This is a genomic window from Aquitalea sp. ASV11 (assembly GCF_016429185.1).
Lineage (GTDB): Bacteria > Pseudomonadota > Gammaproteobacteria > Burkholderiales > Chromobacteriaceae > Aquitalea > Aquitalea pelogenes.
On record NZ_JAELUD010000016.1, the window covers coordinates 1 to 55819 of the forward strand.

Consider the following 55819-nt stretch of genomic DNA (forward strand, 5'->3'; position numbering starts at 1 on the left):
CGGCCAAGTTGGCAGCACTACCGGCAGTGGTGATGAACAGCGAGCCACCGGGGTATTGCTTGGTATCCATGGTGTTGCGGCTGTCGCGCGAGCGCGGCTCGGCAACGCGGGCGCGCAGTTCCGGCACGCAGGCGATGTTTTTTTCAATGCGGTCGGACAGGCGCTTGGCGATGTGCAGCGTGGGCTCCAGCGCCATGATGTTGCCGGGGGCCATGTGGATGAGCGCGCCCATCCAGTTAAGCGCCACCTGGGTCTTGAGCATCTGCGATGCGCCCATCACCACCACCCGACGGCAAGGGTGGGCGGGCGACAGGCAGCGCATGACTTCCCGGGCGTAAGGGGTGCGGGAAGTGTGGTATTTGCCGTGTTCGGCCGCGCCGCTTTCCGCGCTGATGCGCTGGTATTGGTCCGCCCATTCATCCACCCACAGTGCTGGGTCGGGCTGCAGGCCACGGCTCCAGCCATCCATGTATGCGCGGGGGCCGTCGGCGTACATGGCAGCTTTCCTTATTGCATGGCTTTGTGCAGGTCATCGGCATTCAGCCGGGCGACGTCTTCCAGTGCCTGGCGCATGCGGGTGGTGAGGTATTGCTCCAGCGCCCAGGGGTCGCTCATGCCTGCCAGTTCGCTGGAGATCTGTTTGGGCAGGCCGAGCAAGGTGTCGCGCAGTAGTCGACCCGCACGGTAGGCGGCGTCTTCGACTGCGCGCCGGTCGACGGTTTCGCCGCAGGTGCGTTCGAATTCGGCCTTGGCCAGCAGGGCGAGGTAGTGTTCGCGGTTGGCTTTGGCGCTGTGATAGTTGGCCACGGTAGACATCGGCGCGATTGCGCTGTGGGGGCTGACTTCTGCGTAGACATCACGCTGCAAACGCTGTTTGGCGTGGCGCTCGGCCACGGCGTCTTTGGACGGGTCAGCGGTTTTGCCAATCAGCGCCAGGGTGGCTTCGACATCCACCGATTTGCCGTCGGCACTCAGTACCAGGCGGCCACTGTTGCCCAGCTTGGTGACGTAGCTGGGTGACCACCCCTGCGACAAGGCGAAGGCTTTGCGACTCAGGAACGTGGCCATCTTGTTCACCCGATTTCACCAGAAATTCACCCCGGTGAAATTCACTAAGCTGGCAACCCAGCCGCTAATCAAAGCCTGCGAGTCCGAGGCCTCGCACTGGTTGCAGGAATGCCAGGGACCCCGGCGCGGGCGCTGGAATCCGGCCATGAAATGCAAAAGGCCCGAACTCTGGACGAAGTTCGGGCCGCTGTAAAAATGGTACTTTTGTGACACTCACACTGTCAAGCGGTCCGCGTACCGCAAGTGCATCAGCAAGGCCTCATGTTGTCCCTCCAGAGTCGCGTAAGCCTTGTGCATCAAGGCTTCCAGCACCTGGATGACTGTTTTTTCATAGCGGTGCAAGGTGCGGTAACTGGCACCGGCCCGGTCGCCCAGCTCGCGGCAGCCCGGCCCGCTGCCGGTTGCCCATTTGCGGATGATGTCCAGGTCCGTCCGGAAGCCGTATTTGCACGGTGTCACCGTGGTCAGGTACAGCATTTCCGTCTCACGTTGCACGTGCAAGGCCCACAGCACTGCCCGTTCCGGCGCGGGCAAGCGGTTGATCTTCAACATCACCATGGCCGCCTGCACTTTCAGATCGTGCGCGGAGAACTCGGCAAACCCGGTGCCTGCTGATGGCTCGCCATACCTCTGCACCGCCACCAGGCAGACCGCTTCAATCTGGAAGGCCCACCCCACCAGCGACGTTATTGTCGAAAACTGCATAGCCACGCTCCAACGGTCAAGCACCCACCCGACTCAGAATCTGCCTTGCTGCAGACAAAGCATCCCGCTGCACCGCACGCGTTTGCACCAGCGGCCCGGTAAACGGTTCCACCGCTGGACGCACCTGGACAACAGCAGGCTGACGACCACCCGCTCGCTGTAAACGCCGTAACTCCGTGCCATCCAACACAATCCCCACCGTGTAAGCCGGGATCGACACCACCTTGCGCATGCGCCGGGCAATGGCCAGACAACGACCCAACTCCGCATGGCTCACCGTACGCACTCGCATCACCGCTGCCAGCCGGTCGAAGGCTGATGGCAAATGCGGACACAATAACTCATGCCCCAACAACAACGGGCCTAAGGCCTGCTCCGCCGCCAGCCGCCATGGGTCAGCCAGCGTGACTGGCCCCGGCTTATCCACAACGCCACCACCCTTACGGGCTGTTTTATCAATACGGGGTACCCCAGATGGCTGGGGTTCAGGGCCAGACCCTCGCCCCCACAAACGCTGCGCCCGCTCCCGCAGCAAAGCCACATACGACGTAGCTTTCGCCGACAACGGCCCATCCGTGACATGCCCCCGTTCCACGCGGGGCTCCTCATTTGGACGCAACTTGGCCAGCAACAGCCGATAGCAAAAAACAAAACGCCCAGCCCCCTTCACCACCACCCGTTTGATCAAGCCGAAACGCACCAGCCTCGCCACCGACGCCCGCAAGGAATCATCCGACCGGCGCGTCGGTGCCGCCGTCGAGCCACGCTCGCGCTGCACCTCCATATGCTCACGAAAGCGCCGATAGCTGATCAAAGGACCGGGCCGACCACCCACAATGCCACTCGCCAGATCCATCCACTGCCGCATCAACACATACATCCGGCAATCCTGATCCGGCAGGCCATTCAAGGCCTCCCACTCCACCATGGTCAGAAAAATACCCTCGCTCACCCCATCCCCTTCCTTGCCAGAATCGCCCGCGCCTCCGCCAAGGCAGCCTCACGCTGCCCCGGCGAGCGGGTCGACGGCACAAACGCCCCCGGCCCATCGCGCAACACCCGCTCCACATCCATGCGGTAACCCGCGCCATACAACACAGCCAAGCGCTTCAACTCCCGCTGCCGGGCGGCATAACCACCCGCCACCCCGCGCAGCGAAAGCAGGTAAGCCGCGTCCTGCACCACATCGCCGCTCACCTTCACCCACAAATCAGGCCACACGGCCCTTCTCCTACGACACTCAAAACCGAACGGGAGGTAACCTGGCACTTTCCCGCCAGCAAACACAGCCAGGAAGCGAACGCAGCAGGCGTCTTCTCTCGTTCAGCTTTAGTGACGGTAGGCAAACGCGGCCTTTTTTTTGAGGAGCGTATGCAATGAGTCGGTTTCCCTGATCGTCGTGGTAAAGTCGGAATATCTCCGGGCAAGCATCCAACGATATATAGCCACGTTGCCTTCTGCGCTTTATGGCCGAAGTGAAACTGCTCGACCTCAAGTGACCACCCTCCGTACTCGTCAGGAAACTCTCCAGGTCGGGGTAGTTGCGCAACCAGCCATAATGAACTTTGTGCCGGATGCTCCAGCACACCACCAAACTTCCTGACATGCGCCACCGCCAACAAGGCCAACTCCTTCTCATCACGACGAGGCTTCGCAAATTGCCTCAACCGTCCCCATGCGCGGCATGGCGGGTGCGCAACAACCGGCATGTTGCCAAGCCAGGTTCTGGCATCGCGATCAATGTCATACACATCACAATTCGGCATCTGCTTATAAATGCTGTCCGTCCTCGCAAAAAGGACTGCCACTTGATGCATAGCGCTATTCCTTTTCCCGACTGACTTCCAAGAAATCATTACGTAGGGCCGACGCCTGCACCTTCTCATCCAGCAAGGCCAACAGCTCCTGCAAGCACTGCTTACCCCGCACCCGCTTCAACTCCCGCGGGCAATACCGCGCCCGAAACGCCGAACGCATCACCAGGCGAAAGCGCAAACGCTGCACCGGCGCAGCCATCTCAGCCACCCACATCCAGCAAGGCACGGATATGCCCCAAGGCCCGCACATGCGCCTGGCTCGACTCCTCCAGTTCCACCAGAGCCTGCTTCAATTCCTGCGGCCCCATCTGGTCGGCCAGCAACGCAAAAGCTGCCAGCCCCTCGCCCGCCTCCTTGGCCAGACAGGCCAGCACAGACGCATGGCTAGCCTGCACTGCCTCGCCAGCACGCAGCGACACATCCAGGCCAACCGGCAACAACAACTCCACCGCGCACTGCAAACGCAAATCCGCAGGCAAGACCGACAGCAGCACTGGCAGCAGATTGAACGGCAACAAAGTGCAATCCTTGGTCTGGTCATCCAGCCAACGCCCCAATCGCTCCGCATTGGTCTTCATCACCCGTGCCGCATCACTGCCCCGGCCCGGCTGCTGGAATTCCACCAGCCACACCCTATCGAAGCCGCTGGCGTAGTAATGCTCCACCACCACCGCGGCTAGCGTCTCCATGGACCAGCGCTCCCGCTGCCGCCAGGCATGCAGTGCGTTACGCAACGCGCCAATGGGGGTTTCTTGTGGTTTCAGCTGCATGTTCAGCATGGATTGCCTCGCTAAAATCGGAAATGTTGTTGAGCCGGGTCGAGATCAGTCATGGCAGCCATACGTTGTGCCTTCCCCTCACCGACAACGCGGCTGAGCAAGGCTTCAATACGCTTTCCATTTGCATAAGAAGTGTCGAGGAGGACGCCCTGACGCAGCTTGTTGATGGTGGGCTGCGAAATGGCAGTCAGCCGTGCGATGGCGTAATCAGAATGACCGGCACTACGCAGGGTGATGAGCATGTCTCGGACCGTTTTCATGGCCCGATACTAATTCTCAAACGAATTGAATTGCAATACGTCAGCGAATTTCACACAAACAACTCACCAACGTATAGTTGCGAAATGGATATCAAGGACATACTTGCGGCACTGATGAACCACCACAAAATCAGCCAAAACTACTTGGCTGAAGTCACTGGTGTGCCGCAGCCAACGATTTACCGAATCCTTAATGGCTCAAGCAAAGAGCCCAGAAACAGTAACGTCAAAAAACTGGCCAGCTACTTTGGGATATCCGCGGCGCAGCTACTGGGTGAAGAACCGATGCCAGGCTTGCAAGGCCTGGCAAATGGGACAGGTAATCCCGCAGCCAACTTTGGTGCAATCGACGTTACAAGCAGCAAAATTATCCCCGCCCCAAAGAGTGCTGAAGAAGGATATAAAGCACTGCAGGCGGGAGAGGTCAAAGCAGACCTTAGCAAGCGAACCCCCGAAGAGCTGATGTTGATCATCAAAATTGCTTCAGACCTCCTCTACAAAAAAAGCGGCTTGTAAGCCGCTTTTTTCATTCTGCTTGCATACCAATAATGGTCTTCATGGCCATGTTCAGTTGTTCCGGTGAAGTACCCGACAGCAAAGCGGAAATATCACCCGCCCACCGCACTTCAACCCTGCCATCAGTACACAAGACAATTGCGATCTGAGCAACCACATCCTCTGAGATGTCTCCAGACCTGAACTGACAATCCTGCATGCTGACTCTCCTCACAGACGACCACACCAGAATATGGGCTCGTTGCTTCGTAAAACATGCGTGTTTGCACCTATGTAAAGTCTGTAAAGTCAGCCCTTCTCCAGTACCGAAGCCATATTGACCAGCATCCGTAGCCACCGTGTAGACAGCTGCTCACCTACGGCCTGCAACTCGGCCAATAGACGCTCCCGCTCCTCTTGCTCTGTATCACTGCCCAATACAGCGAGCACTTCACTGAGTAGCCAGGCCTTGTCCGGCTTGGGCTGCACACCACGCAACCAGCCATATACAGCCTGACGACTTACTCCGCAATGGACTGCCAGCATGGTTACTGTCACCTTTTTCGCCGCTACGGCATGGTGGAGTTGGCTATGTAATGTATCCACATGCGTCCTAGTCCTTCGATCAGTCCACCATGTGCCGCAACTTTACAAAACACTCAACACCGCAGGGAATATCAAGCGGTACTTATGCCAATAGCAGTTACTTTTAACGGTTTTGTTTTCAATCAGCATGCGGTATTCGATGCGTTTCCACTCGCAAGGACTCCTCTCATGCTTGATCGCCATACCTACCTCACTTTACTGCTATCTACCCTGCTGCTGACTGCCTGCGGTAAAGGCAGCACAGCACTGCCTTACGAGAAGGATGCGTCGTTCAAACAAATGGGTGAAAAAGGAGAGCAGGCACTAAAAGTGGTGGAAGCCGAATGCAAACCACTGGTCGTGGCAGCCAGCAGCATTCCATCCGTCAGTGTCTCTGGCGGACTCGCCCATGGCATTACACCCGACTTTGGCTGGAACAAAGCCATTACGCTGGAATTCCAGGTGCCGGAAAAACTGCCATCCGATTTCCCGGTGCCATCCGCCGCAGGGCACCGCTGCTGGATTGAGGCTGGAGGAGGGCTCAAACCGGGCATCCGTATCATCAAATCCAGCTGCACTGACTTCTGTGCCCTACCCCATGACAGCCATCTCAAAGACGTTCCTGCACTGGTCGCCCTGGAAAGCCGTGCGGATGCCGAAGCCATCGAACAGAAACGCCAGGAACCGGGCAAGGCAAAACTCCAGGCACTGGACGCAGCAGCAAGAAAAGGTGACTACCAGTCACGCCGTAATCTGGCATACGGCTATGCCACCGGCGATGGCGGCAGCCCTTACGACCTGGTGAAGGCCTGCGCCTGGTACAAGGTAATCGTGGACTCGAACAGCCCCAAGGTAGATATCACGGACTATAACAACGCCAAACTGTACTGCGGCTTTTTACAACCAGGACAAAAGCCACAGGCCGACGCGCTGCAATACCAGCTGGAAGGTAACCCGGCGCGCACCCCGGATGGCAAATACCCCATCATCGGCAATAACAATGCGGAAATCCGCCTCTACGATCGCAAGATTGGCCATGCCCGACGCTTCAACACCAAGCTGGAACAAATCGCTCCTCAACTGGCTGAAATCGAGCGGCAGGGTGCCATGCTGGACTATGCAGAACGTAAGCGCCTGGATACGTTTTTCAATCAGCTCAAAGAAGAAGCCGAGTCATTGGATGACCTTCCCTTTGGCCCACTGAATCAGTGCCGCAGTGCAGGCATAGTGATGGGACAGTACTGGCAAGCTGTCCGCAATCATGAAGACAGCAACCCCAGCAAGATGCGCTACCAGGAAAGCGCTCGTGATTGCAAAATGCAGATCCAGACCCGCCCCAAACCGACGATTAACCTGCTGGCCATGGATGGCACCCCCCCCTACGCCAACTGCCTTCGCGTACTGAGCCCGCAAGAAGATCGCAGCAAGCCAGTGTTATGGAGCTGTGACAAGCGCTGATGACCAAATCCTTCCCGACCAATAAGCCCGCTGATGCGGGCTTTTTCATTATTACCGCCGACCTGACCCAAAGTGCTATTCATTTAAAATATTCGTTTTCGTATTATTCACTCATGGATTGACGTGATCTTTAACAACCCACGAATGCGCCCCGACCCGCACGGTCGGTAACCCACACCGCAAAGCACTGCCGTGGCCACACCCACGTCAGCAACCCTGCGCGCAACAAAGGAGAACGCCCATGTACGTCTACACCCGCACCGAACCCGGCCTGCTCACCGTCGGCTTTTACGACCCCAAGGGCAACTGGATACCCGAAAGCGACCACAGCAACCGCCACGCCGCCGCCGAGCGCGTCGCCTATCTCAACGGCAAAGCCCAGCACGGCCCGCCCCCACACCAGGAGCAAGCATGTACATCAACTGGCGCAACACCGACCTGATCATCGGCCACATCAGCGAAGCCCTCGCCCAGCACCTGCGTCAGCGTGGCAAACGGCTGCACTTTGAAGGCTGGAACCGCTGGGGCCAGCCCATCCACACCATGAGGCACTACGCATGAACATCCAGCCCGTCTCATCCCGCTACCTGCGCCGCACCATCCTCGACGCCCGCGAAGCCCTGCTCTACGCCACGGCGCCACCCACACTCCCGGCCGAGGCCATCAGACAAGCCAGCGAACTGCGTCGCCGCCGGAATGACTACGACGACCGGCAGTTCTTCAAGGAACGTACCGCCGACGGCTACCGATGACCGCACGTCACACCGCAACACCGCCCGCCCTCCACCGAGGGTTTTTTTTGCCCGCACCCCACCCGGGTGGAATAACACAGGAGCACACCATGGACACCCTGCTACTCCAACACCAGATGCACAGCGACCTGAACCAGCAAATCAGCACCACCAGCCAGGCCGCTGCGCTGATCACCCCCGAAGTCATCCAGCACACTGCTGCCATCGCCATGGCCCTGGATGCCAGCGTCACCGTGATGGCCAGTCGCAGTGGCCTGGACATCAACATCAAAGCCAGCCCTGACACTCACCCGGACGCCCTGCAAATCGCCCTGGAGCAAAACCTGCCGCTGATCGAATACATCCACACCTGGTACAAGGACGACCAATATGGCCCGCGCAACATCTGCCTGGTGCGCAACGGCCCAGTGCAATACCTGTGCACCAGCGCCATCACCCGCCCGGCCACGGAGCCCGCCTGATGCTGCGTGACGTCCTGCTCTACATCCTTGGCCGAGGCCTGCTCTACGGCAGCCTCGCCGCCCTCACCCTGGCCCTGCTCGATGCACTGGCCGAATACGCCAGCCGCCACGGCTGGCTGCCATTCTGATCAGACAAAGGAAAAACCATGAGCACCAAACTGCCTGCAGTCGACCCACGCCAACTGCGCCACCAACTGGGCATGAACCAGGCCGAATTCTGGAAACGCATCGACGTCACCCAATCCGGCGGCAGCCGCTACGAAAGCGGCCGACCGATGCCCAAACCGGTGCGCCGGTTGCTGGGGGTGGTGTACCTCAAGGAAACCGTCAAACCCTTCGACCCTGAGCAGGTGAAACCATGAAAGAACGCCCCATCCTGTTCAGCGCGCCAATGGTCCGCGCCTTGCTGAATGGCAGCAAAACCCAGACCCGGCGCGTGGTGAAGTTACGTAATGGCCAATACCTGCCCCCGAGTGAAAGTGCCGACAGGCCCGGATGGCAGCAGTTATTACGCAACTGCCCATATGGAATACCAGGCGACCGGCTTTGGGTGAAGGAAACCTGGGGGCTGGAGCTGTTGTGGGGCGCTGCAGGCGAGGGCAGCATTTCCAGAGGCTACGAAATTCGCTACCGGGCAGGCGGTAAGCATGGCTTTACTTACGAAGGCCCGGACAGCGAAACAGACCCTTTCCTCCGCTATTACGACACGCAAAAGGGCAACTGGCGCCCTTCCATCTACATGCCGTATTGGGCCAGCCGCATCTTGCTGGACATCACCAGCGTGCGCGTAGAGCGCCTACAGGACATCAGCGAGGCCGATGCATTGGCCGAAGGCGTGATGGGATGTAAGCCCGAGCTTGTCAGCAATGACTGTTGGTACTGCCCGGAAGAGCTGTATTCGATGTTATGGACAAAAATCCACGGCCACGGCAGCTGGAATACCAACCCCTGGGTTTGGGTACTGGCATTCACCTTAAAGGAAAACAGCAATGGATAATCTCGCCGGATTTGCCGAATGGTGCAAAGCTCGCAAGCTGACGTGGCTGGAAGAGCGCCTCGCCAAACAAGCCTGGCAAGCCGCCCTCAGCAGTCGCCTGCCACCGCCTGAAGAAATCGCACGCATCCTCAGCCCCCATAATGCCTGCCAACACCGCAACGCCTGCCGCAGCCTGCTGGCCCTGCCCAAGGAAGCCATGCCACTGGCCCAGATCGGCAACAGCTACGCGGCAGACTTCCAGACCGGCATCTGGGAATTCCGCATGGACAAGTACTTCAACGTTGGCAAAGGCCTCTACGCCATCATCAATATGGTGGAACTGGAGCGCAGCCAGGCCAATACGACCCACGTCAGCACCTGCAACTGAAGCTCAGGAGAACCACCATGCCCTGCACCTGCCGCACCGATCTGGAAGCCAAGCTGCTGGAGCGCTTCAAGCAACAGCACCCTGACACCCAAAACCACCAGCTGGAAATTACCGGCTACGCTCTGGTACTGGGCGAAACACCGCAGGAGTACCCGGCCATGAAAGTCATCGCCACCCATACCGTCACCAGCAAAGCAGGCCGACAGCGGGAAAAGAAAGTCACCCAAAGCATGATCGGCCACTACTGCCCGTTTTGCGGCACCCCGGTTACCACCTCACCGGCAACGACGAACCAGTAATAACCGTGACAAGGCAAGCGAAAGGACAAACCATGCATGAAGAGAAACTGATCACTGTCCTGGAACAGCTGGTCGAAAAGCTCGACAAACCACAGCAAGCCATTCCATTCGACAAACAGATATGGGACGAAGCACAATGCGCGGCCTATATGGGGGTGTCCAAACGGCAATTTGCCGAACGCATCTCGGCCGACCCGCACTTTCCACCGGTCTATAACATCTCGGCAGGCAGTGGGGTTAGGCGCGATAGCCGTTACAAGGCCTGCGAAGTAGTCCGCTGGGTAGAAAGCCGGAAAATCCGCAGGCCAGCCTGCTAATCCAGCCGCATCGCCACTTCGGCCATATCCGGGGCATAGTAGGTATTCTGCAAGATACGCAGATCCCTATGCCCGCTCACCTTGGCAAGCGTCATCACATCCAGCTTGCTGGCCATGCGCGTCAACGCCTCCCGGCGTGAATCGTGAAAATGCAGGTCCTCAATCAAAGCCATTGCCTTCGCCTTGCGGAACAAGGCATCCAGCGAAGCAGGTCGCAAATTGAAATAGCCCCCCACTCCGCCAGTCACCGCCCCCACCTGCTGCAAAATCCTCACCGCCTCAACCGACAAGGGCACTACCCTGGGATGGCCGTTCTTGGTCATCAGCAAGCTTGCCAGGCGTTGATCCAGATCGACCGTCTCAAGCGTCAGCCCACATAACTCCGAAGCACGCATGCCCGTTTCAATGGCAAACAGCCAGGCAGCCCCAACCCGGGCCAAGGCCGACACCGGCGGAACATCGTGGCCATAACCGCAGGCCAGTAGCAGACGCTCCGTCTCCTGCGCAGTCGGCCGACGCGTACGTGCTGCCCCCGCTGCGGGGGCCTTCACCGTCGACATGGGATTTACCGGCAGCCAGCGCCACTCCTTCACCGCCACATTGCAGGCATGCTGCAATATCGCCCACTCCCGTCGCACACTCAGTGCGGATACCGACTTCAAACGCTCATCCCGCCAGGCAGCAAATACATCCGGCCCGAGAAACTGCAGTTTTGTTAAACACAGTTTTGGATATTCCCGCAGAAACAAATCAATCCGCAGCTGCTCCCAGCGACAGCCCCGTTTAAGCGGGGAAATTTCACGTGAATAACGCTGTAATACATCACCAAATGATTTATTAGGAATCAGGCCACTTTTCATGGCCTGGATTTCAGCCTCAACCTTGACCGACCAGGCCACTGCTTCTGCCTTGGTGCGAAACGTTGCAGAACGTGATACACCTGACTTGCGCACCTTCACGCGCCAGGTACCTTCCCTACGCTCGAATGTAGCCATTTTCCGGGACACTCCATGGGACAAGTGTGGGACAAAGAGAACGCGGAAATGGTCGTGCAAAAGGGAATAACAGCGTAGTGTCTTTTAGGACAGGTAGCTGGAAAGCTATAACTGGCGGGATATAGAGAAAAACGGGGGACTGAAGAGAAATACTAAAATTAACCGATGGTGCGAGCGGAGAGACTCGAACTCTCACGCCTTGCGGCGCTGGAACCTAAATCCAGTGCGTCTACCAATTCCGCCACGCTCGCACAATTGGGTAACAAGGATATTGCCACCCGAAAGGAGGCCGAACTATACCGCAGGACAGCCTATCTTTCAAGCCATCCGGAATGAACCAAACACACGGTTTCGTGTCAGAATGCAGGCACATCGCCTTGAGCACACACTGACGCAGTATAAACACACAAAGGGAGCGCAGCATGCAACCAGATCTGCACAATACCTACCAAACCAGCACCGCCGACCTGTCGCGAAACAAGATTCTGCGCAACACCTATGGCTTGCTTGGTCTTTCGATGATCCCCACGGTCATGGGTGCACTGATTGGCACCCACCTGAACTTTGCCTTCATGGCTACCAGCCCCATCATGGGCATGCTGGCCATCATGGCAGTATTTTATGGCCTGGTTTTTGCCATCGAGAAAAACCGCAATAATTCGCTGGGCGTGTTCCTGATGCTGGGCTTTACCTTCATGATGGGCCTGCTGCTGGGGCCTTTGCTGCAATTTGCCTTGCGCTTCAGCAATGGTGGCCAGCTCATCATGACAGCCGGTGCGGCAACTGCTCTGGTTTTCATCGTGATGGCAGGCATTGCCAGCACGACCAAACGTGATTTGTCCGCACTGGGCAATTTCCTGACCGTAGGAGCCATCGTGCTGATGGTGGCTGTTGTTGCCAACCTCTTCCTGCAAATGCCCGGCGTACAACTGGCCATTGCTGCAGCCTTTGCCTTGTTCAGCTCGCTGATGATCCTGTGGCAAGTCAAAGTGGTGGTGGATGGCGGTGAGTCCAGCTATGTCTCGGCCGCCCTGTCCATTTACATCAGCATTTACAATCTCTTTACCAGCCTGCTGCAATTGTTGCTGGCTTTCAGCGGCGACCGGGATTAATCATAAGCTGCATAAGAAAAAGCGCCTTACTCAAGGCGCTTTTTTCATTTCTGGCACCCATTCGGGCCAAAAGCCGCCGGGATCAAAACAATCACTTGCTACCGCGACACCAGGCACTGCCAGCAGCCTGCCTTCAGCAGAATAAAGTAGCGGCCATTGCTTGCGCAAAACCGGGGGCATTCCCGCCTCCTGCAACAGCTTGCGCACTTCCTTGCGGCCATATGGCTGCATCAGCAACTCTCCACCCAGACGCGGTTGCAGTACCAAACCGTCGGCAATGACATCCATTGACAAGCCCCCGCCACCCTTCCACCGCAAGCCCCCGGCCCAGTCAGGTGAGCAAACGGTATTTTCCAGCGAGACTGCATCCAGCCTGATCGGGCTATCAGGCACATTTTTGAGCTGGGTCACCACATAGAGAGACTGCCGATAGCGTAACAACACCCTTCCATCCAATTGCAAAGAAGGATGTGCTTCAGCACCCGCGTCGCGCAGTTGCCGCAGAAACTCTTGCAGTCGATTCGGGGCAACGCCTTGCAAACCCATCTCCTGCAACCAGGCCAGCATGACAAAGCCCTGCCGAACCTCGGACAATGCAAGTAGCGACGCCACAGACAGGCCATCTGCCGTCAGGCAGGCAGACAAATCGCCAGCCACCACCTCATCCAGCAATTGGGAAGCCTGCGCCATATGCCAGGCGGAACGAGCGATCTGGCGCCGATAAGCGGGAACATGCTGCTGCAGCAAGGGCATGATGCAATGACGAAGCATATTGCGCCGATAACTCAAATCGTCGTTGCTATCATCCTCCACCCAGGCCAGCGCATGCTCACTGGCGTATTGCTCCAGTTGCTGGCGGGTGAATTGCAATAAAGGGCGCCACAGCGGCTTGTCTGCCAACTGCCGCAATTGTGGCATGCCAGCCAAGGCTTTTACTCCACCTCCGCGCAACAGCTGCAGGAGAACGGTCTCGGCCTGATCATCAAGATGCTGCGCCAGCACCACCGCATCAGCCTTTGTTTGCTGATAGGCCTCGTAGCGCAATTGTCGGGCACAGGCCTCGATTCCTTGCTGGGCGTTGCGATCAACCAGCACACGAACAACGCGTAGTGGAATGCCCCACTGGGCGCAAACCTGCTGACAGTGTTGCACCCAGGCTTCTGCAGCCGGGTTTAGGCCGTGATGAACATGCACCGCAGACACCTGCAGGCCTGGACGATGTGCTCGGGCACGCGCAAGCAGCGAGAGCAACACCATGGAGTCCAGCCCACCGCTGAGGCCAAGCTCAAAAGCACAAAGGCCGGACAATTCGTCCGGCCAGTTGGCTAATACATGTTCAAGCAGATCAGGCTGCATCTTCCTTGAAGCGTCCATAACTCATCAAACGATCAAAGCGCTCTTTGAGCAGGGCATCAATCGGCCGATTGGCAAAGTCTTTCAGTTGCTCCTGAATGACGCGCTTCATGGCATTCATCATTTGCGCATGATCCCGATGAGCTCCACCCGCTGGCTCATTGATGACGCGATCAATCAGCCCCAGTGTTTTGAGACGGTTGGCAGTAATACCCAGCGCTTCAGCTGCTTCCGATGCACGCTCAGCCGTTTTCCACAGAATGGAAGCACAGCCTTCGGGCGAAATCACGGAATAAGTTGAGTATTGCAGCATATTCACCTGATCACCCACCGCAATGGCCAGCGCACCACCGGAGCCACCCTCACCGATAACGGTACAGATGATGGGCACACGCAGGCGCGTCATCTCGTATAGGTTGCGACCAATCGCTTCGGACTGACCACGCTCTTCCGCACCAATACCAGGGTAAGCACCCGGAGTATCAATGAAGGTGATGATGGGAATGCCAAATTTTTCCGCCAGCTTCATCAGGCGCAATGCCTTGCGATACCCCTCCGGGCGTGGCATGCCGAAATTACGGTAAATCTTTTCCTTGGTATCGCGGCCCTTCTGATGACCAATCACCATGACTGGCTGGCCATTGAAGCGGGCCAGGCCACCCACGATTGCCGGATCATCAGCAAACGCGCGATCACCATGCAGCTCTTCAAAGTCGGTGAAGATGCTGCGCAGGTAATCCAGCGTATACGGGCGCTGCGGGTGGCGCGCCACCTGCGAGATCTGCGAGGGGGACAGTTTGGCATATAGAGTCTTGGTCAGTTCCAGACTCTTCTTTTGCAGGCGTGCGATCTCTTCAGAGATATCCAGTACGGAATCATCCTGTACGAATCGCAGCTCTTCTATCTTGTTCTCGAGCTCGGCGATAGGCTGCTCAAAATCGAGAAAGGTCGGCTTCATTATGCACATCATCCGATTAAGCGAATCGGGCAATCATACATGACAGCAAAAGAATCCGTCACGCCCCTGTCTGACAAAATTCAGTCGGCATAAGGAGTCGATCCGTTTATTCCGGCTATTACGCAAAAAAGTGAAACCAACCTCTTGCGCGGAGTTTTAGCCTGTGCTTTAATTCGCCTCCTCGCTGAGACGCAAACGCAGACAGCGAAAAGATTTCAGGGCGTTTAGCTCAGTTGGTAGAGCGTCTGCCTTACAAGCAGAATGTCGGCGGTTCGACTCCGTCAACGCCCACCAAGGTTGGAGTGGTAGTTCAGTTGGTTAGAATACCGGCCTGTCACGCCGGGGGTCGCGGGTTCGAGTCCCGTCCACTCCGCCAACAGTTTACAAAGCAGTAACCCTTTTCGGGCGTTTAGCTCAGTTGGTAGAGCGTCTGCCTTACAAGCAGAATGTCGGCGGTTCGACTCCGTCAACGCCCACCAGGTTTGGAGTGGTAGTTCAGTTGGTTAGAATACCGGCCTGTCACGCCGGGGGTCGCGGGTTCGAGTCCCGTCCACTCCGCCAATAATCAAAAAGCAGCCATCGGCTGCTTTTTTGCATTTAACTCATCCCCTCCGCCATAAAAACCGGTATTTCGCTGCATGCGAAATACCGGCTTGATCAGTTGTTTGCTTCAGGATTTACGAAACGCCAACCACAGTTGCAGCACAATCACGCCAACAAAGAATACCGCCACCCAGAACGGCATTGCCTGCCCCAGGAAGGTCCAGTCAACCTTGGCACACTCACCACTGCCTTTGAATACCTTGGACAGCACATCCCACATCGGTGAGGTTTCCATCAGGTAATCCAGGCCAGGCCCGCAAGCAGGAACCATGTCCTCAGGCAGGCTTTGCAACCACAACTGACGCAAAGACACCGCGCCACCAGCCATTGCTGCCAGCACGCCCAATACACCCCATACCCTATAACCGGTGCGTCCAGGGTTATGCAGGGCAGCCAGCAAGGCAATAATACCGACCGAGATCACCCCGACCCGCTGGAAAATGCACAAGGGGCAGGGCTCCAGATGCAAAACATATTGCGAATAAAGCGCAAAAGCCATTGCCGCGGCACAGCCGACTGTTACCAGAAAAAACCCCTGTCTGCGTGATAATCGAATACTCACAACTTCCCCTTGTCTTTGTATTGGGCTTGAAAATGGAACATCTAGGATTTTAGTCCTGATTCAAAGTTCCAGAAATTGTCTGATCGCATCTTTCTGCGCCAGCGCATCCTTGTAACCGAGTGCAATCAGCGCGCGACAATAACCCGGTTCAAACAGCAAATAAGTGGCCAATGTCATGCCGCGCTGCTTGGTTCCACCTGCACCTTTCATCAGAAAGCGCAGTACAGGAGGAAATTCATGGGCGTACCGGTAGGCAATGCTCTCCAGTGACTGACTGGGACTGAGCATGAAAATATCCACCTGCTTGAGGCTGGTCTGAGCACATAATTCCTCATGCCCTTGCAGCAGGGATACCGTGTGATTCACCCGCAGCAGCCGCTCCATGTCCATGGACATGCTGTCAACAAACACGCTATTGAGCAGATGGCCAAAAATCTGCGCAGGGGATGGCGCCACGCCGGCAGAGCGACGCTCTACCGCCTGAGGCCGCTGACTGGCGAGGCCGACAATGAACAATTTGTCAGCGCCCAGATGCAAGGCTGGCGACAAAGGAGTCATCTGCCGGATGGCTCCATCGCAATAATGCAGTTTGCCAATCTGGGTGGAAGGAAAAATCAGCGGAATGGCCGAAGTCGCCATCAGGTGATCCAGGCCGATTTTTTCCCGCAACCCCATGCGCTGATGGCGATTCCACTCATCTATCTGTGGCTGCCCCTGAAAAAACGTCACCGACATCCCGGTGGTAAAACAGGATGCCGTCAGTGCCAAAGCCTGCAATGCCCCTTGCTGCAGCGAGTGCTCGATGCCATCAAATGGCATGGCTTTACCCAGGAATTCACGTAACGGCGAGTTATCCAGAAAGCTTTTCGGGTTATGCCAGCCATGGCCACCAGTGGCAATGGAAATGCCAAAGTGGAAAAAGGTTTTGATGAAATAAGAAAGGCTGGCATCGTAAACATCATGGATGTGCAGGCTCTTCCACATCTGCGCAAGGTAGTGCACTGCTTGCCGGTAATTGGCAGCACCGGAGGCCACCGCCACCGCATTGATTGCCCCTGCTGATGTACCACAGATGATGGGGAAAGGATTCACATCCGGATCGGGCAACATGCGCGAAATGGCCAGCAGCACGCCGGCCTGATAGGCCGCTCTGGCACCGCCTCCCGACAGCACCAGGCCGATATTGCATTTCCCCGCCATCTTGCACCTCGCTACGGATGCTTTTTCATCCATTCAGGAATAGCTGCCCACCAGCCACTTTGGCAAGAACGGAAATGCCTGACAGAACAATGAAGGGTAGCCGGTTTGCCACCCTGCCCGCCTTGCAGCAAGGCAGCAAACGCTTGAGGACAGCTTAATCCTCGCCAGCTACCATCATGGACTCGATCAGCACCGAACCCATTACCTTGCCACCACGCGACAGAGTGTCCGTGCCCACGGCCACCATGCGACTGAACATGTCGCGCAAATTGCCGGCGATGGTGATTTCTTCTACCGGGTAAGCAATCACCCCGTTTTCCACCCAGAAACCGGCGGCTCCACGTGAGTAATCACCAGTAACGGTATTGATGCCATGTCCAAGCAATTCGGTTACCAGCAAGCCGGTGCCCACCTGCTGCAACAGCTCGGCAAAGCTTTCACCGGTGGTATGCACCAGCAGATTATGCGGTCCACCGGCATTGCCGGTTGATTGCATGCCCAGCTTGCGAGCGGAATAGCTGGCCAGCATGTAACCCTGCAACACACCCTGATCAATCAGGCGTCGCGCCGAGGTCTCCACCCCTTCGCTGTCAAACGCGCCGCTGGACATGCCACGCAGTACAAACGGGTCTTCATCAATGATGATGTTGGGGTGAAACACCTGCTGCCCCAAGGCATCCAGCAGAAAAGACGATTTACGATACAGATTGCCACCACTAATGGCGGAAACCAGATGACCGATCAACGACGCCGCAACCGGCGCTTCAAACAGCACCGGGTACTGACCTGTCTTTACGCGGCGTGCCGACAAGCGACGTACGGCGCGTTCGCCCGCCGTCCGGCCTACCTTGATCGGGTCATCCAGATCATCCGGGTGACGAGCGGCCGAATACCAGTAATCCCGTTGCATGGATCCGGCCTCCTCCGCCACCACCGCAGCGGAGATGCTGTGACGGCTGCCAGGGTAGCCCGCCATGAAACCATTGCTGTTGGCGTAGATGAAGTGACTGGCCTGCGCCGATACTGAAGCCCCTTCGGAATTGCTGATCCGCGCATCCACCCCGCGTGCGGCATCTTCGCAGTGGCGTGCAAGATCAATGGCCTGCTCCACCGACAGCTGCCAAGGATGGAAGAGGTCCAGATCCGGAAAATCCGTTGCCAGCAATTGGCGATCCGCCAGACCGGCACAGGCATCTTCCGCGGTAAACCGGGCAATATCCAGCGCAGCTTTCACCGTATCCTGCAGGGCCTGGTCTGAAAAATCAGAGGTACTGGCGTGGCCCTTTTTCTGTCCCAGATAAACAGTGACAGAAACACCCTTGTCCTGATTGTATTCAATGGTTTCCACTTCACCCAGGCGCACGCTTACCGTCTGGCCCAAGCCTTCCGACACATCGGTCTCGGCAGCCGTCGCCCCTTGCTGACGCGCCAGGTCCAGTACCCGACTGGCGATGTCCTGCAATACGTCCTTACTGAAACTGAAAGTGTTGTCTGCCAATGTTTTATCTACCATGATGAATGTTGCTTTGCCGATGACGCATTATTGCCGTGACAGCAACACGCCATGCGAGTTTGCGCGGGAATCGACCCGCCTTTTCCGGTATCATACCAGCCTTGAAAACCGTAGAGACTGTTGAACGATGACTGATTACCAGAACGACAACCTGCCCGATGGCATGGTCAGCAAATCCCAGCGCAAACGCGACATGGATGCGCTGCAAGACCTGGGCAAGGAGCTGGTCGAACTCTCCAAGGATACGCTGAAGAAAATGCAGCTGCCGGAGGATTTGCTCACTGCCATTCTGGACTACAAACGCTTCACCGCCCACGGCGCACTGCGCCGTCAGCTGCAATACATCGGCAAGCTGATGCGAGACATCGACCCGGAACCCATTCGCCAGTACCTGCTGGTCATCAAGGGCGAGTCGGCCGAACACATTGCCTGGCAGCATTTGCTGGAACGCTGGCGCGAACGCCTGATGAGCGACAATAAAATGTCCGCCACCTTCATCAACGAATTCCCCGGCGTGGATGCACAGCAGCTGCGCACCCTGATTCGCAATGCACGCAAGGAACAGGCTGAAAGCAAGCCGCCGAAATCCTTCCGACTGCTGTTCCAGCTGATCAAGCAAGCCATTCCGGAACCGGGCAAGCCGCGTCAACAATCTGCTGGTGCTGATGCCGACGATGCCGAAGGAGAAGAAGAATAATGCTGAAGATCGGACTGGTATCGGTTTCGGATCGCGCCAGCAGCGGCGTATATCAGGATCAGGGCATTCCCGCCTTGCAAGACTGGCTGGCCAGCGCCTTGAGCAACCCTTTTGCCACAGAGACCCGCCTGATTGCCGATGAACAGGCGGTGATCGAAACCACCCTGCGTCAACTGGTGGATGAGGAAGGCTGCCATCTGGTGCTGACCACCGGCGGTACTGGTCCTGCTCCGCGAGATGTCACACCGGACGCCACCCTGGCGGTGGCAGATCGCGAAATGCCGGGTTTTGGCGAACAAATGCGCCAGATCAGCCTGCGCTTTGTTCCCACCGCCATTCTGTCCCGCCAGCTTGGCGTCATCCGCAAGAGTTCGCTGATCCTCAACTTGCCCGGCCAGCCCAAGGCCATCAAGGAAACACTGGAAGGCCTGAAGAACGAACAGGGCGAATCCATCGTCCCAGGCATCTTTGCCGCCGTTCCCTACTGCATAGACCTGCTTGGCGGACCGTATATCGAAACCCGTCCAGAGGTCATCAAGGCATTCCGGCCCAAATCGGCCCAGAAGCCTCCCAGTGCCTGATGCGCTACACCGCACCACCCTGGCTGCCAGAAGGACATAGCCAAACCATCTGGCCCGCCCTGATGATTCGCACCCCTCGCCCCCACTATCGGCGTGAACAGTGGCCCACCCCGGATGGCGGCAGCATCGTGCTGGATTTTGTCGACGGCAAGCCAGGCAGCCCGCTGGTGGTACTGTTTCACGGGCTGGAAGGCAGTAGCGACAGCCACTATGCCCGCGCCCTGATGCACGCACTGACCGGGCTAGGCTGGCACGGCGTGGTTCCGCACTTTCGCGGCTGCGGCGGCATCGACAACCCTTTGCCACGCGCTTACCACGCTGGTGATGCAGATGAAATCCGCTGGATCCTGCAACAGCTGGCCATCCGTCACCCTGTCATGGCTGTTGCTGCCGTTTCGCTGGGCGGCAGCATGCTGCTGAACTATCTGGCCTGCGAGGGTGAACAGGCTATCCCCCGTGCGGCGGCAGCCATTTCTGCCCCGCTGGATCTGGTGGCGGCCAGCACCCGGCTGGACCGAGGCCTGGGTCGATTGCTGTATACCCGCATGTTCATGAACACGCTCAAACCCAAGGCCCTGGCCACCTTGCAACGTCATCCCGGCCTGTTTGATGGCAAGAAACTGCGCAAGGCGCGTACCTTCATCGAGTTTGACGACCTGGTCACCGCCCCGCTACACGGCTACGGTACCGCACTGAACTACTGGACCAGCGCCAGCAGCAAGTCACGCTTGCAGTTGATCAGCTGCCCTACCCTGATTCTGAATGCCAGGAATGACCCCTTCCTGCCGGCAAGCGCCCTGCCCGCCCCGCACGAAGCCAGCCCGGCGGTGCAATTGGAGTTCCCCGCAGACGGCGGCCATGTCGGCTTTGTCAGCGGTCGTTTTCCCGGTCACATCAACTGGCTGCCACAGCGCATTCTGGACTTCTTCAAACCCCATCTGCAGGTTTGAAACCAAAGCCTTGCCTGCTCACCAGCCGAGCGCGCATTGCCAAAGCCCGCACAGTTCTGCATGATGTCCGTTTTGGCTGAACGCATCATCACAGGCTTACAGAATGTCAGACATCCTCAATACCATTGTTGCCACCAAACATCAGGAAGTCTCTGCCGCCCTGCAGCAGCGCCCGCTAAGTGCGGTACGCGAGGCTGCCGAAGCACGCAGCACCGACAAGCGTGACTTTGTTGCCGCCATGCGTGCCAAGCATGTATTGGGCCAGCCGGCAGTCATTGCTGAAATCAAGAAAGCCAGCCCCAGCAAGGGCATCATCCGCGCCGATTTCGACCCGCCGGCCATTGCCAGGAGCTATGCCACCGCTGGTGCTGCATGCCTGTCCGTACTGACTGACAAACAGTATTTCCAGGGTGATGCCAGTTACCTGGAAGCCGCCCGCGCCGCCTGCCATTTGCCGGTGCTGCGCAAGGACTTCATGGTGGACGAATACCAGCTGTATGAAGCACGTGCCATGGGTGCCGACTGCATCTTGCTGATTGCCGCCGCCCTGCCGTTGGCGCAGATGCGCGATTTCGAAGCCCTGTCACGCGAACTGGGCATGGCTGTGCTGGTTGAGGTTCACAACGAGGACGAGCTGGAACAGGCCTTGCAACTGAAAACCGAGCTGATCGGGGTGAATAACCGCAATCTGCGCACCTTCGAAGTGAGCCTGACCACCACGCTGAAGCTGCTGCCCGAAATCAGCAACGGGCGCATTGCTGTTACCGAAAGTGGCATCCTGACCCAGGACGATGTCAGGCTGATGCGCAGCCATCAGGTGCATAGCTTCCTGGTTGGCGAAGCCTTCATGCGCCAGGATGACCCCGGTGCGGCCTTGTCCGACTTGTTTTTCCCTGCCACAGCGTAAGCCCGTTCATAAACCGGTCTTCACCAGGACAGCAAAACGGCCACTATTACAGTGGCCGTTTTTGCTTTGGACAACATCAATAATCCGCACCCAGGTAGAGATAACCGCTTAACTTGCCGTTACGGGCATTGCCTACACCCAGAAAGAATGGCCCCAGTATGGTATCTGCCGCCAGGAACACAGACCCTGCAGGTATCCATGGAGTATTGCTGCCATTGAACGGATTCCCCCATACCCTCCCGACTTCGGCAGACATCCCGGCATACAAGCCGCTTCCCAATACCGAGGGCAAGGATGAAGCACGCCAGTAAACCATCAGGCGGGATAGCGACACCTTTTCACCCAGCAATTCACCAGCCTGATAACCGGTCAGGTTCAGAAAACCACCCAGGGACTCCAGACGGTAGTCATCCTGCTTGCGATTGACAATGCCTCGCGCCTTGCCAGTCAGACGGAAGGTAATGTCACCAAAGGTTTTGACACCCTCCACCACTGCATCGTAATCGCGGCTGGCCGTGTAGCTGCCAAGTGCGGGCAAGGAAGAGGTAAAGACCGTACTCATGAAATAGCCGGAACGGGGCCACCGCGGATTATCAAACTGGTCGATGACAAAGCGGCTGCGGATACCAGCATAGCTGTGGTAGACGGTGGATGACAGCAAGGGAAACTGCCCCTGCGACAGATAACTTTCCACTCTCGAATCAAACAAGCCTACCCTCAGCTCGCCAAAACGGCCAAGCACCGAGCCGATATCAGCATTGATCGATGTGACATCATTGCTGATTTCGGCATATTTGATGTGGCTGTCATCATAAAAAGACAATGGCTGCACGTGATAACTGACGGAAGCCGCAGCAAACAAGGGGCTGTCATAAGACCAGGGCTGATACAGCTCGGTCTTGAACAGCTTGTCCTTGCCAATAGCCATTTCATTACGCCATGAACCACCCGCAGCGTTCAGCCAGTTGCGCTGATGCGCGGCCAGGAAAGTGAAACTGGAATCACCGGGTGTAGAGCTGTTGAGGCTGAGCCCGAAGTGAACGGCATTCGGCCCGATACTCTTCTCCAGCGGCATGACCGTCATCACATGGCGGCCATTCCTGTCATCAATGGCATAACTGAGCTGATCGTAGTCACCCGAGGCAAACACATTACGCAATTTCTGGCGAATATCATCCACAGCCTCTCCGTCCTTGAAGTTGGCAATGCTGTTGGCCAGACCCTCGGTATTAACAAAGTGGCTATCGGATTTCACCTGGACAACATCCACGCGTGGATGCTCCGGCAACTGCAAACGCTGACGCCAGGCCGCATAGCGCTCGGCGCTGATGGCAAACTGGCTCAGCTGGGCGGCCTGTGCACTCGCCGCTTCGCTACCACGCTTGATGATGGCCTGGTTATCACCAAACGAAGCGGCACTGAAACCATCCAGGTCTGGACGAATCAGCACATCCCCCGGCTTGAGCAAAGCCATTTGCTCCTTGACGTTGCGGCTCACCATCAGATTGCTGGTTTGCGCCACCACATCGAACAGGCTGTTGATCTGATCCTTGGTGAGCGGCGGGGTGCCCACATCCACCACAATCAGATTCCTCGCGCATTGACGGGCATCCTGGATGGGAAGATTGCGCGCCAGCCCGCCATCCACCAGCAGACGACCATTGGTTTCCACCAGGTCAAACAGTCCTGGCACAGCCATGCTGGCCCGCAAGGCCTCCGCCAGCGGGCCTTTGTCAAAAACCACGGCCTCGCCATTGGCCAGATCAGTGGCAACCGCACGAAACGGAATCGGTAAGTGATCGAAGGAATCCAGCTGACGATCGCGCGTCAGCTTGCGGATGAACATTTCGATTTCCTGCGAGTTGATGGCGCTACGCGGCACGCGCAACTGCCCTCCTTGCAGGCCGAAAGTGATATCCAGATAGTTTTTGTAGTCGTCGCGCTTCTTGTCGTAAGGAATTTCAGTGCGCGGCAGCCGGCCGGACAGCATCTGATCCCAGTTGGCATTATTGAAATCCGTGGCCATCTGACCCAAATCCAGCCCATTGGCATACATCCCACCAATCAGGGCCCCCGCACTTGTGCCAGCAATGCAGCGAATGGGAACATGCAGGCGCTGCAACTCTCGCAATACACCAAGATGAGCAAAGCCACGCGCGCCTCCGCCGCCAAGCACCACGCCCACGCCTTCATCCGGCGCCAATTCAAAGGCCAGAGCGGGTGGAACATGCAGCATGCACAGCGCGGCAAGTATGATTCGGCTCAGAAAGTGGACAAATCTTTTCAGACAAACATGCATATTCGGTAAAAAAGGAAAATTTGCTATTTCACCCACGCATCCGGTGACGTAAGATATAGTGACATACATTCGATAAAACATAGAGCCCAACAAAGCTAAGGCACAATGTTCGATTTTAAATCTCTGGTCAGTTCCCTGCTCACAAAAAACTCTCTGGCAACAGGTATTGCGCAATCCGCTACCATGCTGGTGAGGGACCTGCCGCAGACAGAATACTTTACCGCCCTGGTTGAAATCATCAAGGCCATCTCCAAAATCAACGCGGACACCGATACCCCGTTGAAGGAGCGTATCAAGACCCTGGTTTATGTGGACGACAAAGCCCACAACATTCACCACCAGCTATGCCAGGACTTCCTTGCCGCCACGCCGGGCAGCAAGAACTACCTGCCCACCATTCTTGCTTTCTGGCATGAACTGGCCAATGCCTACCAGATTTGCCTGCGCCTGTATCAGGCTGCCCCGAATACCGCGCTGGAAGCGGATATCCGCCTGATCACCGCACGTGGCCTGCACCACCAGATGCGCTTGATCGCGTGGAATTCACTGCGCTATCTGAAACCGGAAGGGTCAGTCTGGCAACAAGGCTTCCGCTTTTACATGCAAGCGGAAGAAGGCGGCGTTGCCCGTACGCCCTTGATGCTGTATCCGGACTCCAAGGTTGAGGTCAGTTGTGAACAGCTACTGCTGCAAGGCTGCATGCTGTATCTGGCGCAAACAGACAATATGCTGCACCGGGAAATCATTGCAGTAGACCAACTGATGATGCCGCTTAGCCAGGGTATTCATCTGGAAAAGCAGCCCCCCATCCAGGAGCCGGTTTTTGTCGTCAATCTGAGCATGCCGGAGCATCCGCAACCCATCTTGCGCGGCATGGCCGGCAAGTGGCTGCGTTACTGGTCCACCAACGATCTGACCAGCCGGCTTGCCGACCTGATGTTTGATCTGGACCGCTCGGTGCCACCCGTCCTGCGCGCGCTGGATGCCAAACTGGAACGGGAAGAATGGCTGGCCCTGTGTGAAAAACTGGCCATCCGCTGGTCGGATGATGGCGGCAAATCCTTGCGCAAATCCGAGCGTTCGCTGCACAGCTCGGCTGCACAAGTCACCATCGGCTTCGAACGCGCCGCCTTTGCCGTCAAGATTCAGGATATTGAAAACAATAGTGCCAATTCCATCCAGGAGTGGAAGGTCAACGATATCAGCAGCACCGGCATGGGGTTGACCTTTGTTGGCAAAAGTGTCGAACAGCTCGCGATCGGTCGTATCGTGCTGGTCAAGACCGAGAGCCATCCCCTGTTGCTGGGTGCCATCCGCCGCATCTTGCGGCAGCAGAATGGCACGCGGGTGGGAATTGAAATAATGGGGCAAAACCCGGTAGGCGTCTCCCTGAGCGAGCCCGGTGGTAATCGTGATCAGCCCACCACCGCCATCTATATTACCCAGCCGAATTCACGCAAGGGTCAACGCTGGTTCCTGATGCCCAAGCCACTGGCCGAACCGGGCCGGGAGCAGATTCTCACGGCACAGGGCAAGTCTTACCTGATTCGCCTGAAAACGCCGCAGCAAGAATTCGAAGACTGCAGCAACAGTGATTTTGACACCTTGTCAAAAGTGGACTGAGCAACTCAACCGAAATCGAATGCAGAAACAAAAAACGCCCGTCAAACGGGCGTTTTTCATGCTGCGGTAGTTGTTTACAACACTTCAATAATGCCTGCCGCACCCATGCCGGTACCGATACACATGGTGACCATGCCATAGCCCTGCTGGCCGGCATTACGCATGCCATGCACCAGCGTGGCAGTACGAATCGCCCCGGTAGCACCCAGTGGGTGACCCAGCGCAATGGCACCACCATGCGGGTTGATCTTGCTGGTATCCAGCGCCAGATCACGCGTCACGGCCAATGCTTGCGCAGCAAAAGCCTCGTTCAGCTCGATCCACTTCAGATCATCCTGTGTGATACCTGCTTGCTGGCAGGCAGCCGGGATGGCTTCTTTCGGGCCGATCCCCATGATTTCCGGTGGCACACCCTTCACGGCAAAGGTGACATAGCGTGCCAGCGGCACCAGGTTGAACTCTTTCAGCACACGCTCGGACACCAGAATCACCGCGCCGGCACCGTCGGACATTTGCGAAGAGTTACCGGCGGTCACCGAGCCCTTGGCATCAAATACCGTTTTCAGCTTGGCCAGGCCTTCCAGCGTGGTCTCGCGACGCGGACCTTCGTCGGTATCCAGCAGCTTGGTCTTGCTGATGACTTCACCGGTTTCCAGATTCGGGGTGCGATAAGTCACCTCCAGCGGGGTGATTTCGCTCTTGAAGGCACCGGAATCAATAGCGGCAATAGCACGACGATGCGACTCGACGGCAAAAGCGTCCTGGTCTTCACGCGACACACCCCACTGCTGGGCTACTTTTTCTGCCGTCAGGCCCATGCCGTAAGCGATGGCATAGTTTTCATCCTTGGCAAAAATTTCCGGGTTCAGCGACACCTTGTTACCCATCATCGGCACCAGCGACATGGACTCGGCACCCGCGGCAATCACCACGTCGGCCTCACCCAGGCGAATGCGGTCAGCCGCCATCTGTACCGCATTGATACCGGACGAGCAGTAACGGTTGATGGTGATACCGCCAACGGTATTGGGCAGCCCCGCCAGCAACACACCGATACGTGCCATGTTCAGGCCCTGCTCCGCTTCCGGAAAGGCACAACCCACCACGCAGTCGGAAATCAGTTTCGGATCGAGCGTCGGCACCTGGGCCAGCGCGCCGGTAATCACATGCGCCAGCATGTCATCCGGACGCACATGACGCATCATGCCACGCGGTGCCTTGCCCACCGGGGTACGGGTGGCAGCGACGATATAAGCTTCCTGTACTTGCTTGACCATTTTTCAATCTCCTTGCAGCCGACGGCTCCGCCCCTCGCGGCCGTCGGTCTGATGCATTGTTCGTATTAGTTGCGCAGCGGTTTGCCGGTGGTGAGCATGTTGGCAATGCGATCCTGGGTTTTGGAATTTTGCAGCAGGGTCATGAAGGCCTTGCGTTCCAGATCCAGAATCCACTGCTCGTTCACCAGCGTACCGGCCTCAACATCACCACCGGTCATGACATCGGCGATTTGCGAAGCAATGAAGAAGTCATGCTGGGAGATGAAATTGCCTTCCAGCATATTGATCAGCGAGCCCTTGATGGAAGCGGCACCAGAGCGGCCAGCCACCGGGAAACCCTTTACCTTCAGTGGTGGACGATAGCCGGATTCAGCCATGGCCAGCGCTTGCTGCTTGGCGACATACAGCAGTTCGTAAGCATTGAATACCACCGGATCGCCCTTGCGGAAGAAGCCGATTTCCTGCGCTTCCTGACCGCTGGTGGCCACTTTGGCAGTAGCAATCGCCATGAAGTAATCCTTCAGTGCGGCCAAAACATCACCCTTGGCTTCCTGTGCGGCACGCAGGGCGAATTCCTTGCAACCGCCACCGCCCGGCAACAGGCCAACACCCACTTCTACCAGACCAACGTAGGACTCCAATGCTGCGACGGTTTTGTCGCAGTGCATGGCGAATTCGCAACCGCCGCCGAATACATAACCCTGGGTTGCCGCCACGGTAGGCACCTGGCTGTAACGCAGGCGCATGGAGGTTTCCTGGAAGCGGCGCACGGTAGCGTCAATGGCAGCCCAGTCGCCAGTCATGAAGGCAGGCAGCATGGATTGCAAGTCGGCACCAACCGAGAAAGGCTCTTCGGTTTGCCAGATCACCAAGCCCTTGAAGCGTTGCTCTGCAATATCCAGTGCGGTGTTCAAACCGGTGATGACATCCGGGCCAATGGCATGTGCCTTGGACTTGAACGACACCACCAGGATGTCATCGCCCGTGGTAAAGGCACGTACGCCATCGTTTTCGAATACGGTTTCACCCAGCGGAGCAGCCGCTTCACCCAGCACACGCGCCGGTGCCAACTGGCGTTGGTATACGTCCAGCGTGGAGCGGCCTACCAGGTTCTGACCCGCCGCATTGTAGGAGCCATCAGCAAAATGCACGCCGGCACGGTCAGCCTGCAATGCCCAGGCAGGCAATGCAGCACCGGACAAGGCTTTGCCGGCCTTGATGTCTTCGTCAATCCACTGTGCTACCTGCTGCCAACCGGCAGCTTGCCAGGTTTCAAACGGGCCGACTGACCAGCCAAAGCCCCAGCGAATGGCGAAGTCCACATCGCGTGCGCAGTTGGCAATATCAGCCAGGTGGTAAGAGATGTAATGGAAAACATCACGGAAGCAGGCCCACAGGAACTGTGCCTGCGGATGCTCACTCGCGCGCAGCTGACGGAATTTTTCGGCCGGGTCGGCAATTTTCAGGATGTCCTTGACCGCATCATCACCCTTTTGCCCGCCACCAACGTATTCGCCGCTGGCCGCGTCGAACACGAACATTTTCTTGCCGTCTTTCTTGTAGATACCAACCTTGGTCTTGGCACCCAGCGCACCGGCTGCAATCAGCTTCTGCAACCATTCCGGCGATTTGAACAAGCCATGCCACGGGTCACCCGGCAGGGTGTCGTCCATGGTTTTCACTACGTGGGCAAAAGTGTCCAGGCCTACAACGTCTGCAGTACGGAAGGTGGCAGACTTGGGGCGACCCAGGCGCGGGCCGGTCAGGTCGTCGACAATATCAAAGCGGATACCGAATTTTTCGGCATTGGCGATGGTTGCCAGCATGGAGAACACACCAATGCGGTTGGCAACAAAGTTGGGGGTATCCTTGGCGCGTACCACACCCTTGCCCAGGGTGGAAACCAGGAAACGCTCCAGATTGTCCAGCATGCCCGCATCCGACGTTACGCACGGGATGATCTCGACCAGGTGCATGTAACGCGGCGGGTTGAAAAAGTGCACGCCGCAGAAGCGCGGACGCACGGTATCGGGACAGCTCTCGGCCAGCTTGTTGATGGACAGGCCAGAGGTGTTGGTGGCGAAAATGGTGTGTTCACCCAGATGCGGTGCCACCTTGTGGTACAGATCACCCTTCCAGTCCATGCGCTCGGCAATGGCCTCGATTACTAGGTCACAATCCTTGAGCAGGTGCAGGTGGTCTTCGTAGTTGGCCGGTTCGATATAGCCAACTGCGTCTTTATTGGACAGCGGGGACGGCTTGAGTTTTTTCAGGCCATCCAGTGCCTTGAGCACGATGCCATTCTTGTTGCCTTCTTTGGCGGGCAAATCAAACAGGATGGTCGGTACTTTGGCATTGACCAGATGAGCGGCAATCTGCGCACCCATCACGCCAGCACCCAGCACTGCCACCTTGCGTACATTGAACTTGGTTTGAGACATGGTTTCCTCGTTATGTTGAAACTCATCAATCATGGGGCAGGCCCCTCATGCCTGCCTTGCTGTCGGGCGGTGGCGACTTTCGCCGCCACTGCCCTGCCACGCCCCTAAACCTTGACTGTCTGTTTAGAAGCTGTAGTTGTACTGCAGACCAATCAACTGCAGATTGGTTTTGTAAGAACCTTTGGTGGTTTCGCCATTACCCGTGCAGGTTGTAGAGGTAGGTGAGCAGGCATCGGTGTAGTTGACATTGGCATTCTTGAAGAAGACATAAGAATAGGCAAAGTCGATCGAAGACTGCTTGCTCAGCTTGTAGTTTGCACCAAAGGACAGCCAGTAGCGGTCACTATCCGGCAGAGCAGGATGGGTTTCGTCGGCATTCTTGACCGGGGACTGGTCCCAGGCGACACCAGTACGCAGCAGCAGATCATCACTGTAATGGTAGTTGGCACCCAGCGACAGCTTGTAGGTATCGCGCCAGCCTTGCTTGATCACCAGATCGCCTTCACCCGGCTGACTGAACTTGATGTCAATCTGATCCAAACGCGAATGACGCGTCCAGGTCAGATCGGCCATCAGGTCGACCTTGTCATTCAGCTTGTGGAAACCATTCACCGAAATAGATTCCGGCGTATCAACCGTTACAGTGCCATCCGAATTTACGTGATGGAAATTGTTTTGGATGATGGATGCAAACGAACCTGCACCCCGCAGATCCCAGTAGGCCTGTCCATCAAGCTTCTGACGGATATTGGAGCGGTAGGCCACACCAAAACGGGTGGCGTCATCCAATTGGTACATGTAACCGAGATTGAAACCGAAACCCCAACCGTCTGCACTTAATGAAGCTTGACCATCGGTACCGCCAACAACTGACAAGTCAACAGCCTTGCTCAGATAAGCTTTCATGTATTGCGCTGAAACACCAAAACCAAAGGCGTGGTGATCATCCAGCTTGTAAGATACTGATGGATTGAAGTTCAGCGTTTCGAGCTTAATGCTTTCCAGCGAATAGCGGCCCGCCCAGGTTTGACCGTAATTCAGATCAGCGCCAAACGGTACAAACACACCGAGACCAACCGTCCATTTATCGTTGATCTGATGCGTTGCATAGAACGATGGCGCAACAACATAGTCCGGCGTGTAGCCGCTCGCACTGCCACCACCGGTCGAATTGCCTTCATTGGTTTTCGAGCCGTTATCGGTATAGCTGGAATCCGGCACGACCAGGGTCAAACCACCGGAGAAGTTGGTGCCGGTCAGACGCGACATACCAGCCGGGTTGTAAAAGATGGTGGAGGCGTCATTGGCTTCTGCGCTGTTGGCAAATGCCGTGCCTTGCGCGGAAACGCTTTGCGAGCCGAAGTGGTAACCGGAAGCCAGTGCTGTGGAAGAGAACGCCCCGACGGCAACTCCCATGAGCATCACGGATTGGCTGAGGTGCTTCAGTTTCATGTGTCATCCCTCTCTTGCGAATATATCTGTATGTAGTCCTAGTCGCTTTTTATGTCCGTATTACTACGGATCAATTTGGATACTACCAGAGAATCTAAGCATGTCCACCAAAATAAGAGCGTTTGTTCCAAACGATCGTTTTACACAACAAACAAGCAACAAACACTCTTAAATTCAACCAACTTCCGCCAAGTTACGCGATTTACCATCAACATCAATTGCCACAAAAGTGGCAATCACCTCCGTAACAAACACCAGCTCGCCATCCAGCCGCTCCGCCTCAACCGATATCTTCAGCGTGACTGACTTTTGCCCTACTCGCAGCCTTTCCACATACAGATTGACCACATCGCCCAACAAGATGGGATGGGTAAACTGGAAGGCATTCACCGCCACCGTCGCCACCGGTCCCCGCGCCAGGCGCTCCGCATCCAGGCTGCCTGCCATGTCGATCTGCCCCATCAACCAACCGGCCTGTACCCGCCCGTAGGCATTGGTGGCAGTTGGCAGGGCTCGTACCCGCAAGGTAGGCAGGCGAGGTGTGGTGGAATCCATAAGGCGCTCCTGGTGATCGCTCAGTCAAATTGCCGCAACACGGCAACTTGACTGAACGGCCGGATGAAGAATCACCCGGCAATCCATTCAGTGTAGAAAACAGGCTTAGAAAATGTGGCGCTTCAGCAATGCTGCATCATGCTGTTCCAGAGCCATGTCGAAATCATCCACCATGATGACATCGCGCTTGAGCTTGCGTGCACGGGTGACCGCATCAAAATCAGCCTGGGTGATCAAGCCGCTTTGCAAGGCCTCTTCCAGTCGCTCACGCGCAGTAATGCGTGAGAACTTGCCATCACGCGCCAGCTTGCGCAGCTTCTGTTCGACTGGCTCTGTTGCCAGGATGGCATCCAGTGCATGGCGCAGCACACCGACGGCGTCTTCTTCCGAAGGCGATACATACATGCCCCGGGTCAAGCGATCGCGCATGCCGCCCGGCTCCATCATGGCGCGCGCCACCTTGGTGCCAATGCGATCCGAAGCAGGCTTGAGGGTGAGGCCCCACGGGAAGATGATTTTGCGCAGCACCCAGGCCAGACCACGGCTGGGCAGGTTGGCCAGAAAGCCATCCATTGCCTGTTGCAGATCAAACAATGCGTTTTCCACCGCCCAGCGCAGCACGGCCAGGTCTTCCTTGGGTGCGCCATCGCGTTCAAAACGCTTGAGGCAAGCCGTGGCAATGTACAAATTGGACAACATGTCACCCAGGCGGGCCGACAGCTTTTCGCGGAACTTCAGCGAGCCACCCAGGCTGAACATGGCCATGTCGGACAGCAAGGCAAAAGCACTGGAGAAACGGGTGATCTGCTTGTAGTAAAGCGCGGTTTCGCCACCACGTGGCGCACCGGCAAAGCGGGCGCCGGTCAGCCCCAGCCACAGCGAACGGAACACATTGCTGATGACGAAGTTGATGTGACCGGTAATGGCACGATCAAACTCGGCAGCATCATTGGCCATGGCGGCTTTCATCTCGCGCAATACAAACGGATGGCAGCGGATGGCACCCTGACCGTAGATGATCATCGAACGGGTGAGGATGTTGGCACCTTCCACCGTAATGCCGATCGGGATGGACTGATAGGCACGTGCCAGATAGTTGCGCGGCCCCAGCACCACGGCCTTGCCACCGTGAATGTCCATCGCATCATTGATGGTTTTGCGCATGCGCTCAGTGTTGTGATACTTGAGCACAGCAGACAGCACCGATGGCTTCTCGCCCATGTCCAGACCGGTCAGCGCCAGATCCTGCGAAGCTTCCATCTGGTAGGTATAACCACCGATGCGCGCCATGGCTTCGTCCACACCTTCGAACTTGCCGATGGGCAGGCCGAACTGGTCGCGAATACGGGCATAAGCACCAGTGGTGAAGGTGGTTACCTTGCCGCAGGCCACCGACATGGCCGGCAGGGAAATGCAGCGACCAACCGACAGACACTCCACCAGCATGCGCCAGCCCTGACCGGCGAATTCACGCCCGCCAATGATCCACTCCAGCGGAATGAATACATCCTTGCCCCAGGTCGGGCCATTCATGAATACCGCGCCACCCGGAAAATGACGGCGGCCAATGCAGACGCCTTCATGCTCGGTCGGCACCAGTGCGCAGGTAATGCCGATCTCTTCCTTGTCGCCCAGCAGGTGGTCCGGGTCGTACATCTTGAATGCCAGGCCCAGAATGGTGGCGACCGGTGCCAGGGTAATCCAGCGCTTTTCCCAGCTGACGCGCAGGCCCAACACGTTTTCGTGCCGCTGGCCGCTGCGCGGGTCGGTATAGCTGCCACGGCATACAATGCCATAGTCAGGAATGCTGCCAGCGTCCGAACCGGCATAAGGGCTGGTCAGGGCGAAGCACGGCACTTCCACACCCTTGGCCAGGCGCGGCAGGTAATAGTCTTTTTGTGCTTCGGTGCCATAGTGCTGCAGCAACTCACCCGGGCCGAGCGAGTTGGGCACCATGACCGACACCGCAGCAGAGCCGCCACGGGTAGCGATCTTGGTGACCACTTTGGCGTGGGCATAGTTGGAGAACTCCAGACCGCCATACTTCTTCTTGACGATCATGCCCAGAAAGCCGTTGTCCTTGATGAACTGCCACACTTCCGGCGGCAAGTCCTTCAGCTCGTGGGTGATCTTCCAGTCGTCGATCATCGCGCACAGCTGCTCGGTGGGGCCATCCAGGAAAGCCTGCTCTTCTGCGCTCAGCTTGGCATCCGGGAAGGCCAACAGACGCTGGTAATCCGGCTTGCCGGAGAACAGGTCCCTATCCCACCACACCGTACCGGCATTGATCGCTTCCTGTTCGGTCTGCGACATCGCCGGGGTGATTTTCTTGAAGATACCGAATGCCGGGCCTGTGAAAACGGCGCGACGCAGCGGAACGATATTCAGCACAAGTGCCAGAAGTGCAAACACACCCCAGACAATGGTGGAAACCGGGCAGCCAAACGCAAATTGCAGGCTGGCAAGCCAGGCTGCCAGCCCCACAGTCCACACCAGCACCGGCGCGCGATAGTACGCCATCACACCAAGCAGTGCGATGAGAAGAACAGCAGCAAACATTGTGATTTACCCTCGTGTTGACCCTGCTAACCCTTGACAGGCGAGACCAACCCGGCAACCACAAATGGCACAAGATACTTCACGATCATGTCTGGATCCCGCGCGGAAACAATCTGGCTGCGTGTGAAAATCTTCAGCACATCATTTCCGGCGAAAGCGTTGAACATGACGCTGAATGCAAAGTGCATTCTCCAGGCCAGCTCCTCCACCCCAAGCTCTGGCAGCGCATGATGAAATGCGCGCGAGTAGCGTTGCACGAACACACTGTATTGCTGTGAGATGGTTTCACGCAGCAGCCGGTGGTTTTCCACCAAAGTACGTGACAGAAGTCTGACAAACAGGGCCCCGCCCCTCGCAGGGTCCTTGGACAGCGCCAGACACGGCCGGATGAAGGTCGTGACCAAGCCTTCCACTGACAGCTTCTCTTCTCTTGCCTCCAGCTCGTCGAGTTCAGCCAGACAGGACGCAATCAAGGGCGCCAGCCTGCGCATGAACACGGCTTCAAACAGTGCATCCTTCGAGCCGAAGTGATAGTTCACCGCGGCCAGGTTGACTTCGGCCTGCTGAGTAATCATGCGAAGCGAGGTAGCCTCGAATCCGTGCTCCACGAACAGACGTTCGGAAACGTCAAGAATGCGTGTTGCCGTATCCGGGCGGCTGGCTTCCATGTTCTCTTGTGCCTTTTTTGTACTTGCAGGGTATTTAGTCTTGTCCATCTCAGCTTTCGAACAAGCGTTTCAAACTTACGTTTTAATTTGATCAGTGTCAAGAGCACCCTCCTTGCAATATGGATGGATTTCCAGTACACCATCGCGAAAACGGCAGTCTAAAGTCTAGACTGCCGTTCGTTTGAATGAAACGCAGGTATCAATATTTAGTCAAGTCCACGCGCCAGGTCCCGTTTCAGGTCCTCGACATTTTCCAGGCCCACGGCCACCCGAATCAGGCCCTCCTCGATGCCGGCTTTCTGCCGCACTTCAGGCGCCACCCGCGCATGCGTGGTAGATGCCGGGTGGGTAATTGTACTCTTTACGTCGCCAAGATTGGCAGTACGTGAAATCAGTTCCACTCCATCCACCAGTCGCCACGCACCGGCACGCCCGCCTTTCACCACAAACGACACCACCGCACCACCCGCTTTTTGCTGACGCTGCGCCAGCTCATGCTGCGGATGACTGGGCAGTCCCGGGTAATACACCCGTTCGATGGCGGGATGTGCCTCCAGCCAGCGCGCCAGTTCCAAGGCATTGGCACTGTGTTTTTCCATGCGCAGCGACAAGGTTTCCAGACCGGACAACAACACCCAGGCATTGAACGGGGCCAGGGTCGGGCCGGCAGCGCGCACATGCAGGTAAACCTGCTCAACCAGCGCATCACTGCCCACGACCGCGCCACCCATCACACGGCCATGACCATCCAGGTATTTGGTGGCGGAATGCATGACCAGATCGGCCCCCAGCTTCAGTGGCTGCTGCAAGGCCGGCGAACAGAAGCTGTTATCCACCACCAGCAAGGCATTGTGACGATGAGCAAGGTCGGCAATGGCCGCGATATCCGCAATCTCGGTCGGCGGATTGGAGGGTGTTTCCAGGAAAAACAGCTTGCTGTTGGGCTTGGCCGCAGCCTCCCATGCTGTCAGATCTCGGGCATCGACAAAGGTGGTTTCCACGCCGAATTTTGCCAGCAGTCCGGTAAACAGATTGGTGGTGGAACCGAACAGGCTTTGCGAGGAGACAATGTGATCACCCGCCTTGAGCAGACTCATCATGATGGCCTGAATGGCGGCCATGCCAGTAGCGGTGGCAATGGCACGCTCGCCGCCCTCCATCAGCGCCAGTCGTTGCTGGAAGGCCGTGACAGTGGGATTGGTGAAGCGGGAATAGGTATAGCCTTCGATTTCACCCATGAACATGGCTGCGGCCTGCTCTGCCGACTCATAACAGAAGCTGGAAGTCAGATGCAGGGCCTGGCTGTGCTCGCGATATTCACTGCTTTCGCGGCCACCACGGATCGCCAGTGTTTCAGGATGATATTGTTGCGGATTGTTTTCGACTGACATGATGATTCTCGAATCTTGTTGCCGGGAACAAGCCACCATGGCTTGCCACCGTCTTGTGCAGGCTATCTTGCCTGATCAGTACCAGTTATCTAAATGAAATTGCGGCATAACGATGTCAGCCGTCGGCAGCATGCCCGCGCCACCATGAAAAAAACCGGCCGAAGCCGGTTTTTCTGAGCCTGACTTACATCAGGTTTTGCTCTGCCACATTCAGGTTCAAATCAATCATCTGGGTGCTGACCGGATTTTCCTCTTTCTTGTCGGCACCGCGGGCGCACTCGATGGCATCCAGATAAGCCGCCGTAATATCGCCAGTGATGTACTTGCCATCGAAGCAGGAGGTTTCGAACTCGTGCAGCTTCGGATTCACCGAATGCACTGCTTCTTGCAAGGCCGACAGGTCCTGGTAAATCACCGCATCCGCGCCAATTTCTGCCGCAATTTCCAGTTCGGTGCGACCGGTGGCCAGCAGCTCGGCACGGGTCGGCATGTCGATACCGTAAACGTTGGGGAAGCGGACCGCCGGTGCTGCGGAAGCAAAGTACACTTTCCTGGCACCAGCATCACGCGCCATCTGCACGATTTCCTTGGACGTGGTACCACGCACGATGGAGTCATCCACCAGCAGTACATTGCGATCCTTGAATTCGCAGGCAACCGGGTTGAGCTTCTGGCGAACCGATTTCTTGCGCACGGCCTGACCCGGCATGATGAAGGTGCGGCCAATATAACGGTTCTTGATGAAGCCTTCGCGGTATGGCAAGCCCAGGCTGTTGGCCAGCGCCAAGGCACTTGGACGGCTGGTATCCGGAATCGGCATGACCACGTCGATGTCCAGCTCCGGCAACACGCGGCGGATTTTCTCGCCCAGCTTCTCACCCATCACGATACGTGCCTGATAAACCGAAGCACCGTCAATCACCGAATCCGGACGGGCAAAGTAGACATATTCGAACAAACAGGGTGCGTGGCGGACTTCCTTGGCACACTGACGGGCGTGAAAATCACCATCGAAGCTGACAAACACACCCTCACCCGGCTCGACATCACGCAGCGTGCTGAAGCCGGAGCAGTCCAGCGCAACCGATTCGGAAGCAAACATGTACTCGGTCTTGCCACTACCCTGCGTGCTGCCGATCACCAGCGGGCGAATGCCATTGGGGTCACGGAAAGCCACCAGGCCATAACCGGCGATCAGCGCCACCACGGCATAAGCACCACGCACACGGCGATGCACAGCTTCGATGGCACCAAAGATGGCATCCACGCTCAATTCAAAGCCCACCACACGCTCGGCCAGTTCATGGGCGAATACATTGAGCAGGACTTCCGAGTCGGAATTGGTGTTGATGTGACGCAGGTCGTGACGGAACATGTCCGCCTTCAACTCGTCGGTATTGGTCAGGTTGCCGTTGTGCGCCAACACGATGCCGAAGGGCGAGTTGACATAGAACGGCTGAGCCTCGGCCAGACTGGAAGCAGAACCGGCCGTCGGGTAGCGCACGTGTGCGATACCGGCATTGCCCATCAGGGAGCGCATATTGCGGGTGCGGAATACATCGCGCACCATGCCGCTGCCCTTGTGCATGTGAAAGGTCTTGCCACTGGAGGTGACAATACCCGCCGCATCCTGCCCACGGTGCTGCAGCACTTGCAGTCCGTCATACAACAACTGATTGACGGGGGACTGCCCTACCACGCCTAGAATTCCACACATTGCTCTACTCTCTCTTCCCAACTACCAGGATTTTCAGACAAAACCTACAGCCAAAGAAAAAGGCGGAAATCTTGAGGTGAAGATATCAAGATAATCCGCCTGTTCCATCACACTAACCGGTGTAATGCAGATTGTCTGCCAGCATGGCTGGCAGCCAGGGCCTTAATGACAAGGCCAGTGATTCGAATGGAGCGGCCAATACCGCATTCCTCCACATAGGCTGGCGCGGCATGTCGCTCAAGCCGCCCACCAGCACCAGCACCGTGACCAGCACCAGCCCGCGAGCCAGGCCGAACACGGCACCCATCAATCGGTTCAGACCACCCAGACCGGCCGAATCCAGCAGACTGGTCAGGGTGATACGCAATAATGCCGTGGCCAGCCACGACAGGAAAAACAGCAGCACAAAAGAAGCCAGCAGACGCAAACCCTGGCTTGGCAATTCGTTGGGCATGAAGCTTGCCACCAGTGGCGACAACTCCTTGGCACACCAGAAAGCCAGCAGCCAGGAGCCCAGCGAAAGCACCTCGGCCACCAGGCCGCGCACCATGGCCACCAGCACGGAACCAAGCAGGATGGCGATCACAATGTAGTCAAAGACGGTCATCGTTGCTTACTTGCTCACGACAATGCCGGAAACCCCAGCCTGGGAAAGCTTGCGCAATGCAGCTTCTGCCTCTGCCCGGCTGGCAAACGGCCCGACCCGCACACGGGTGACTTCACCCTTGCTGGTTTGTACCTTGCTGAAGTGGGCAGACACCCCAAGGGCAGACAACTTGTTCTTGAGTGCATCGGCCTTGGCCGGGTCTGACAGTGCCGCCAGCTGGATCACGGATTTGCCATTGCCGACATTATCCACTTTTTCCGGCTTGGACTCACTTTTCTTTACAGCAGCCGGCTTGCTTGCCGGTTCGTCATCAAAATGACCAGACAAAATGGCTGCCGGGTCAGGCTGTTTATGCTTGGCCGGAGCTGGTTTCTCCGCCTTGGCAGGCTTGCTGTCAGCCACTACCGGCTGACGCGCTTCCACCGGTTTGCTGGCCACTTTCTTTTTCGGCGGCTCGTGCACCAGCGGCTGGCTGGCGCCTTCCGGGGCCTTGGCCTTGGACTGCCCGGCGGCGATGGCACCTACCGTCGCCACCGCTGCAACTGCTGCAGGTGCCGTCACACTGGCAGTGGTGGCTGCAGGTTTGTCCGGCACCACGGAATTCAGATCTGCCGGCAGCTGGGTGCCGGCAGTTTTGGCAGCCGGAGCAGACGCACTGGCCAGAGCCGGAGCCGATGCCACCGGCTTGCCAACAGCAGGTGCAGAAGCACTGGCCACATGCACGGCCGGAGGCAACGCAGTTTCTGCCGGAGCGCCGGAAGCTTCACTGGCGATCTCCACCGACTCCGGGCGCATTTGCTGATCCGGCAGATGACCAACCACATTCCACAGGACGCCCGTGGATACCGTCACCAGCACAACCGCACCAACCAGGCGACGCCGGGCACGCTTGCGCAACAAAATCAGTTCATCGTGGGCAGACAGTGCCATGCCATCCTCAAGTGCGTTGCCGACGGGCTTCCAGCACCTCGGCAACAGTGTGGAAAGAGCCAAAAACGGTAATTCTATCATTCTCGCCCGCTGCCGATAAGGCAGCTTGCCAGGCAGACGCAACATCATCGAAGGCGCGTACCTTGCCGATGCCCAGCGCATTCAGTTGCGCGGCAATCTGGGTGCCGCTCTGCCCGCGTGGCATATCAAGGCCAGCCACGAACCAGCCATCGAATTCATCCTTGGCCAGTTCGGCCACGGCAGCCAGGTCCTTGTCCGCCAGCATGGAAAATACTGCGTAACGGTTTTCGGCAAACGGCAACTGGCGCAGGCTGGCCACCATGGCCTTGACCGCATGCGGGTTGTGACCGACATCCAGCACCACCACCGGCCGCCCCGGCAATACCTGGAAACGACCGGGCCATTCCACTTCGACCAGGCCTTGCTTGAGCGCGCCAATGCCAACCGGCAGACGCTCATGCAGGCAGTCGAGCACCGCCAATGCAGCTGCGGCATTGCCCAGCTGGTAGCCACCACGCAGCGCAGGCATGGGCAAGGCATGGCGACGTGCGCTGCCCATCTGGAAGGACCATTGATTGTCCATGCGGCTATAGCTGTAATCGCGGCCCAGCAGTTTGAGGTCGGCACCGATGGCCGCGGCATGATCCAGCAAGCGCTGCGGAGGCTGCGGGTCTGCGCAGATGGCTGGCTTGCCTGGCCGGTAGATGCCGGCTTTCTCGAAGCCGATATCCTCGCGGTTGTCACCCAGAATGGCAGCATGGTCGATATCCACGCTTACCACCACCGACACATCCGGCTCGAAGATGTTCACTGCATCCAGCCGCCCCCCCAGGCCCACTTCCATGATGGCCACATCGACTTTTTCTTCGATAAAGCTGTGCATGGCACCCAGGGTGCCAAACTCGAAATAGGTCAGCGAGGTATCACCCCGCGCTGCATCGATGGCGGCAAAACTGTTGATGATGCGCTCATCGCTCACCGGTTTGAGGTCGATTGCCACCCGCTCGTTGTAGTGCTGGATGTGCGGCGAGGTGTAACAGCCCACCTTGAAACCGGCACGCTGATACATGGTGGAGAGCATGGCACACACCGAACCCTTGCCATTGGTCCCTGCCACCATGATGACCGGAAACGTGGGCTGCACCTGCATGGCATTCCACACTTTGCGTACCCGTTCCAGACCCATGTCTATGGTGGTGACATGCAGGCCTTCCAGCCATTGCAACCATTCGTTCAGCGTCGTTCTTTGCATCATGGATTTTCCAAAACAGCAGGTGTATCCCGCTTAGCTTCCGGATGGAACCACAGCAGGTAGACCCGCAATTGCCGCAGCGCTTCCAGATCGGCACTATCCGGCAACAACAGGCAACTGTGACGACGGCCTGCGGCCGTCACATTGACGATGACAAACCAAGGTGACACAAAACAGTCGTCGCGCAGTTGCACGTGCAGCACACGATCACCTTGCAACCACAGCATGCGCCCTTGGGCATCCACTTCGATACGCCGCACCGTTTGCCGCTTTGCCCAGCCATTGGTGCGCAAGGCAATCCAGCCAAGCAAGCACTGCAACGGAATAAGCGCCCACATGCGCGGCTGATAAAGCATCAACAAGACAGCAGACAAGGCCAGCACACACAGCACCAGAATCAAGAAGATGCGGGACGGGCGTAATTGCAGCGCAAAGGGCGGCAGCAAGCGGGCCTTGTGCATGAGATGGCTTACAGCTCGCCTGCCGGGCTGTTGCTGATATCACCTTCTACCGTGTCCAGTACGGTAGAGTGGATTTCCACATCAAACCATTCCCAGAAGGCCTTGAGCGACATGTCCTTGGGCCACAGGTCTTCGTCGTCATACCAGGACGCCACTTCAATCTTGAACAATTGTTCGTATTGCTCGTCGATATGGGCAACCGCCTCTTCCGGCTCATTAAATTCCGGCAACAGGATCACCGTGCAGTCACTGCGCAGGCTGTCCAGGGTCAAATCCACCATATCGTTGCCGGGAACGGCATTCAGCCAGTCCAGAAATGGCTGTTTGGGTTTGATTACGGCAACCGAGCGATCAACAAAATACATGGCTTTCCTTTCCATTCCGAGTTGGCGCGCATTGTAACCCAAGTCCGCAAGGGCCAGCACGCCGCATGCTACAATTGCGGCCATTGAACCCTGATTACAAGAAGCTGCAATGTCATTGATTTCTGTTGAAAAGGCCTGCCTGGCTTTTGGCCATCACGCTTTGCTGGATAATGTCGACTTCGCACTGGAACCCGGCGAGGTCGTCGGCCTGATTGGCCGCAATGGTGCCGGCAAGTCGTCCTTGCTCAAGGGCATTGCAGGTGCCATCACGCTGGACGACGGGCGCATCAACATCAAGGGCGATGTGCGCGTGGCCTACGTGGCACAGGAGCCGGAACTCAACCCGGACGACACCGTTTTTGACGCGGTTGCCAGCGGACTGGGCGAATTGAAAGCCTTGCTGGGCGAATACCATCAGCTTACCCAGCAACTGACCCAGCCCGATGCCGATCATGAAACCGCGCTGGCACGCATGGAAGCGCTGCAACACGCGCTGGAAGCACGTGATGGCTGGCAGTTTGATGCACTGATCTCCACCACCCTCTCCCACCTGGACCTGCAACCCGACACCCTGATCCGTGAATTGTCCGGTGGCTGGAAAAAACGCGTGGCACTGGCCCGTGCACTGGCAGCCAAGCCGGACGTGCTGCTGCTGGACGAACCGACCAACCATCTGGACGTTGCTGCCATCGAATGGCTGGAAGGCTTGCTGAAGAACTTCAGCGGCAGCGTGCTGCTGATCACCCACGACCGGCGCTTTCTGGACAATGTCGCCACCCGTATTGTGGAGCTGGACCGTGGCATCCTGCGCAGCTATCCGGGCAGCTTCACCGCCTACCAGGTACGCAAGACCGAAGAAATAGCCATCGAGGAAGAGCAGAACCGCATTTTTGACAAATTCCATGCCCAGGAAGAAGTGTGGATCCGCAAGGGCATCGAGGCACGCCGTACGCGTAACGAAGGCCGTGTCCGCCGTCTGGAAGCCATTCGCCGCGAGCGTAGTGCCCGGCGCGAGCGCGTGGGTCAGGTCAATTTCCAGCTGGATGCCGGCGAACGCTCAGGCAAACTGGTGGCCGAACTGGAACATGTCAGCAAAGGCTTTGAAGGCCGCACTCTGATCAAGGACTTCACCACCCGCATCCTGCGTGGTGACAAGATTGGCCTGATCGGCCCGAATGGCGCAGGCAAGACCACCCTGCTCAAGTTGATTCTGGGTCAGCTGGAAGCGGACAGCGGCAGCATCAAGCAAGGCAGCAAGCTGGAGATTGCCTACTTCGACCAGTTCCGCGAACAGCTGGACGAGGACACCAGCGTGGCCGACATCATCAGCCAGGGCAATGACTTCGTCGAAATCGGCGGGGTGAAAAAGCATGTGATGAGCTATCTGGAAGACTTCCTGTTCTCGCCGCAACGTGCACGCAGCCCGGTGCGCTCACTGTCCGGTGGCGAACGTAACCGCCTGTTGCTGGCACGCCTGTTCACCCGTCCTGCCAATGTGCTGGTGCTGGATGAACCCACCAACGACCTGGACATCGACACCCTGGAACTTCTGGAAGATGTGATTGCTCAATACAGCGGCACAGTGTTTCTGGTCAGCCACGACCGGGCTTTCCTCGACAATGTAGTTACCCAGGTGATTGCTTTTGAAGGCAATGGCCAGCTGGAAGAATACCCGGGCGGCTATCAGGACTGGATAGACACCAAGGCGCGCATGGCTGCCATGCAGGGAGCAGTAGCCAACAAGACCACCACGACCGTCAGCAAGCCGGCTGCACCCGCCAAGCCGGAGAAGCAGCGCAGCAATCGCAAGCTTTCTTATAATGAAACCCGCGAGCTGGCCGCACTGCCGGACGAGATTGCCGCTCTGGAACAGGAACAAGCCACGCTGAACCAGCAACTGCTTGACCCGAACTGCTATCGCGACACCCCCAAGGAAGCCATTGCCTGGCAGCAGCGCATCGAAGCCATTGACGAATTGCTGCTGGAAAAACTGGCCCGCTGGGAAGAACTGGAGGCAAAACAATCATGAGCAAAACCCGGCCCACCCTGCCCTGCCCGCAACGCCGCCGCCTTTTGGGCGGTGCCATGCTGGGCACGCTGGCTTTGTGGCTGAGCGGCTGCGGCACACCGCCGAAGAAGACCAGCCACGTGCGCCCCTATCCATCACAGGACAAAACGCTGTCTGCCCTGAAGGCGGATGGCGCGGGCCGGGAAATCCTCATGTACACCCTGGGGCTGCTGGATCTGGATTACAAGTTCGGCGGTGCCAACCCGGAAGCCGGGCTGGATTGCAGCGGCATGGTCAGCTACATCTACCTGAATGCGGTGGGAGTGAAGCTGCCGCACAATGCCGCCCAGATCGCCAGCCTGGCGCGTCCCGTCAGCAACAGCCAGATGCAGGTAGGTGACCTGGTATTCTTCAACACCATGAACCGCTCCTTCTCCCACATGGGCATTTACATAGGCGACAACAAATTCGTGCATGCCCCGCGCACCAATAGCGCCATCCGGGTAGACCGGCTGGACAACAGCTATTTCTCCGCCCGCTTCGAAGGGGCGCGCACCCTGTTTGCCTGAACATGGATCATCACTGGCAAAGCCGCTTGATCCGGGGCTGGCAGCAAAGACCCACCCTGCACCGGGATGGCGTCTCCCTGCAAGAAGACTGGCTGCTGCGCAAGTTGCAGCAGGCGTTGAATGGTGATGCGCTACAGATTGACGGCCTGTCACTGCTCAGCCGGGACAGCACCCTGCATCTGACATCACAGCAACCGCTTGCAGCCAGGCTGACCCTGCACTTCGACTTCCTCCCTATCGACTGGGATAGCCGGCAAATACGACTGCGCTATCACGTGCAGGGCGAAGCCATATCCCCCTCCACCACACGCCGCCTGTTGGGCGGACTGTTGCTGGGGGTGATGGAAGGTGCGTTCGGCCACAAGGCCTTGCAACAACTGACCAAGCCGCTGGACTGGCTGAGCCTGGAGCAGGATGTTGCCATTATCGACCTCACCCGCTTGCCAGCACTGCAACAATGGCTGGACTACCCGCTGCTGGGCAAACCGCTGGCTGCGCGCCTGACCATCAAGGCCATCGAGACCAGCCCCGGCCTGCTGCGCATACGCCTTGGCCGCTCACCGGCTCCAGCAGACTGAAAAACGAAACGCATGCTGAAACATCTGGCGCAATAAAAAACCCCGCCGTAGCGGGGTTTTTCGCGTCAGGATGAAATCAATCAGCCCTTGACTACCTTGGCGATGGCTTCAGCCACATACGGCAGGTTCTTGCTGTTCAGCGCAGCCAGACAGATACGACCGGTGGATACGGCGTAAATGCCGAATTCGCTCTTCAGCACTTCCACTTGAGCCGCAGTCAGGCCGGTGTAGGAGAACATGCCGCGTTGCTGGGCAACGAAGGAGAAGTCCTGCTCAACACCCTGTGCCTTGATGGCGTCAACCAGACCGGTACGCATGGCGCGGATACGGTCACGCATGCCAGCCAGTTCGTCTTCCCACTGCTGACGCAGTTCCGGGCTGGACAGCACGGCAGCCACAATGGCAGCACCGTGGATCGGCGGGTTGGAGTAGTTGGTACGGATAACGCGCTTCAGTTGCGACAGCACGCGGCCGGTTTCTTCCTTGCTGGCAGTCACGATGGACAGGGCGCCAACACGCTCGCCGTACAGCGAGAAGCTCTTGGAGAAGGAGCTGGACACGAAGAATTGCAGGCCGGAAGCCGAGAACAGGCGCACGGCAACGGCGTCAGCATCGATACCGTCGGCAAAGCCTTGATATGCCATATCCAGGAAAGGAACCAGACCCTGAGCACGGCATACTTCCACCACTTCAGCCCACTGGGCGTCGGACAGGTCGGCACCGGTCGGGTTGTGGCAGCAGGCATGCAGCACGATGACGGAACCGGCAGCCAGACCTTGCAGGAAGGACTTCATGCCAGCAAAGTCAACACCACGGGTCGCTGCGTCGTAGTAGGGGTAGTTTTCCACGGTGAAACCGGCGGATTCAAACAGCGCGCGGTGGTTTTCCCACGACGGGTTGCTGATATAAACCTTGGATTCCGGGTTCAGGCGTTTCAGGAAGTCGGCACCAATCTTCAGTGCACCGGTACCGCCCAGAGCCTGGGCAGTCACTACCTGACCATTGCTGATCAGCGCGCTGTCGGCACCGAACAGCAGGTTTTGCACGGCGCTGTCGTAAGCGGCCGGGCCTTCGATCGGCTGATAGCCACGCGGCAGCAGCGCATCAACGCGGGCCTTTTCCGCGGCCTTGACGGCGGCCAGCAGCGGGATCTTGCCATTGTCGTCGCTGTAAACACCCACACCCAGGTTCACCTTGAAGGGACGGGTATCAGCGTTGAAAGCTTCGTTCAGGCCAAGAATCGGGTCGCGCGGGGCCAGTTCCACCGCGGCGAAGATCGAAGAGGTCATGCAGGGGCTCCATTTGCTTTGCAGAACAGCCGCAACCGGGCGCTGACAATGCAGCAGGCCACGGCTGATTGATGAAAATCTTTGTCCGGGACAAAGTTTACCACCATCTGCGGGCTTGCTGCGCTGCAAAGCCGACAAAACAACAAGCTGCCAGCGCATTTGTGTCTGACAGGACATTGCATACAATCCACCGCCCGGGCACGGCATCCATGCCTCTGACTTGAACCTTCTTGAACCTTGCACGCCAAGGTCTAGTCTCAATGCAAGTACAAACGCATGATGAGGAGTTCTGACCATGAAAAAAGGCATCCTGCTGTTCTGGCCGTCTTTTCTGATCGCCGCGCTGGCTACCAGTGTGTTTTTCTCGATTTTCGACCCCGCCGAGCTGACCCTGCACGGCAATGCCCTGTTTGCCGACAAGCTGTCGGCCTACTCGGTATTTTTCCTGATCAGCTGGGCTTTTGGTGCGCTCAATACTGCCATTGTGCTGGTACTGGAAAAGTCCTCCCGCGACATTAACGGCTTTACACCGCCACCGGTACAACCCATGGATGATGCGGAAGACCCGCTGCGCAGCTGAAACGGCGTGGTGCGTGGGCAGACAAGAAAGGGCGACCCGCGTCGCCCTTTTGCTTGACTGTTTTCAGCCAGACGCATCAGCCATGAGACGGCGCAACCGGAGTCTGCCCCACCACAAAGTATTTGCGCACCGGCTGCACCACCTCGAACACGCCGGTGAAACCTGCCGGTATCACCGCCGCTTCGCCAGGCTTCACTTCCACCACTGTCCCGGCTTCATCATGCAGGCGCACCAGTCCCTCGATCACGCAGAAAAATTCGTGCTTGTTATCGGCAAAATGAATGCGCCAGGCACCGGTCTCACAGGCCCAGATGCCACAACTGAGCGCCTCGTCGGCGGTTTCGTAGTGGGTCCAGGTATGACGCTGCGGATTCCCGGCCAGCAGTCGATCCGCACGGGGCTGGTCGGCTACTGGTGTCACTGCCTGGGAAAAATGGGTGATGGCGGGCATGCGGCTTGTTTCCTGCAAACGAAAAACACCATTATCACCGTAGCTGCCCGCTGGAGCCAGACTCACCCAGCCGCTGCGCCATACGGCGCAACATCAGCTTGCTCAGCAGCCAGTGCACAGGCAACACCAGCGCCAGATACAAGCAGCCACTCCAGTGATGTGGCCGTACCCAGGTTTCAACCTGCAGCCGACTGCCACCAGCCTCGGGGCTGACTGACAGCAGAATGCGGAAATCCAGATGACGGTCATCCTCCCCCAGTACCGCCAGTTGAGGGCCAAGGTGCATGATGCGGAACATGCCGATATGGCCGCCCGGTTGCAAAGACAGGGTTCCGGCCTGCTGCATGGGGCCGGTCTTGAGGCCAAAGCGTGCCACCAACCGGTTACGCCATGCCATCAGGGCGTCAGCCCAGCCTGGTGCAGCAGTGGAAAAAGCCGTCAGCAGCTGTGTTGCGCCAAGGCCGACCCCTCGGCAATGTGCCTGATGCATGTCGCGAAACGGGTAATGCGCAGCCTGTGGCAGGGAGTCCGGCATATATGGTGTTCCAGGGGCGAAAAGCTGATTATCCTGCCGATCCTGTCAGTCACTCCATGCCTGAAACTACCTAGTAGCGAGTGTTATCGGTGCTGCAATCAACTTGGATCCGATCTCGCAGGCCTGGTTTGTCTCTTTCCAAGCCTGCCGGCAAAGCCAGGCAACATTCAGAGCCCGTCTTGCCACTTGATGGACGCATGCGAGCCGTCACAAAACGGCTTGTTAGCAGAAGCTCCGCAGCGGCATAAGGTCATACGCTCCCGTACCGGATAGGGCTTGTCGCCTTCGACATCCAGCGCATCCGCTGCTTTCACCCACAAGGCAGCCGAACAGTGCAGTTTCGGGTCCTCCAGCAAATAGAGGGCCTGGGTATCAGGCTCTTTGCTGATTTGCTTTTGCGACTGGATATCCCACACTTTCAAGCGACCGGCAGGGCAATATTCTGCCTCGCGTACAGCCAAGGCTACCGACGCGGCATCCTCCTGCTCCACCAGATTCCAGATCTGGCCACCCGCATCGCAAAAGCGAGCAAAAGCACAGAGTTTTTCGGCATCGGACAAAGCAGCGACCGGCCCCTCTTGCAACTGTGCTTGCTGGAAATAGTCTGCGCGGGTCGCTTCTACCCGGCCATCGAAACCGGTGGTCTGGTGACTGCCATCACAGTAGGGCTTGTTGGCGGAATGACCACACCGGCATAACAAGCTGCCTTCTTCCTGCAATGGAAAAGCTTTGCCTTCGCGATAGCTCCAGGACAAGCCTTGTGCGTTTGGCTGAATGAACAGTTGGGTGATTTGCCTGGCACCCGCCACGCGATAGGGCCCATTGGCCAAAACAGTAATTTTCAATGCTTTCATTGCCTGCTCCTGTGCGCTATTGAGCTAACCTTGCCGCATTATGTGACTGTCTGTTGGTACGGTAACTGGGGCTTATCACAGGTGGCGCAATGACTTTTCCGATGGATCTGCCGGAAGTCGCCAAATGCAATAAAAAAAGCCGACCTGCTGGGTCGGCTTTTGGCAGTAGGTGTTTTCCAGTCAGGCAAACACCAGCTGACCGTCGCGTGCTTCCACCATGATGGTGGCCTTGGGCGGATACTTGCCGGCCAGAATGGCCTTGGCCAGCGGATTTTCCAGCTCGTTCTGGATGGCACGCTTGAGCGGACGTGCGCCATAGACCGGATCGAAGCCTTCTTCCGACAACAGCGACAAGGCGTCTTCGCTGATCTGCAAATTCAGCTCCAGCTTGGCCAGACGTGCTTCCAGACCCTTGAGCTGGATACGGGCAATGGCCTTGATGTTCTTCTCGTCCAGACCATGGAACACCACTACCTCATCGATACGGTTGATGAACTCGGGGCGGAAATGGGTTTTCACCTCGGCCATCACCGCCAGCTTGATCACCTGATAGTCATCCGTCGCCATGGCCTGGATTTGCTGGCTGCCCATATTCGAGGTCATCACCACCACCGTGTTCTTGAAGTCCACGGTGCGGCCCTGGCCATCGGTCAGGCGGCCGTCATCCAGCACTTGCAGCAGGATGTTGAACACATCCGGATGCGCTTTTTCCACTTCGTCCAGCAGAATCACGCTGTATGGCTTGCGGCGTACTTGCTCGGTCAGATAACCGCCTTCTTCGTAACCCACATAGCCGGGAGGTGCGCCAATCAGCCGCGCCACCGAGTGCTTCTCCATGTACTCGGACATGTCGATGCGGATCAGATGCTCTTCGCTGTCGAACATGAAGCCAGCCAGCGTCTTGCACAGCTCGGTCTTGCCCACACCGGTCGGCCCGAGGAACAGGAAGGAACCATAGGGCTTGTTGGGGTCGGCCAGGCCGGAACGCGAACGACGGATGGCATCGGCCACTGCGCGCACTGCTTCGTCCTGCCCCACCACGCGCTGGTGCAGCACTTCTTCCATGCGCAGCAGTTTTTCCCGCTCCCCGGTCAGCATTTTCGATACCGGAATGCCCGTAGCCCGGCTGATGACTTCGGCAATTTCCTCGGCACCTACCTGGGTACGCAGCAAGCGGTTGGGCTTGTTGTCCGCACCGGCATCAGCTGCTTCGGCTTCACGCAGCTGCGCTTCCAGCTGCGGCAGCTTGCCATATTGCAGCTCGGCCAGTTTTTGCCAGTCGCCCTTGCGCTTGAGGTCTTCCATGTCCACCTTCAGGCGGTCGATTTCCTCCTTGATGGACTGACTGCCTTGCGCCGCGGCTTTTTCTGCCTTCCAGATTTCTTCCATGTCGGCGTATTCACGCTGCAGACGCTGGATTTCGTCTTCGATCAACTGCAGGCGCTTCTGGCTGGCCTCGTCGGTTTCCTTGTTGACCGCTTCACGCTCGATTTTCAGCTGGATCAGGCGGCGGTCCAGCTTGTCCATGGCTTCGGGCTTGGAGTCCAGCTCCATCTTGATACGGCTGGCGGCTTCATCGATCAGGTCGATGGCCTTGTCCGGCAGGAAGCGATCAGTGATATAGCGGTTGGACAGTTCGGCCGCCGCCACGATGGCCGGGTCGGTAATGTCCACACCATGGTGAATTTCATACTTCTCCTGCAAGCCACGCAAAATGGCGATGGTGTCTTCCACCGTCGGCTCATTCACCAGCACCTTCTGGAAGCGGCGCTCCAGTGCGGCATCCTTTTCGATGTATTTGCGATATTCGTCCAGCGTGGTGGCACCGATGCAGTGCAGCTCGCCACGCGCCAGCGCCGGTTTGAGCATATTGCCGGCATCCATGGCGCCATCGGCTTTGCCCGCCCCAACCAGGGTGTGGATTTCGTCGATGAAGATCAGCGTCTGGCCGTCGTCCTTGGACAAGTCATTCAGCACCGCTTTGAGACGTTCTTCAAATTCGCCACGGAACTTGGCACCGGCAATCAGCGCCGCCAGGTCCAGCACCAGCAGGCGCTTGTTTTTCAGGCTGTCCGGTACTTCGCCGTTGACGATGCGCTGGGCTAGTCCCTCGACAATGGCGGTCTTGCCCACGCCCGGTTCGCCAATCAGCACCGGGTTGTTCTTGGTACGGCGCAGCAGGACCTGAATGGCGCGGCGGATTTCGTCATCGCGGCCAATCACCGGGTCCAGCTTGCCGTTACGGGCACGCTCGGTCAGGTCGGTGGTGTACTTTTTCAGTGCCTCGCGCTGGCTTTCCGCGTCCTGACTGCCCACGGTCTGGCCGCCACGCACCGCCTGGATGGCAGCCTGAATGGCGTTGTGATTACCACCATGTTCTTTCAGCAGGCGGCCGGTTTCACCCTTGTCCTGCGACAGGGCGGACAGGAAGGACTCGCTGGAGATGTATTCATCCCCTTGCTTGGTGGCAATCTTGTCGGTGACATTCAGCAAGTTGCCCAGCTCGCGCGACACGGTGATTTCACCATTGGTGCCCTGCACTTTCGGCAGGCGCTGGATGGCGCTTTTGAGTGCCAGTTTCAAGCCCGGCACATTGACACCGGCACGGGCCAGCAGGCCGCCGATACCGCTGTCGTTGTCATCCATCATGGTCAGCAGCAGGTGTTGCGCCTCGATATAGGCATTGTCTTCAGCCAGCGCCATGCTTTGTGCGTCGCCCAGGGCCTGCTGGAATTTTGTCGTCAGTTTTTCGAATCTCATCAAAAAGCTCCCTTCAAACAAGATAACGCTCTGTTTGCAATATTCACGCATGCCACACAGCCTGCCCGACCAGAAGGTGCAGCCATCTGACACTGCATATGCGGGCAGATTTCAGCGCCACAAGACGTGGTATGTTTTTTTCTCATGACTAAAGACCATCATGGCAACAATAGAAAAAGCCGGATGGTCTATCCGGCTTTTTCTATTCCAGTGCGGGCAGAAATCAGGTTCGGAAGGCCCGTACTTCCTCTTTCAGCGCATCGGCCAGACCCGCCATATGTCGCGCGGTTTCTGCCGAGCGTTCGGCCGCATCGTTGCTGGCTTCGGCCTGCCGGGCCACCGAATTCACCCGCTCGGCCATATGCTCCACGATGTCACGCTGTTGCGACAGTTCGCGATTGATGTTTTCCACCACTTCCATCGCGCGACGCGAGTCTTCCACGATGGAGCCGATTGCCTGACGGGCGGCCGAGGTAATGGCAGCGCCTTCGGACGCCTGCACCACCGATTGGCGCATGGATTTGACCGCGCCTTCGGTTGCATCCTGGATCTTGCTGATCATCCCGCTGATTTCCTGGGTAGAGACACTGGTGCGCTCGGCCAGCTTGCGCACTTCGTCAGCCACCACGGCAAAGCCACGCCCCATCTCACCGGCACGCGCCGCCTCGATGGCGGCATTCAGTGCCAGCAAATTGGTCTGATCGGCAATATCGTGAATCACGTTGACGATGGCGGTTATCTGCTGCGCGCTGCTCTCCAGCATTTTCAGGCTGTCGGCTGCACCGGCCAGGGTGGCGGAGATCTGGCTGACGCCATCCACTGCGGCCACCAGGCTCTGGCTGCCTTCCATGGCTGCGGCACTGGATGCGCGGGCGGCATCGCTGGCTTCACCGGCCACTTTTTCGATTTGCGCCACACCGGCAATCAGCATGCCGGTCTGCTCGGACATGGCCTGCGCACTCTGGCGCTGCTCACCCGAGCTGGCGGCAGCGGCACCGGCCTTGTCGGACAAATCCTGTGCGGCGTGGTCCAGGTCCACCGCATGCGAGCTGGTGCGGTTGAGTGCCTGCTGAAAGCTGTCCAGCAGGCTGTTCATGGCATCGGCCACCTGCCCTACTTCGTCCTTGCGGTTAATGGCCAGCCGCCGGGTCAGGTCACGGCTATCGCGGATATTGCCTACGTCAGCCACCAATTGCTGCACGGGCCTTGCTACCAGGCGACGGGTAAACAGCAGCAGGGCCAGCGCCAGAATGGTCAGCAGCAAGGCAGCACCACCAGCCAGCCACAACAGCAGCTGGCGGTTTTCCTTCTCCAGTTCGCTACGGGTTTCATTGCTGACGATCATCCAGCCCCATGGTTTGTAAGTGGCATAGGACAGCATGTGTTCGGCCACACCGGCCTCACCGGGCAGCTTGACGTTGAGATTGCCCTGACCGGCCGCCATCAGCTCGTTGGCATAGGCCTGGCCGTTGGCATCAAGGTCCTTGCTGACGGCCCGGCCGGACAATTTGGGATGCTGGACATACTGCCCGTAGCTTCTGGAAGCCTTGTTGACGTCGATGATGTCGACATGACCGCTTTCGGCCAGCTTCACCTTGGACAGGCGTACCAGCAAACCGGCAATGCCCTCGGTGGCACCTACGCCGACAAAGGTAGCGCCGATGACATTCTGCGCAGCATCCTTGATGGGGCTGTAACTGGTGATGTAGTCACGACCATACAAGTCCACCCGGCCGGAATAGTTCTCGCCATTCATCAGCTGGGCATAAGCCGGGCTGGCGTGATCGAGCTTGCTGCCCAGCGCGCGCCCGCCATCTTCTTTCAATACAGAGGTAGCAACACGGACAAACTCGTTGCCGTCCTTCACAAACAGGGTGGCGACATTACCGGTCTTGGAGGAAAAACGGTCAACAATGTCATTGTTGCCATTGACCGGCGTGCTGCCCAACACCAGTGCTGGCGTTGAGGTACCGGCCACGTCGATGCGGATGGCCGGGTTAAGGGAGAATGCGCCACCGATTTCGCCCAGCAGGACTTTCTCGAACTGCCGGGTGGTGATCTTGAGCGATTCATTGAAGGCATCAATCATGTTGAGTGACTGCGTCAGCAGCTGCGCCTGTACCTTTTCCGTCCGCTCTTGCATCACCCGTCCGGTGAACACATAAAGTGGCAACATCAGGGCCATTGCCACCACTACCATCAGGACTACCTGGGTCGTTACCAGCCGCGACCCAATGCTCATGCCTCGCTTCATCAGCTTCACCCTCTACACTGCCGCACCTGTTTTACAGGATTGTTTATTTATAATTCAGTATCTTTTTGAAATACTGGCTTTATATCAGCGAACAAGAAAAATGCGCGAGAAACATGCAATTGTCAATGCGAACCCACGCTCTTGCCATTGCTGATCAAGCAAGAACAACGCCAGCAATACCTGTACATTCAGTCAGCTTAAAGCTTCATTCAGCAGCATAGCCTGCTTTTCCGCAGTGGGGGTGCGACCGCATCGCCAGCGGCAAGCGGACAACAAAAAACCCGACAGTGCGTCGGGTTTGCTGTGGTTTGAACGGTATCAGTCCATTCAGTCAACACGAATGCGGGCAGCGCCGGCCTCCAGCCTGCCAATCACGCGGGCGTAGTCGTAACCCTGGGCATGGAAAGCAGCCAGTACGGCATCTGCCTGCTCCGGCGCCACGGACACCAGCAAGCCGCCACTGGTTTGCGGATCGGCCAGCAGGCGACGCTGCCACTGCGGCACGCTGTCGGCATAATCGACAGCCTGATCAAAACTGGCCTGATTGCGTTCGATGGCGCCCGGCCCATAACCCTGCTCGGCAAAGGCCTGTGCTTCACGAATCACCGGAATCCGTGCCATCTCCAGCTGCGCTTGCAGGCCGGAGCCCTTGCAGATTTCCAGCAAGTGCCCCAGCAGGCCAAAACCGGTGACATCGGTCAGCGCATGTACACCGGGCAGTTGCGCCAGCGTGCTCCCCACCTTGTTCAACTGGGTGGTGGAGGCAATCAGCGCCTGATAGCCTGCCTCGTCCAGCACGCCCTTTTTCATGGCTTGCGCCAGAATGCCGACACCCAGGCCCTTGCCCAGAATCAGCACATCCCCCGCGCGGGCATCGCTATTGCGCTTGAGCTTGTCCGGATGTACCAGTCCCAGCGCCACCAGGCCGTAAATGGGTTCCGGCGAGTCGATGGAGTGTCCACCGGCAATCGGAATACCGGCGTCGGCGCACACGGCCTGGCCGCCATCCAGAATGGCGCGGATGGTTTCCACCGGCAGCACATTCACCGGCATGCCGACAATGGCCAGCGCCATGATGGGTGTGCCACCCATGGCGTAAATATCCGACAGCGCATTGGTGGCAGCAATGCGGCCAAAGTCGAAGGCGTCATCCACAATGGGCATGAAGAAATCGGTAGTGGCCACAATGGCCTGCTCGTCATTCAAGCGATACACCGCCGCATCATCACTGGTCTCGGTGCCGACCAGCAGTTGCGGGAACACCATTTTTTCCCTGGCGGTGGACAGGATGGACTCCAGTACCGCCGGTGCGATTTTGCAGCCGCAGCCACCACCATGAGACAATTGCGTAAGTTTGATTTCAGCCATCTTCAGGATCACTTTCCCAATGCACTTCAAGGTCGCGACGCTAGCACAGCTGGCGCAGTTTGACGAGATCATCGACGTGCGCTCGCCCGGCGAGTTCGCCGAGGATCATCTGCCAGGTGCCATCAACTGCCCGGTGCTGGATGACGCAGAGCGGATTCAGGTCGGCACGCTGTACAAGCAGGTGAGCCCGTTCGAGGCGCGCAAGCTGGGGGCGGCACTGGTAGCACAAAACATTGCCCGCCATCTGCAACAGCAGTTTCACGACCGGCCCAAGCACTGGAAACCACTGATTTATTGCTGGCGCGGCGGTCAGCGTTCGGCGTCGATGGTCATCATCTTCAGCCAGATCGGCTGGGCGGCCCACCAACTGGATGGCGGTTACAAGCAATACCGCCAGCAAGTGCTGGCCGACCTCGCCAGCCTGCCTGCACAGTTGGACTTGCAAGTGATTTGCGGCCCGACCGGTTCCGGCAAAAGCCGGCTGCTGGATGCACTGCACCGTGCCGGCAAACAGGTGCTGGATCTAGAAGGTCTGGCCCGACACCGGGGTTCGGTATTGGGCAAGCTGCCCGATCAGGCACAGCCGACGCAAAAATGGTTCGACACCCAGCTGCACCAGGCCATGCTGCGGCTGGACCCGGCGCGGCCGGTATACATAGAGGCCGAAAGCCGCAAGATCGGCCAGATCACCCTGCCGGACAGTCTGTTTGCCCGCATGCACGACAGCGACTGCCTGCAGTTGCAGGTGGCACTGCCCGAACGGGTGCGCTTCCTGCTGGAGGACTACCCGTTTTATGTCAGCGAGCCGGAAAGACTGGAAACGCAACTGGGTTTTCTCAAGGCCGTGCATTCGCGTGAGCAACTGCAACAATGGCAGGCCATGATCAGCCACGGCGACTATGCGGCACTGGTGGAACAATTGCTTGAACAGCATTACGACCCGCTTTACACCCGCTCCATGCATAGGCATTACCACCGGCTGCAACAGGCAGTGCTACTGAAGCCGGACAGCCTGCAGGCCGATGCACTGGATGCGCTGGCCGCCAGCCTGCCTGGTTAAGCAGGGTGTGCACTGCCCCGGATTAACCGTATTTGCCCGGTCGCATTGCGGCTGACGGTTCATCACACGGGTGTACAGCCGGTGAAAGGGGTAGAATAGGCCCC

The 55819-nt window shown here is 57.7% G+C and carries 58 protein-coding genes, 5 tRNA genes and 1 pseudogene; 28 read left to right on the top strand and 36 right to left on the bottom strand.

Annotated features, from left to right (window positions below):
• The 6 genes from JHD62_RS07495 to JHD62_RS07520 form a co-directional block, all read right to left on the bottom strand.
• The coding region (locus JHD62_RS07495; RefSeq protein WP_199102379.1) for a phage terminase large subunit family protein at positions 1 to 496 on the bottom strand (496 nt) is incomplete at its 3' end.
• Positions 497 to 507: 11 nt separating this feature from the next.
• Positions 508 to 1068 (bottom strand): hypothetical protein, encoded by a 561-nt coding sequence (locus JHD62_RS07500; RefSeq protein ID WP_199102380.1) that lies wholly within the window; start codon positions 1066 to 1068, stop codon positions 508 to 510.
• Positions 1069 to 1281: 213 nt separating this feature from the next.
• Complete coding sequence (locus JHD62_RS07505) at positions 1282 to 1773, bottom strand: hypothetical protein (RefSeq protein WP_199102381.1); 492 nt, start codon at positions 1771 to 1773, stop codon at positions 1282 to 1284.
• Positions 1774 to 1789: 16 nt separating this feature from the next.
• Positions 1790 to 2725, bottom strand: coding sequence for a hypothetical protein (locus JHD62_RS07510; RefSeq protein WP_199102382.1), 936 nt, complete (start codon positions 2723 to 2725; stop codon positions 1790 to 1792).
• Positions 2722 to 2994, bottom strand: a complete 273-nt coding sequence (locus JHD62_RS07515) for a hypothetical protein (protein ID WP_199102383.1) — start codon at positions 2992 to 2994, stop codon at positions 2722 to 2724. Before JHD62_RS07515 ends, JHD62_RS07510 begins: the two co-directional genes overlap by 4 nt.
• A 796-nt stretch (positions 2995 to 3790) precedes the next feature.
• On the bottom strand, positions 3791 to 4369 hold the full coding sequence (locus JHD62_RS07520) for a hypothetical protein (RefSeq protein WP_199102384.1): 579 nt from the start codon (positions 4367 to 4369) through the stop codon (positions 3791 to 3793).
• 29 nt (positions 4370 to 4398) lie between these two features.
• Here JHD62_RS07520 and JHD62_RS07525 point away from each other — a divergent pair, with 29 nt between their 5' ends.
• Entirely contained in the window at positions 4399 to 5145 is a 747-nt protein-coding gene (locus JHD62_RS07525) for a helix-turn-helix transcriptional regulator (protein ID WP_199102385.1), read from the top strand.
• A gap of 10 nt (positions 5146 to 5155) precedes the next feature.
• Here JHD62_RS07525 and JHD62_RS07530 read toward each other — a convergent pair whose 3' ends face one another.
• Both JHD62_RS07530 and JHD62_RS07535 read right to left on the bottom strand, forming a co-directional pair.
• The gene (locus tag JHD62_RS07530) at positions 5156 to 5344 is read right to left on the bottom strand and encodes a hypothetical protein (protein ID WP_199102386.1); all 189 of its coding nucleotides are present in this window, start codon (positions 5342 to 5344) and stop codon (positions 5156 to 5158) included.
• An 89-nt stretch (positions 5345 to 5433) separates the two neighbouring features.
• On the bottom strand, positions 5434 to 5682 hold the full coding sequence (locus tag JHD62_RS07535; protein WP_199102387.1) for a helix-turn-helix domain-containing protein: 249 nt from the start codon (positions 5680 to 5682) through the stop codon (positions 5434 to 5436).
• A gap of 48 nt (positions 5683 to 5730) precedes the next feature.
• Between JHD62_RS07535 and JHD62_RS07540 the strand changes: the two genes are divergently transcribed.
• The 11 genes and pseudogenes from JHD62_RS07540 (at position 5731) to JHD62_RS07585 (ending at position 10360) form a co-directional block, all read left to right on the top strand.
• A complete protein-coding gene (locus tag JHD62_RS07540; RefSeq protein ID WP_199102388.1) occupies positions 5731 to 7167 on the top strand; it encodes a hypothetical protein in 1437 nt (478 codons plus the stop codon).
• Positions 7168 to 7408: 241 nt separating this feature from the next.
• Positions 7409 to 7609, top strand: a complete 201-nt coding sequence (locus JHD62_RS07545) for a hypothetical protein (RefSeq protein ID WP_199102389.1) — start codon at positions 7409 to 7411, stop codon at positions 7607 to 7609.
• Positions 7579 to 7728 (top strand): hypothetical protein, encoded by a 150-nt coding sequence (locus tag JHD62_RS07550; RefSeq protein WP_199102390.1) that lies wholly within the window; start codon positions 7579 to 7581, stop codon positions 7726 to 7728. The genes JHD62_RS07545 and JHD62_RS07550 overlap by 31 nt, the downstream gene beginning before the upstream one ends.
• Positions 7725 to 7919, top strand: coding sequence for a hypothetical protein (locus JHD62_RS07555; protein ID WP_199102391.1), 195 nt, complete (start codon positions 7725 to 7727; stop codon positions 7917 to 7919). Before JHD62_RS07550 ends, JHD62_RS07555 begins: the two co-directional genes overlap by 4 nt.
• 89 nt (positions 7920 to 8008) lie before the next feature.
• Positions 8009 to 8380, top strand: coding sequence for a hypothetical protein (locus JHD62_RS07560; protein WP_199102392.1), 372 nt, complete (start codon positions 8009 to 8011; stop codon positions 8378 to 8380).
• Positions 8380 to 8508 (top strand): hypothetical protein, encoded by a 129-nt coding sequence (locus JHD62_RS22855; protein WP_255522897.1) that lies wholly within the window; start codon positions 8380 to 8382, stop codon positions 8506 to 8508. Before JHD62_RS07560 ends, JHD62_RS22855 begins: the two co-directional genes overlap by 1 nt.
• Before the next feature lie 18 nt (positions 8509 to 8526).
• A pseudogene (locus tag JHD62_RS07565) lies at positions 8527 to 8703 on the top strand (helix-turn-helix domain-containing protein); the annotation flags it as partial.
• Between the two features lie 35 nt (positions 8704 to 8738).
• Positions 8739 to 9377 (top strand): hypothetical protein, encoded by a 639-nt coding sequence (locus JHD62_RS07570; RefSeq protein WP_199102394.1) that lies wholly within the window; start codon positions 8739 to 8741, stop codon positions 9375 to 9377.
• Positions 9370 to 9744: a hypothetical protein gene (locus JHD62_RS07575; RefSeq protein ID WP_199102395.1), complete on the top strand. Its 375-nt coding sequence runs from the start codon at positions 9370 to 9372 to the stop codon at positions 9742 to 9744. The genes JHD62_RS07570 and JHD62_RS07575 overlap by 8 nt, the downstream gene beginning before the upstream one ends.
• Positions 9745 to 9761: 17 nt before the next feature.
• Positions 9762 to 10043 (top strand): hypothetical protein, encoded by a 282-nt coding sequence (locus tag JHD62_RS07580; RefSeq protein WP_199102396.1) that lies wholly within the window; start codon positions 9762 to 9764, stop codon positions 10041 to 10043.
• A gap of 32 nt (positions 10044 to 10075) precedes the next feature.
• Positions 10076 to 10360 (top strand): hypothetical protein, encoded by a 285-nt coding sequence (locus JHD62_RS07585; RefSeq protein ID WP_199102397.1) that lies wholly within the window; start codon positions 10076 to 10078, stop codon positions 10358 to 10360.
• Here JHD62_RS07585 and JHD62_RS07590 read toward each other — a convergent pair.
• Positions 10357 to 11355 (bottom strand): site-specific integrase, encoded by a 999-nt coding sequence (locus JHD62_RS07590; protein ID WP_199102398.1) that lies wholly within the window; start codon positions 11353 to 11355, stop codon positions 10357 to 10359. The two genes, JHD62_RS07585 and JHD62_RS07590, sit on opposite strands and share 4 nt — an antisense overlap.
• A gap of 166 nt (positions 11356 to 11521) precedes the next feature.
• Positions 11522 to 11606, bottom strand: a tRNA-Leu gene (locus tag JHD62_RS07595).
• A gap of 171 nt (positions 11607 to 11777) precedes the next feature.
• Between JHD62_RS07595 and JHD62_RS07600 the strand changes: the two genes are divergently transcribed.
• On the top strand, positions 11778 to 12467 hold the full coding sequence (locus JHD62_RS07600) for a Bax inhibitor-1 family protein (RefSeq protein WP_199102399.1): 690 nt from the start codon (positions 11778 to 11780) through the stop codon (positions 12465 to 12467).
• A 30-nt stretch (positions 12468 to 12497) separates the two neighbouring features.
• On the opposite strand, the gene tilS is transcribed toward JHD62_RS07600, so the two are convergent.
• Both tilS and JHD62_RS07610 read right to left on the bottom strand, forming a co-directional pair.
• Positions 12498 to 13823 (bottom strand): tRNA lysidine(34) synthetase TilS, encoded by a 1326-nt coding sequence (gene tilS, locus JHD62_RS07605; RefSeq protein WP_199102400.1) that lies wholly within the window; start codon positions 13821 to 13823, stop codon positions 12498 to 12500.
• Positions 13813 to 14778, bottom strand: a complete 966-nt coding sequence (locus tag JHD62_RS07610; RefSeq protein ID WP_131354324.1) for an acetyl-CoA carboxylase carboxyltransferase subunit alpha — start codon at positions 14776 to 14778, stop codon at positions 13813 to 13815. Before JHD62_RS07610 ends, tilS begins: the two co-directional genes overlap by 11 nt.
• Positions 14779 to 14996: 218 nt before the next feature.
• On the opposite strand from JHD62_RS07610, the gene JHD62_RS07615 reads away from it, so the two are divergent.
• The 4 genes from JHD62_RS07615 to JHD62_RS07630 all read left to right on the top strand — a co-directional run bounded on the left by JHD62_RS07615 (position 14997) and on the right by JHD62_RS07630 (position 15339).
• Positions 14997 to 15072: transfer RNA gene (locus tag JHD62_RS07615), tRNA-Val, on the top strand.
• A 5-nt stretch (positions 15073 to 15077) separates the two neighbouring features.
• A tRNA-Asp gene (locus JHD62_RS07620) sits at positions 15078 to 15154 on the top strand.
• Between the two features lie 27 nt (positions 15155 to 15181).
• Positions 15182 to 15257 (top strand) — tRNA-Val (locus JHD62_RS07625).
• A 5-nt stretch (positions 15258 to 15262) separates the two neighbouring features.
• Positions 15263 to 15339: transfer RNA gene (locus JHD62_RS07630), tRNA-Asp, on the top strand.
• Between the two features lie 109 nt (positions 15340 to 15448).
• Here JHD62_RS07630 and JHD62_RS07635 read toward each other — a convergent pair.
• From JHD62_RS07635 to pmbA, 3 genes are all read right to left on the bottom strand, one after another.
• Positions 15449 to 15943: a disulfide bond formation protein B gene (locus JHD62_RS07635; protein ID WP_370541041.1), complete on the bottom strand. Its 495-nt coding sequence runs from the start codon at positions 15941 to 15943 to the stop codon at positions 15449 to 15451.
• Positions 15944 to 16003: 60 nt separating this feature from the next.
• Positions 16004 to 17143, bottom strand: a complete 1140-nt coding sequence (locus JHD62_RS07640; RefSeq protein WP_199102401.1) for a patatin-like phospholipase family protein — start codon at positions 17141 to 17143, stop codon at positions 16004 to 16006.
• A gap of 154 nt (positions 17144 to 17297) precedes the next feature.
• On the bottom strand, positions 17298 to 18656 hold the full coding sequence (pmbA, locus tag JHD62_RS07645; protein WP_062788999.1) for a metalloprotease PmbA: 1359 nt from the start codon (positions 18654 to 18656) through the stop codon (positions 17298 to 17300).
• Positions 18657 to 18783: 127 nt separating this feature from the next.
• Between pmbA and yjgA the strand changes: the two genes are divergently transcribed.
• The 4 genes from yjgA (at position 18784) to trpC (ending at position 21791) form a co-directional block, all read left to right on the top strand.
• Positions 18784 to 19353 (top strand): ribosome biogenesis factor YjgA, encoded by a 570-nt coding sequence (gene yjgA / locus JHD62_RS07650; RefSeq protein ID WP_199102402.1) that lies wholly within the window; start codon positions 18784 to 18786, stop codon positions 19351 to 19353.
• Positions 19353 to 19934 (top strand): molybdopterin adenylyltransferase, encoded by a 582-nt coding sequence (gene mog / locus JHD62_RS07655; protein WP_199102403.1) that lies wholly within the window; start codon positions 19353 to 19355, stop codon positions 19932 to 19934. The genes yjgA and mog overlap by 1 nt, the downstream gene beginning before the upstream one ends.
• The gene (locus JHD62_RS07660; protein ID WP_199102404.1) at positions 19934 to 20884 is read left to right on the top strand and encodes a YheT family hydrolase; all 951 of its coding nucleotides are present in this window, start codon (positions 19934 to 19936) and stop codon (positions 20882 to 20884) included. The genes mog and JHD62_RS07660 overlap by 1 nt, the downstream gene beginning before the upstream one ends.
• 103 nt (positions 20885 to 20987) lie before the next feature.
• Positions 20988 to 21791: an indole-3-glycerol phosphate synthase TrpC gene (trpC, locus tag JHD62_RS07665; RefSeq protein WP_199102405.1), complete on the top strand. Its 804-nt coding sequence runs from the start codon at positions 20988 to 20990 to the stop codon at positions 21789 to 21791.
• 76 nt (positions 21792 to 21867) lie between these two features.
• On the opposite strand, the gene JHD62_RS07670 is transcribed toward trpC, so the two are convergent.
• Positions 21868 to 23976 carry a patatin-like phospholipase family protein gene (locus JHD62_RS07670; RefSeq protein ID WP_370541042.1) on the bottom strand — a complete coding sequence of 703 codons (2109 nt, stop codon included), beginning with the start codon at positions 23974 to 23976 and terminating at the stop codon, positions 21868 to 21870.
• Between JHD62_RS07670 and JHD62_RS22520 the strand changes: the two genes are divergently transcribed.
• Entirely contained in the window at positions 23899 to 24099 is a 201-nt protein-coding gene (locus JHD62_RS22520) for a hypothetical protein (RefSeq protein ID WP_233160752.1), read from the top strand. The genes JHD62_RS07670 and JHD62_RS22520 overlap by 78 nt on opposite strands.
• 174 nt (positions 24100 to 24273) lie before the next feature.
• Entirely contained in the window at positions 24274 to 25713 is a 1440-nt protein-coding gene (locus JHD62_RS07675) for a PilZ domain-containing protein (RefSeq protein ID WP_233160744.1), read from the top strand.
• A 74-nt stretch (positions 25714 to 25787) separates the two neighbouring features.
• Here the strand turns inward: JHD62_RS07675 and JHD62_RS07680 are convergent, their stop codons facing one another.
• The 13 genes from JHD62_RS07680 to JHD62_RS07740 form a co-directional block, all read right to left on the bottom strand.
• The gene (locus tag JHD62_RS07680; protein ID WP_199102408.1) at positions 25788 to 26990 is read right to left on the bottom strand and encodes an acetyl-CoA C-acyltransferase; all 1203 of its coding nucleotides are present in this window, start codon (positions 26988 to 26990) and stop codon (positions 25788 to 25790) included.
• A gap of 65 nt (positions 26991 to 27055) precedes the next feature.
• Positions 27056 to 29431 carry a 3-hydroxyacyl-CoA dehydrogenase/enoyl-CoA hydratase family protein gene (locus JHD62_RS07685; RefSeq protein ID WP_199102409.1) on the bottom strand — a complete coding sequence of 792 codons (2376 nt, stop codon included), beginning with the start codon at positions 29429 to 29431 and terminating at the stop codon, positions 27056 to 27058.
• A gap of 123 nt (positions 29432 to 29554) precedes the next feature.
• Positions 29555 to 30883, bottom strand: coding sequence for an OmpP1/FadL family transporter (locus tag JHD62_RS07690; protein WP_199102410.1), 1329 nt, complete (start codon positions 30881 to 30883; stop codon positions 29555 to 29557).
• 174 nt (positions 30884 to 31057) lie between these two features.
• Entirely contained in the window at positions 31058 to 31438 is a 381-nt protein-coding gene (locus JHD62_RS07695; RefSeq protein ID WP_062789005.1) for an acyl-CoA thioesterase, read from the bottom strand.
• Between the two features lie 105 nt (positions 31439 to 31543).
• Complete coding sequence (locus JHD62_RS07700) at positions 31544 to 33997, bottom strand: acyl-CoA dehydrogenase (RefSeq protein ID WP_199102411.1); 2454 nt, start codon at positions 33995 to 33997, stop codon at positions 31544 to 31546.
• 26 nt (positions 33998 to 34023) lie between these two features.
• Positions 34024 to 34665: a TetR/AcrR family transcriptional regulator gene (locus JHD62_RS07705; protein ID WP_045848053.1), complete on the bottom strand. Its 642-nt coding sequence runs from the start codon at positions 34663 to 34665 to the stop codon at positions 34024 to 34026.
• 206 nt (positions 34666 to 34871) lie between these two features.
• Positions 34872 to 36056 (bottom strand): O-succinylhomoserine sulfhydrylase, encoded by a 1185-nt coding sequence (locus tag JHD62_RS07710; protein ID WP_199102412.1) that lies wholly within the window; start codon positions 36054 to 36056, stop codon positions 34872 to 34874.
• Between the two features lie 184 nt (positions 36057 to 36240).
• Positions 36241 to 37773, bottom strand: coding sequence for an amidophosphoribosyltransferase (gene purF, locus JHD62_RS07715; RefSeq protein ID WP_199102413.1), 1533 nt, complete (start codon positions 37771 to 37773; stop codon positions 36241 to 36243).
• A 112-nt stretch (positions 37774 to 37885) separates the two neighbouring features.
• Entirely contained in the window at positions 37886 to 38380 is a 495-nt protein-coding gene (locus JHD62_RS07720; RefSeq protein WP_045848050.1) for a CvpA family protein, read from the bottom strand.
• 6 nt (positions 38381 to 38386) lie between these two features.
• A complete protein-coding gene (locus JHD62_RS07725) occupies positions 38387 to 39310 on the bottom strand; it encodes an SPOR domain-containing protein (RefSeq protein WP_199102414.1) in 924 nt (307 codons plus the stop codon).
• A gap of 7 nt (positions 39311 to 39317) precedes the next feature.
• A complete protein-coding gene (gene folC / locus JHD62_RS07730) occupies positions 39318 to 40583 on the bottom strand; it encodes a bifunctional tetrahydrofolate synthase/dihydrofolate synthase (RefSeq protein WP_199102429.1) in 1266 nt (421 codons plus the stop codon).
• On the bottom strand, positions 40583 to 41044 hold the full coding sequence (locus tag JHD62_RS07735) for a protein YgfX (protein WP_199102415.1): 462 nt from the start codon (positions 41042 to 41044) through the stop codon (positions 40583 to 40585). The genes folC and JHD62_RS07735 overlap by 1 nt, the downstream gene beginning before the upstream one ends.
• A gap of 8 nt (positions 41045 to 41052) precedes the next feature.
• A complete protein-coding gene (locus JHD62_RS07740; RefSeq protein WP_045848075.1) occupies positions 41053 to 41409 on the bottom strand; it encodes a hypothetical protein in 357 nt (118 codons plus the stop codon).
• A 109-nt stretch (positions 41410 to 41518) separates the two neighbouring features.
• Here JHD62_RS07740 and JHD62_RS07745 point away from each other — a divergent pair, with 109 nt between their 5' ends.
• From JHD62_RS07745 to JHD62_RS07755, 3 genes are read left to right on the top strand one after another with little or no spacing between them, the layout of a single operon-like run.
• The gene (locus JHD62_RS07745; protein WP_199102416.1) at positions 41519 to 43438 is read left to right on the top strand and encodes an ATP-binding cassette domain-containing protein; all 1920 of its coding nucleotides are present in this window, start codon (positions 41519 to 41521) and stop codon (positions 43436 to 43438) included.
• Complete coding sequence (locus tag JHD62_RS07750; RefSeq protein ID WP_233160746.1) at positions 43435 to 43986, top strand: C40 family peptidase; 552 nt, start codon at positions 43435 to 43437, stop codon at positions 43984 to 43986. Before JHD62_RS07745 ends, JHD62_RS07750 begins: the two co-directional genes overlap by 4 nt.
• Positions 43987 to 43988: 2 nt before the next feature.
• Positions 43989 to 44564, top strand: coding sequence for a hypothetical protein (locus JHD62_RS07755; protein WP_199102417.1), 576 nt, complete (start codon positions 43989 to 43991; stop codon positions 44562 to 44564).
• A gap of 80 nt (positions 44565 to 44644) precedes the next feature.
• Here JHD62_RS07755 and JHD62_RS07760 read toward each other — a convergent pair whose 3' ends face one another.
• Entirely contained in the window at positions 44645 to 45853 is a 1209-nt protein-coding gene (locus tag JHD62_RS07760) for an amino acid aminotransferase (protein WP_045848045.1), read from the bottom strand.
• A 295-nt stretch (positions 45854 to 46148) separates the two neighbouring features.
• On the opposite strand from JHD62_RS07760, the gene JHD62_RS07765 reads away from it, so the two are divergent.
• Positions 46149 to 46433, top strand: coding sequence for a hypothetical protein (locus JHD62_RS07765; protein ID WP_131354372.1), 285 nt, complete (start codon positions 46149 to 46151; stop codon positions 46431 to 46433).
• Between the two features lie 76 nt (positions 46434 to 46509).
• Here JHD62_RS07765 and JHD62_RS07770 read toward each other — a convergent pair whose 3' ends face one another.
• From JHD62_RS07770 to selD, 6 genes are all read right to left on the bottom strand, one after another.
• Positions 46510 to 46884: a cupin domain-containing protein gene (locus tag JHD62_RS07770; RefSeq protein WP_199102418.1), complete on the bottom strand. Its 375-nt coding sequence runs from the start codon at positions 46882 to 46884 to the stop codon at positions 46510 to 46512.
• Positions 46885 to 46918: 34 nt separating this feature from the next.
• Positions 46919 to 47419: a DUF2867 domain-containing protein gene (locus JHD62_RS07775; RefSeq protein ID WP_199102419.1), complete on the bottom strand. Its 501-nt coding sequence runs from the start codon at positions 47417 to 47419 to the stop codon at positions 46919 to 46921.
• A 167-nt stretch (positions 47420 to 47586) separates the two neighbouring features.
• Positions 47587 to 48273, bottom strand: coding sequence for a CDGSH iron-sulfur domain-containing protein (locus JHD62_RS07780; protein ID WP_199102420.1), 687 nt, complete (start codon positions 48271 to 48273; stop codon positions 47587 to 47589).
• 180 nt (positions 48274 to 48453) lie between these two features.
• On the bottom strand, positions 48454 to 51033 hold the full coding sequence (gene clpB / locus JHD62_RS07785) for an ATP-dependent chaperone ClpB (RefSeq protein WP_045848041.1): 2580 nt from the start codon (positions 51031 to 51033) through the stop codon (positions 48454 to 48456).
• A 223-nt stretch (positions 51034 to 51256) separates the two neighbouring features.
• Positions 51257 to 53275 (bottom strand): methyl-accepting chemotaxis protein, encoded by a 2019-nt coding sequence (locus tag JHD62_RS07790; RefSeq protein ID WP_199102421.1) that lies wholly within the window; start codon positions 53273 to 53275, stop codon positions 51257 to 51259.
• Positions 53276 to 53614: 339 nt separating this feature from the next.
• Positions 53615 to 54655: a selenide, water dikinase SelD gene (gene selD, locus JHD62_RS07795; protein ID WP_199102422.1), complete on the bottom strand. Its 1041-nt coding sequence runs from the start codon at positions 54653 to 54655 to the stop codon at positions 53615 to 53617.
• 19 nt (positions 54656 to 54674) lie between these two features.
• On the opposite strand from selD, the gene mnmH reads away from it, so the two are divergent.
• Entirely contained in the window at positions 54675 to 55715 is a 1041-nt protein-coding gene (gene mnmH, locus JHD62_RS07800; RefSeq protein ID WP_199102423.1) for a tRNA 2-selenouridine(34) synthase MnmH, read from the top strand.
• Positions 55716 to 55819: the final 104 nt, after the last annotated feature.

What these genes read in the sequence shown, in the direction of transcription:
- JHD62_RS07500 (WP_199102380.1), bottom strand. Translation starts at nt 1,068, where the DNA reads ATGGCCACGTTCCTGAGTCGCAAAGCCTTCGCCTTGTCGCAGGGGTGG.
- JHD62_RS07505 (WP_199102381.1), bottom strand. Translation starts at nt 1,773, where the DNA reads ATGCAGTTTTCGACAATAACGTCGCTGGTGGGGTGGGCCTTCCAGATT.
- JHD62_RS07520 (WP_199102384.1), bottom strand. Translation starts at nt 4,369, where the DNA reads ATGCTGAACATGCAGCTGAAACCACAAGAAACCCCCATTGGCGCGTTG.
- JHD62_RS07530 (WP_199102386.1), bottom strand. Translation starts at nt 5,344, where the DNA reads ATGCAGGATTGTCAGTTCAGGTCTGGAGACATCTCAGAGGATGTGGTT.
- JHD62_RS07540 (WP_199102388.1), top strand. Translation starts at nt 5,731, where the DNA reads ATGCGTCCTAGTCCTTCGATCAGTCCACCATGTGCCGCAACTTTACAA.
- JHD62_RS07545 (WP_199102389.1), top strand. Translation starts at nt 7,409, where the DNA reads ATGTACGTCTACACCCGCACCGAACCCGGCCTGCTCACCGTCGGCTTT.
- JHD62_RS07550 (WP_199102390.1), top strand. Translation starts at nt 7,579, where the DNA reads ATGTACATCAACTGGCGCAACACCGACCTGATCATCGGCCACATCAGC.
- JHD62_RS07555 (WP_199102391.1), top strand. Translation starts at nt 7,725, where the DNA reads ATGAACATCCAGCCCGTCTCATCCCGCTACCTGCGCCGCACCATCCTC.
- JHD62_RS07560 (WP_199102392.1), top strand. Translation starts at nt 8,009, where the DNA reads ATGGACACCCTGCTACTCCAACACCAGATGCACAGCGACCTGAACCAG.
- JHD62_RS22855 (WP_255522897.1), top strand. Translation starts at nt 8,380, where the DNA reads ATGCTGCGTGACGTCCTGCTCTACATCCTTGGCCGAGGCCTGCTCTAC.
- JHD62_RS07570 (WP_199102394.1), top strand. Translation starts at nt 8,739, where the DNA reads ATGAAAGAACGCCCCATCCTGTTCAGCGCGCCAATGGTCCGCGCCTTG.
- JHD62_RS07575 (WP_199102395.1), top strand. Translation starts at nt 9,370, where the DNA reads ATGGATAATCTCGCCGGATTTGCCGAATGGTGCAAAGCTCGCAAGCTG.
- JHD62_RS07580 (WP_199102396.1), top strand. Translation starts at nt 9,762, where the DNA reads ATGCCCTGCACCTGCCGCACCGATCTGGAAGCCAAGCTGCTGGAGCGC.
- JHD62_RS07585 (WP_199102397.1), top strand. Translation starts at nt 10,076, where the DNA reads ATGCATGAAGAGAAACTGATCACTGTCCTGGAACAGCTGGTCGAAAAG.
- JHD62_RS07590 (WP_199102398.1), bottom strand. Translation starts at nt 11,355, where the DNA reads ATGGCTACATTCGAGCGTAGGGAAGGTACCTGGCGCGTGAAGGTGCGC.
- JHD62_RS07600 (WP_199102399.1), top strand. Translation starts at nt 11,778, where the DNA reads ATGCAACCAGATCTGCACAATACCTACCAAACCAGCACCGCCGACCTG.
- tilS (WP_199102400.1), bottom strand. Translation starts at nt 13,823, where the DNA reads ATGCAGCCTGATCTGCTTGAACATGTATTAGCCAACTGGCCGGACGAA.
- JHD62_RS07610 (WP_131354324.1), bottom strand. Translation starts at nt 14,778, where the DNA reads ATGAAGCCGACCTTTCTCGATTTTGAGCAGCCTATCGCCGAGCTCGAG.
- JHD62_RS07640 (WP_199102401.1), bottom strand. Translation starts at nt 17,143, where the DNA reads ATGGCGGGGAAATGCAATATCGGCCTGGTGCTGTCGGGAGGCGGTGCC.
- pmbA (WP_062788999.1), bottom strand. Translation starts at nt 18,656, where the DNA reads ATGGTAGATAAAACATTGGCAGACAACACTTTCAGTTTCAGTAAGGAC.
- yjgA (WP_199102402.1), top strand. Translation starts at nt 18,784, where the DNA reads ATGACTGATTACCAGAACGACAACCTGCCCGATGGCATGGTCAGCAAA.
- mog (WP_199102403.1), top strand. Translation starts at nt 19,353, where the DNA reads ATGCTGAAGATCGGACTGGTATCGGTTTCGGATCGCGCCAGCAGCGGC.
- JHD62_RS07660 (WP_199102404.1), top strand. Translation starts at nt 19,934, where the DNA reads ATGCGCTACACCGCACCACCCTGGCTGCCAGAAGGACATAGCCAAACC.
- trpC (WP_199102405.1), top strand. Translation starts at nt 20,988, where the DNA reads ATGTCAGACATCCTCAATACCATTGTTGCCACCAAACATCAGGAAGTC.
- JHD62_RS22520 (WP_233160752.1), top strand. Translation starts at nt 23,899, where the DNA reads ATGCAGGCGCTGCAACTCTCGCAATACACCAAGATGAGCAAAGCCACG.
- JHD62_RS07675 (WP_233160744.1), top strand. Translation starts at nt 24,274, where the DNA reads ATGCTGGTGAGGGACCTGCCGCAGACAGAATACTTTACCGCCCTGGTT.
- JHD62_RS07680 (WP_199102408.1), bottom strand. Translation starts at nt 26,990, where the DNA reads ATGGTCAAGCAAGTACAGGAAGCTTATATCGTCGCTGCCACCCGTACC.
- JHD62_RS07685 (WP_199102409.1), bottom strand. Translation starts at nt 29,431, where the DNA reads ATGTCTCAAACCAAGTTCAATGTACGCAAGGTGGCAGTGCTGGGTGCT.
- JHD62_RS07690 (WP_199102410.1), bottom strand. Translation starts at nt 30,883, where the DNA reads ATGAAACTGAAGCACCTCAGCCAATCCGTGATGCTCATGGGAGTTGCC.
- JHD62_RS07695 (WP_062789005.1), bottom strand. Translation starts at nt 31,438, where the DNA reads ATGGATTCCACCACACCTCGCCTGCCTACCTTGCGGGTACGAGCCCTG.
- JHD62_RS07700 (WP_199102411.1), bottom strand. Translation starts at nt 33,997, where the DNA reads ATGTTTGCTGCTGTTCTTCTCATCGCACTGCTTGGTGTGATGGCGTAC.
- JHD62_RS07705 (WP_045848053.1), bottom strand. Translation starts at nt 34,665, where the DNA reads ATGGAAGCCAGCCGCCCGGATACGGCAACACGCATTCTTGACGTTTCC.
- JHD62_RS07710 (WP_199102412.1), bottom strand. Translation starts at nt 36,056, where the DNA reads ATGTCAGTCGAAAACAATCCGCAACAATATCATCCTGAAACACTGGCG.
- purF (WP_199102413.1), bottom strand. Translation starts at nt 37,773, where the DNA reads ATGTGTGGAATTCTAGGCGTGGTAGGGCAGTCCCCCGTCAATCAGTTG.
- JHD62_RS07720 (WP_045848050.1), bottom strand. Translation starts at nt 38,380, where the DNA reads ATGACCGTCTTTGACTACATTGTGATCGCCATCCTGCTTGGTTCCGTG.
- JHD62_RS07725 (WP_199102414.1), bottom strand. Translation starts at nt 39,310, where the DNA reads ATGGCACTGTCTGCCCACGATGAACTGATTTTGTTGCGCAAGCGTGCC.
- folC (WP_199102429.1), bottom strand. Translation starts at nt 40,583, where the DNA reads ATGCAAAGAACGACGCTGAACGAATGGTTGCAATGGCTGGAAGGCCTG.
- JHD62_RS07735 (WP_199102415.1), bottom strand. Translation starts at nt 41,044, where the DNA reads ATGCACAAGGCCCGCTTGCTGCCGCCCTTTGCGCTGCAATTACGCCCG.
- JHD62_RS07740 (WP_045848075.1), bottom strand. Translation starts at nt 41,409, where the DNA reads ATGTATTTTGTTGATCGCTCGGTTGCCGTAATCAAACCCAAACAGCCA.
- JHD62_RS07745 (WP_199102416.1), top strand. Translation starts at nt 41,519, where the DNA reads ATGTCATTGATTTCTGTTGAAAAGGCCTGCCTGGCTTTTGGCCATCAC.
- JHD62_RS07750 (WP_233160746.1), top strand. Translation starts at nt 43,435, where the DNA reads ATGAGCAAAACCCGGCCCACCCTGCCCTGCCCGCAACGCCGCCGCCTT.
- JHD62_RS07755 (WP_199102417.1), top strand. Translation starts at nt 43,989, where the DNA reads ATGGATCATCACTGGCAAAGCCGCTTGATCCGGGGCTGGCAGCAAAGA.
- JHD62_RS07760 (WP_045848045.1), bottom strand. Translation starts at nt 45,853, where the DNA reads ATGACCTCTTCGATCTTCGCCGCGGTGGAACTGGCCCCGCGCGACCCG.
- JHD62_RS07765 (WP_131354372.1), top strand. Translation starts at nt 46,149, where the DNA reads ATGAAAAAAGGCATCCTGCTGTTCTGGCCGTCTTTTCTGATCGCCGCG.
- JHD62_RS07770 (WP_199102418.1), bottom strand. Translation starts at nt 46,884, where the DNA reads ATGCCCGCCATCACCCATTTTTCCCAGGCAGTGACACCAGTAGCCGAC.
- JHD62_RS07775 (WP_199102419.1), bottom strand. Translation starts at nt 47,419, where the DNA reads ATGCCGGACTCCCTGCCACAGGCTGCGCATTACCCGTTTCGCGACATG.
- JHD62_RS07780 (WP_199102420.1), bottom strand. Translation starts at nt 48,273, where the DNA reads ATGAAAGCATTGAAAATTACTGTTTTGGCCAATGGGCCCTATCGCGTG.
- clpB (WP_045848041.1), bottom strand. Translation starts at nt 51,033, where the DNA reads ATGAGATTCGAAAAACTGACGACAAAATTCCAGCAGGCCCTGGGCGAC.
- JHD62_RS07790 (WP_199102421.1), bottom strand. Translation starts at nt 53,275, where the DNA reads ATGAGCATTGGGTCGCGGCTGGTAACGACCCAGGTAGTCCTGATGGTA.
- selD (WP_199102422.1), bottom strand. Translation starts at nt 54,655, where the DNA reads ATGGCTGAAATCAAACTTACGCAATTGTCTCATGGTGGTGGCTGCGGC.
- mnmH (WP_199102423.1), top strand. Translation starts at nt 54,675, where the DNA reads ATGCACTTCAAGGTCGCGACGCTAGCACAGCTGGCGCAGTTTGACGAG.